General features: G+C 64.5%; 47 protein-coding genes (1 of these 47 running past the window's edge). 21 read left to right on the top strand and 26 right to left on the bottom strand.

Annotated features, from left to right (window positions below; genetic code table 11):
* Positions 1-49 precede the first annotated feature (49 nt).
* The 11 genes from BM279_RS21415 to pobA form a co-directional block, all read right to left on the bottom strand.
* Positions 50-682, bottom strand: coding sequence for a TRAP transporter small permease (locus BM279_RS21415; protein WP_093507173.1), 633 nt, complete (start codon positions 680-682; stop codon positions 50-52).
* Between the two features lie 147 nt (positions 683-829).
* The gene (dctP, locus tag BM279_RS21410; RefSeq protein ID WP_027910127.1) at positions 830-1,825 is read right to left on the bottom strand and encodes a C4-dicarboxylate TRAP substrate-binding protein DctP; all 996 of its coding nucleotides are present in this window, start codon (positions 1,823-1,825) and stop codon (positions 830-832) included.
* 329 nt (positions 1,826-2,154) lie between these two features.
* Positions 2,155-3,540, bottom strand: coding sequence for a sigma-54-dependent transcriptional regulator (locus BM279_RS21405; RefSeq protein ID WP_093507171.1), 1,386 nt, complete (start codon positions 3,538-3,540; stop codon positions 2,155-2,157).
* Positions 3,537-5,354, bottom strand: a complete 1,818-nt coding sequence (locus BM279_RS21400; RefSeq protein WP_093507169.1) for a sensor histidine kinase — start codon at positions 5,352-5,354, stop codon at positions 3,537-3,539. The genes BM279_RS21405 and BM279_RS21400 overlap by 4 nt, the downstream gene beginning before the upstream one ends.
* A 128-nt stretch (positions 5,355-5,482) precedes the next feature.
* Positions 5,483-6,352, bottom strand: a complete 870-nt coding sequence (gene rfbD / locus BM279_RS21395) for a dTDP-4-dehydrorhamnose reductase (RefSeq protein ID WP_093507167.1) — start codon at positions 6,350-6,352, stop codon at positions 5,483-5,485.
* A complete protein-coding gene (gene rfbC / locus BM279_RS21390) occupies positions 6,349-6,894 on the bottom strand; it encodes a dTDP-4-dehydrorhamnose 3,5-epimerase (protein ID WP_093507165.1) in 546 nt (181 codons plus the stop codon). The genes rfbD and rfbC overlap by 4 nt, the downstream gene beginning before the upstream one ends.
* Entirely contained in the window at positions 6,894-7,763 is an 870-nt protein-coding gene (gene rfbA / locus BM279_RS21385) for a glucose-1-phosphate thymidylyltransferase RfbA (protein ID WP_093507163.1), read from the bottom strand. The genes rfbC and rfbA overlap by 1 nt, the downstream gene beginning before the upstream one ends.
* A gap of 3 nt (positions 7,764-7,766) precedes the next feature.
* Complete coding sequence (gene rfbB, locus BM279_RS21380; protein ID WP_093507161.1) at positions 7,767-8,828, bottom strand: dTDP-glucose 4,6-dehydratase; 1,062 nt, start codon at positions 8,826-8,828, stop codon at positions 7,767-7,769.
* A 49-nt stretch (positions 8,829-8,877) separates the two neighbouring features.
* Positions 8,878-9,741, bottom strand: a complete 864-nt coding sequence (gene ypfJ / locus BM279_RS21375; protein WP_093507159.1) for a KPN_02809 family neutral zinc metallopeptidase — start codon at positions 9,739-9,741, stop codon at positions 8,878-8,880.
* A 26-nt stretch (positions 9,742-9,767) separates the two neighbouring features.
* On the bottom strand, positions 9,768-10,202 hold the full coding sequence (locus BM279_RS21370) for a DUF411 domain-containing protein (protein WP_093507157.1): 435 nt from the start codon (positions 10,200-10,202) through the stop codon (positions 9,768-9,770).
* A 56-nt stretch (positions 10,203-10,258) separates the two neighbouring features.
* Entirely contained in the window at positions 10,259-11,443 is a 1,185-nt protein-coding gene (gene pobA / locus BM279_RS21365) for a 4-hydroxybenzoate 3-monooxygenase (protein WP_093507183.1), read from the bottom strand.
* A gap of 139 nt (positions 11,444-11,582) precedes the next feature.
* Between pobA and BM279_RS21360 the strand changes: the two genes are divergently transcribed.
* The 5 genes from BM279_RS21360 to BM279_RS21340 are packed head-to-tail and all read left to right on the top strand — an operon-like array spanning position 11,583 to position 14,637.
* Entirely contained in the window at positions 11,583-12,449 is an 867-nt protein-coding gene (locus BM279_RS21360) for a helix-turn-helix domain-containing protein (protein ID WP_093507155.1), read from the top strand.
* A 39-nt stretch (positions 12,450-12,488) separates the two neighbouring features.
* Positions 12,489-12,878: a DUF4345 domain-containing protein gene (locus tag BM279_RS21355; RefSeq protein ID WP_093507153.1), complete on the top strand. Its 390-nt coding sequence runs from the start codon at positions 12,489-12,491 to the stop codon at positions 12,876-12,878.
* A 43-nt stretch (positions 12,879-12,921) separates the two neighbouring features.
* Entirely contained in the window at positions 12,922-13,464 is a 543-nt protein-coding gene (locus tag BM279_RS21350; protein WP_093507151.1) for a hypothetical protein, read from the top strand.
* Positions 13,464-14,177 carry a GntR family transcriptional regulator gene (locus tag BM279_RS21345; RefSeq protein ID WP_093507148.1) on the top strand — a complete coding sequence of 238 codons (714 nt, stop codon included), beginning with the start codon at positions 13,464-13,466 and terminating at the stop codon, positions 14,175-14,177. Before BM279_RS21350 ends, BM279_RS21345 begins: the two co-directional genes overlap by 1 nt.
* A complete protein-coding gene (locus BM279_RS21340) occupies positions 14,170-14,637 on the top strand; it encodes a GNAT family N-acetyltransferase (protein WP_093507146.1) in 468 nt (155 codons plus the stop codon). The genes BM279_RS21345 and BM279_RS21340 overlap by 8 nt, the downstream gene beginning before the upstream one ends.
* Positions 14,638-14,703: 66 nt before the next feature.
* On the opposite strand, the gene BM279_RS21335 is transcribed toward BM279_RS21340, so the two are convergent.
* Positions 14,704-15,651 carry a PDR/VanB family oxidoreductase gene (locus tag BM279_RS21335; protein ID WP_093507144.1) on the bottom strand — a complete coding sequence of 316 codons (948 nt, stop codon included), beginning with the start codon at positions 15,649-15,651 and terminating at the stop codon, positions 14,704-14,706.
* Between the two features lie 58 nt (positions 15,652-15,709).
* Positions 15,710-16,774, bottom strand: a complete 1,065-nt coding sequence (locus BM279_RS21330; protein WP_093507142.1) for an aromatic ring-hydroxylating dioxygenase subunit alpha — start codon at positions 16,772-16,774, stop codon at positions 15,710-15,712.
* A 364-nt stretch (positions 16,775-17,138) separates the two neighbouring features.
* Between BM279_RS21330 and BM279_RS21325 the strand changes: the two genes are divergently transcribed.
* Positions 17,139-18,467, top strand: coding sequence for an MFS transporter (locus tag BM279_RS21325; protein ID WP_093507140.1), 1,329 nt, complete (start codon positions 17,139-17,141; stop codon positions 18,465-18,467).
* A gap of 39 nt (positions 18,468-18,506) precedes the next feature.
* Here BM279_RS21325 and BM279_RS21320 read toward each other — a convergent pair whose 3' ends face one another.
* Positions 18,507-19,808, bottom strand: coding sequence for an OprD family porin (locus BM279_RS21320; RefSeq protein WP_093507138.1), 1,302 nt, complete (start codon positions 19,806-19,808; stop codon positions 18,507-18,509).
* Positions 19,809-20,138: 330 nt separating this feature from the next.
* Between BM279_RS21320 and mhpT the strand changes: the two genes are divergently transcribed.
* The 7 genes from mhpT (at position 20,139) to BM279_RS21285 (ending at position 29,638) form a co-directional block, all read left to right on the top strand.
* On the top strand, positions 20,139-21,356 hold the full coding sequence (gene mhpT / locus BM279_RS21315; protein ID WP_093507136.1) for a 3-(3-hydroxy-phenyl)propionate transporter MhpT: 1,218 nt from the start codon (positions 20,139-20,141) through the stop codon (positions 21,354-21,356).
* 12 nt (positions 21,357-21,368) lie between these two features.
* Positions 21,369-21,908 carry a DUF3237 domain-containing protein gene (locus BM279_RS21310; RefSeq protein WP_093507134.1) on the top strand — a complete coding sequence of 180 codons (540 nt, stop codon included), beginning with the start codon at positions 21,369-21,371 and terminating at the stop codon, positions 21,906-21,908.
* A 403-nt stretch (positions 21,909-22,311) separates the two neighbouring features.
* Positions 22,312-23,142, top strand: a complete 831-nt coding sequence (locus tag BM279_RS21305) for a p-hydroxycinnamoyl CoA hydratase/lyase (protein WP_027910143.1) — start codon at positions 22,312-22,314, stop codon at positions 23,140-23,142.
* Positions 23,143-23,219: 77 nt separating this feature from the next.
* Positions 23,220-24,668 carry an aldehyde dehydrogenase gene (locus BM279_RS21300; RefSeq protein ID WP_093507132.1) on the top strand — a complete coding sequence of 483 codons (1,449 nt, stop codon included), beginning with the start codon at positions 23,220-23,222 and terminating at the stop codon, positions 24,666-24,668.
* Between the two features lie 114 nt (positions 24,669-24,782).
* Positions 24,783-26,639 (top strand): feruloyl-CoA synthase, encoded by a 1,857-nt coding sequence (locus BM279_RS21295; protein WP_093507130.1) that lies wholly within the window; start codon positions 24,783-24,785, stop codon positions 26,637-26,639.
* A complete protein-coding gene (locus BM279_RS21290; protein WP_093507128.1) occupies positions 26,636-27,874 on the top strand; it encodes a thiolase family protein in 1,239 nt (412 codons plus the stop codon). Before BM279_RS21295 ends, BM279_RS21290 begins: the two co-directional genes overlap by 4 nt.
* A 24-nt stretch (positions 27,875-27,898) precedes the next feature.
* On the top strand, positions 27,899-29,638 hold the full coding sequence (locus tag BM279_RS21285) for an acyl-CoA dehydrogenase family protein (protein ID WP_093507126.1): 1,740 nt from the start codon (positions 27,899-27,901) through the stop codon (positions 29,636-29,638).
* Positions 29,639-29,816: 178 nt separating this feature from the next.
* Here BM279_RS21285 and BM279_RS21280 read toward each other — a convergent pair whose 3' ends face one another.
* From BM279_RS21280 to BM279_RS21260, 5 genes are all read right to left on the bottom strand, one after another.
* On the bottom strand, positions 29,817-30,275 hold the full coding sequence (locus BM279_RS21280) for a MarR family winged helix-turn-helix transcriptional regulator (RefSeq protein ID WP_093507181.1): 459 nt from the start codon (positions 30,273-30,275) through the stop codon (positions 29,817-29,819).
* Positions 30,276-30,417: 142 nt separating this feature from the next.
* Positions 30,418-30,642, bottom strand: coding sequence for a ribosome modulation factor (gene rmf, locus BM279_RS21275; protein WP_027910149.1), 225 nt, complete (start codon positions 30,640-30,642; stop codon positions 30,418-30,420).
* A gap of 133 nt (positions 30,643-30,775) precedes the next feature.
* Positions 30,776-32,356: a glutamate--cysteine ligase gene (gene gshA, locus BM279_RS21270; protein ID WP_093507124.1), complete on the bottom strand. Its 1,581-nt coding sequence runs from the start codon at positions 32,354-32,356 to the stop codon at positions 30,776-30,778.
* Positions 32,357-32,513: 157 nt separating this feature from the next.
* Entirely contained in the window at positions 32,514-32,903 is a 390-nt protein-coding gene (locus BM279_RS21265; protein ID WP_093507122.1) for a PaaI family thioesterase, read from the bottom strand.
* A 3-nt stretch (positions 32,904-32,906) separates the two neighbouring features.
* A complete protein-coding gene (locus tag BM279_RS21260; RefSeq protein ID WP_093507120.1) occupies positions 32,907-35,234 on the bottom strand; it encodes a Tex family protein in 2,328 nt (775 codons plus the stop codon).
* A gap of 267 nt (positions 35,235-35,501) precedes the next feature.
* Between BM279_RS21260 and ompR the strand changes: the two genes are divergently transcribed.
* The 3 genes from ompR (at position 35,502) to BM279_RS21245 (ending at position 41,512) form a co-directional block, all read left to right on the top strand.
* Complete coding sequence (gene ompR / locus BM279_RS21255; protein ID WP_013793112.1) at positions 35,502-36,239, top strand: osmolarity response regulator transcription factor OmpR; 738 nt, start codon at positions 35,502-35,504, stop codon at positions 36,237-36,239.
* Positions 36,240-36,331: 92 nt separating this feature from the next.
* Positions 36,332-37,645 (top strand): ATP-binding protein, encoded by a 1,314-nt coding sequence (locus BM279_RS21250; protein WP_093507118.1) that lies wholly within the window; start codon positions 36,332-36,334, stop codon positions 37,643-37,645.
* A 90-nt stretch (positions 37,646-37,735) separates the two neighbouring features.
* On the top strand, positions 37,736-41,512 hold the full coding sequence (locus BM279_RS21245) for an EAL domain-containing protein (RefSeq protein WP_093507116.1): 3,777 nt from the start codon (positions 37,736-37,738) through the stop codon (positions 41,510-41,512).
* A gap of 53 nt (positions 41,513-41,565) precedes the next feature.
* Here BM279_RS21245 and BM279_RS21240 read toward each other — a convergent pair whose 3' ends face one another.
* From BM279_RS21240 to rimA, 4 genes are all read right to left on the bottom strand, one after another.
* Positions 41,566-42,462, bottom strand: a complete 897-nt coding sequence (locus BM279_RS21240; protein WP_093507114.1) for a S66 peptidase family protein — start codon at positions 42,460-42,462, stop codon at positions 41,566-41,568.
* Positions 42,459-43,364, bottom strand: coding sequence for a 30S ribosomal protein S6--L-glutamate ligase (rimK, locus tag BM279_RS21235; protein ID WP_093507112.1), 906 nt, complete (start codon positions 43,362-43,364; stop codon positions 42,459-42,461). Before rimK ends, BM279_RS21240 begins: the two co-directional genes overlap by 4 nt.
* Positions 43,361-43,828 (bottom strand): retropepsin-like aspartic endopeptidase RimB, encoded by a 468-nt coding sequence (gene rimB, locus BM279_RS21230; protein WP_093507110.1) that lies wholly within the window; start codon positions 43,826-43,828, stop codon positions 43,361-43,363. The genes rimK and rimB overlap by 4 nt, the downstream gene beginning before the upstream one ends.
* Positions 43,829-43,900: 72 nt before the next feature.
* Positions 43,901-44,692, bottom strand: coding sequence for a S6 modification regulatory phosphodiesterase RimA (gene rimA, locus BM279_RS21225; protein ID WP_093507108.1), 792 nt, complete (start codon positions 44,690-44,692; stop codon positions 43,901-43,903).
* 91 nt (positions 44,693-44,783) lie between these two features.
* Between rimA and BM279_RS21220 the strand changes: the two genes are divergently transcribed.
* Positions 44,784-45,209, top strand: a complete 426-nt coding sequence (locus BM279_RS21220) for an RNA-binding S4 domain-containing protein (RefSeq protein ID WP_036986458.1) — start codon at positions 44,784-44,786, stop codon at positions 45,207-45,209.
* 33 nt (positions 45,210-45,242) lie between these two features.
* Here the strand turns inward: BM279_RS21220 and BM279_RS21215 are convergent, their stop codons facing one another.
* A complete protein-coding gene (locus BM279_RS21215; protein WP_093507106.1) occupies positions 45,243-46,034 on the bottom strand; it encodes a phosphatase PAP2 family protein in 792 nt (263 codons plus the stop codon).
* Positions 46,035-46,247: 213 nt separating this feature from the next.
* Here BM279_RS21215 and hslO point away from each other — a divergent pair, with 213 nt between their 5' ends.
* From hslO to BM279_RS21195, 4 genes are all read left to right on the top strand, one after another.
* Complete coding sequence (gene hslO, locus BM279_RS21210; protein WP_093507104.1) at positions 46,248-47,135, top strand: Hsp33 family molecular chaperone HslO; 888 nt, start codon at positions 46,248-46,250, stop codon at positions 47,133-47,135.
* A 153-nt stretch (positions 47,136-47,288) separates the two neighbouring features.
* A complete protein-coding gene (locus BM279_RS21205; RefSeq protein ID WP_027904942.1) occupies positions 47,289-48,830 on the top strand; it encodes a phosphoenolpyruvate carboxykinase in 1,542 nt (513 codons plus the stop codon).
* 153 nt (positions 48,831-48,983) lie between these two features.
* Entirely contained in the window at positions 48,984-50,909 is a 1,926-nt protein-coding gene (locus tag BM279_RS21200; RefSeq protein WP_093507102.1) for a RecQ family ATP-dependent DNA helicase, read from the top strand.
* Between the two features lie 70 nt (positions 50,910-50,979).
* Positions 50,980-52,302, top strand: coding sequence for an NTP/NDP exchange transporter (locus tag BM279_RS21195; protein ID WP_027904940.1), 1,323 nt, complete (start codon positions 50,980-50,982; stop codon positions 52,300-52,302).
* On the opposite strand, the gene BM279_RS21190 is transcribed toward BM279_RS21195, so the two are convergent.
* Positions 52,292-53,176, bottom strand: a complete 885-nt coding sequence (locus tag BM279_RS21190; protein ID WP_013793099.1) for a LysR family transcriptional regulator — start codon at positions 53,174-53,176, stop codon at positions 52,292-52,294. The genes BM279_RS21195 and BM279_RS21190 overlap by 11 nt on opposite strands.
* A 58-nt stretch (positions 53,177-53,234) precedes the next feature.
* A protein-coding gene (locus tag BM279_RS21185) for a hybrid sensor histidine kinase/response regulator (RefSeq protein ID WP_093507100.1) crosses the window boundary here: on the bottom strand, positions 53,235-55,224 show its 3' portion. Its footprint extends 797 nt past the window's final position; the window shows 1,990 of its 2,787 coding nt (coding positions 798-2,787); the start codon falls outside the window, past its right edge; it ends in the stop codon at positions 53,235-53,237.

The raw sequence follows: 55,224 nt of genomic DNA, 5'->3' as shown, positions 1-55,224 counted from the left end.
ATGCCGATGAACATCAGCGCGAACAGGGCGATGAACAGAAATGCGATGGTCATCGTTTAGCCTCCGTTTCTTCGGCGAGTTTGATGGCGTCTTCCACTTCGCCGTGACCACCAAAACCAATCTGCTTGTCCTGGATCACCCGGACCAGCACCTGGGCGAAACGCAGGAACATCAGGGTGAAGCCGATGGGCACGATCATCACGATGTGCCATTGCTGCACGCCGAAGCGGTCCAGATCCTCGGCACCGGTGCCGAGCGTGAACAGCAGCGCGACCCACTGCTCGCTGGAGTAGGCCATCAGCGCGCAGTAACCGAGGCAGATGAGCAGCGCGACGATGGCCACGGCCTTCTGCAGGGCGGGCTGGAACATGCGCACCAGCAGGTCGACGCCGATGTGCGCACCGATGCGCACGCCCCAGGCCAGGCCGACGAAGATCAGCCAGCCGAACATGGCCTTGGTCAGGGCCACGCTCCAGGTCATTTCCTGGGCGACGAAGAGGATGCCGTCGCCAATGGCGAACAGGGCATCGCTGCCAAACGGCAGCACATCGCCCAGGGCGTAGAAAACACCGTAAAGGTTGTTGAATACCACGTACGAGAAAGTGACCAGGGTCATGCCTGCAAGCAGGAATGCCACCAGTACCTCTTCGAGCTTGTTCCAGACACCAAGGACAGCGTGCATGGGGTTATCTCCATCAAAGGAACGGTCGCAGGGCGACAAAAGGGACAGCGATGCCTAAGGCCCGGCAGCCCGGCGGCTGCGACCGTTAAGAAATCTCTATCAGTGAAGCGGGTGGCGACCCCGCACAGGAGTCGCCACCTGAGGGCCTTAGTTGGCCTGGTTGGCAGCCTCGGCAGCCTTGATCAGGTCGGCGCCGATCTCACCTTCGAACTTCTTCCACACCGGGCGCATGGCTTCGCGCCATTCTTCACGCTGCTCGGGTGTCAGGGTGACGATTTCGGTGGTGCCGGCATCGATGATGCGCTGCTTGTCCTTCTGGTTCAGCGCCTCGGCCTGCTTGTTCACCTCGATGGTGACTTCGGCGAGGATCGCGGTCAGCTCGCTGCGCACGTCTTCGGGCAGGCCTTCCCAGAACTTGGTGTTGGTGATCACCATGTAGTCCAGCACGCCGTGGTCGGTCTCGGTGATGAACTTCTGCACTTCGTGCATCTTCTGGCTGTAGATGTTCGAGTACGGGTTCTCGGCACCGTTGACCACGCCGGTCTGCAGGCCTTGGTAGACCTCGGCGAAGCTCATCTTGCGCGGGGCGGCGCGTAGCGCCTTGAACTGCTCGTCCAGTACGGCGGAAGCCTGTACGCGGAATTTCAGGCCGCGGGCGTCTTTCGGCTCGACCAGTTTCTTGTTGGCCGACAGCTGCTTCATGCCGTTGTGCCAGTAACCCAGGCCGGTGATGCCCTTGCTTTCCATGCTGGTCAGCAGCGCTTTGCCTTCCGGGCTCTGCTGGAAGCGGTCGACGGCGTTGATGTCGTTGAACAAGAACGGCAGGTCGAAGATCTGGATCTGCTTGGTGTAGTGCTCGAACTTGGCCAGCGACGGCGCAATGATCTGCACGTCACCGAGCAGCAGCGCTTCCATTTCCTTGCCATCGCCGAACAGCGAGGAGTTCGGGTAGACCTGCACGGTCACCTTGCCATCCATGCGCTCGTCGACGAGCTTCTTGAACAGCAGGGCACCCTGGCCTTTCGGCGTGTGCTCGGCAACCACGTGGGCGAACTTGATGGTGATTGGCTCGGCGGCCTGGGCCATGCCGGCGATGCTCAGCGACAGGGCACAAGCCAGTGCCTTGGCAGTGAATTTGAACATGGGATGCTTCCTCTTGTTGTTGATAGCGTGCTGGGCGCGGGGCGCCGAAAACGAGCGAACAAGAGCAAGTCGAGGTTGCCGCGCTTGAGCGGCAGGATCGGTTGGCAGCGATTGGGCCTGGACTTGTACTTGTTTTTCGCTGATGAGCAGCAGAGCAAGCGTTGTGCCAGGCGGTGTGAAAGATCGGCATGGCAGCTTTGCGTCAGGCGCAAAGCCCCATGGCGCATGGGCCGTTGAATTTTGTAAAGAAACACCGCCACCCCGCGGAGACTGGCGGTTTGCAGAGGAGCGGCGAAAACAGCTGTGAGACTCGGCAGGAATCCGCTTATTTATTCGATGTCGTCTGGCGAGCTTCCGCCAGCGTCGGCAAAGTTCAGGCCGTGCTTGCGCAACTTGTCGTGCAGGGTCTTGCGCGGTACCCCCAGCGCCTCGGCCAGGCTGCGCAGGGAATTATGGTTGCGGGTCAGCTCGGCTGCGATCAGTGCACGCTCGAAGGCTTCCACCTGTTCGCTGAGGCTGCCGGACAGCGGTGCACTGTGCAGTTGGCTGTCGACGCCCAGTTCCAGGCCCAGGTCCAACCCGAGTGCAAAGCGCTCGCCAGCGTTCTGCAGTTCGCGCACGTTGCCCGGCCACGGGTGGCGCAGCAGCATGGCGCGCTGGCCGGGTTGCAGCTCCCGTTGCGGCAGGCCGTGTCGGGTGCTGGCGGTATTGGCGAAATGCTGGAACAGCACCAGGATATCCTCGCCGCGTTCGCGCAGCGGCGGGATGCGCAGCGGCGCGACGTTGAGACGGTAATACAGGTCGGCGCGGAAGCGCCCCTGGTCGGCGGCGGTACGCAGGTCTTCCTTGGTGGCGGCGATCACCCGGATATCCAGTGGGATCAGCTGGTTGCCGCCAAGGCGTTCGACCACGCGCTCCTGCAGCAGGCGCAGCAGCTTGACCTGCACGTCCAGGCTCATGCTCTCGATTTCGTCGAGAAACAGCGTGCCGCCGTTGGCGAATTCGAACTTGCCGATACGACGCTTCTGGGCACCGGTGAAGGCACCGGGCTCGTGGCCGAACAGCTCGCTTTCCACCACGGACTCGGCCAGGGCGCCGGCGTTGATCGCCACGAAGGGACCGTCGCGGCGGCTGGACAGATCGTGCAGGGCGCGGGCCACGACTTCCTTGCCGGCGCCGGTCTCACCAAGGATCAATACGTCGGTGCTGATCCCGGCCAGGGAGCCGATCTGCTCGCGCAGGCGCTGAATGGCCGGCGAATTGCCGACCAGCCGGCCGGACAGTTGCTGGCGATCGGCCAGGGCCAGGCGCAGGCTGCGGTTATCGAGCACCAGGCGGCGCAGGGCCAGGGCACGGCGCACGCTTTCCAGCAGGTCTTCGCTGGCGAAGGGTTTCTCAAGGAAGTCGTAGGCACCGGCGCGCATGGCCTGCACGGCCAGGGGCACGTCGCCGTGACCGGTGATCAGCAGCACCGGCAGGTCCGGATCCTGTTCGTGCAGCTGCTTGAGCAATTCCAGGCCATCGACACCGGGCATGCGGATATCGCTGACCACCACGCCGGGCCAGTCGCGCTCGATGCGTTCGGCCAGGCCCTTGGCATCGGCCAGGGTGGCGACCTTGAGGCCGGCCAGGTCCAGGGTCTGGCTGAGGGCCTGGCGCAGGTGCGGGTCGTCGTCGATCAGCAGAACCTGGGTGTTGGCGTCGATGGTGCTCATACGGTGATGTCCTCGGGCGGCTGGATGTTCACGCCGTTGTCGGCGGTGCGCAGGCGCAGGATCAGGTGCGCGCCGCCTTTGGGATGATTGGCGAACAGCAGTTCGCCGCCCAGGGCGCGCATCAGGGTGTCACAGATCGCCAGGCCCAGGCCGAGGCCCTGGGCGCTGGTCTTGGTGGTGAAGAACGGTTCGCGGGCGTGAGCCAGGGCGCTTTCCGAAAAGCCGGGGCCGTTGTCGCGCAGGTGTAGCTCGAGCAGATCGCCCTGCAGCTCGGTGCTGATCCAGATACGCCGTGGCTGCGGGCGCTCGGCCAGGGCATCCAGGGCATTGGCCAGCAGGTTGCTGAGCACTTGGCGCAGGCGCGTTTCGCCAGCCTGCACCCACAGTGTGGCGTCGGGCAGGTCACGGATCAGTTCGACGTCCATGGCGCGGCGACGTTTTGCCAGCAGTGCCAGGGCATCGTCGATGGCCGGCTGCAGTGCCACGCTTTCCGGTGCGTGGCGGTCGCGGCGGGCGAAGGCGCGCAGATGGGCGATGATCGAGGCCATACGCTCGGTGAGCTGGCTGATCAGCTTGAGGTTGCCGCGGGCGTCCTCGGTGCGTTCGTGGTCGAGCAGCACGCCGGCGTTTTCGGCGTAGCTGCGGATAGCCGCCAGGGGCTGGTTGAGTTCGTGGCTGATGCTCGCACTCATGGTGCCCAGGGCGGTCAGCTTGCTGGCCTGGACCAGTTCGTCCTGGGCCTGCACCAATTCCTGCTGGGCCTGCTCGCGCTCCAGCACTTCCTGCTTGAGGCGGCTGTTGAGGCGTTCCAGGTCCTGGGTGCGTTCCTGCACGCGCTGCTCCAGCTCTTGGCGGGCGCGGGTGTTGAGGGCGATGCGATCGAGGTAGTGGCGGCGGCGTTGCATCATCAGGCCGACCAGCAGGATCAGCACCAGCAGGGCACCGCCGCCGATGGCCATCACCGTGCGCACCGAGCGGTCGAGCACCAGCCGCGGGGCGAGAATGCTCACGCTCCAGCCGGTTTCATCGAGCACCCGGCTCTGGGTCAGCCAAACGTCGGCGTCCAGGTGCAGGGGTGGTGGGGACTGCGTCGGATACGGCTGGATGGCGGCGATGGAGGCGCGCTCGGCCTTGTCCAGCGGGCGGCTGGCGTGAAAGCGCCAGTCCGGGCGCGAAGTCAGGATCACCACGCCGTTGCCGTCGGTCACCAGCAGCTGTTCCGGCGTGTTGCCCCACAGGCTTTCGGTGTGGTCCAGGTCGACCTTGATGACCATGACGCCGATCTTCTGGTTGCCGTCGTAAACCGCCGAGGCGAAGTAGTAGCCGCGCTTGCCGGAAGTGGTGCCAAGGCCGAAGAAACGGCCCAGGCGGCCAGCCAGTGCTTCCTGGAAGTAGGGCCGAAAGGCGAAGTTGCCACGTACGAAGGTGTCCTGCTGGTCCCAGTTGGAGGCCGCCAGGGTTTCGCCCTTGGTGTTCATCAGGTAGATGACGTCGGCGCCGGTCTGCTGGCGCACGCGCTTTAGCAGCTGGTTGGCTGCAGCCTGCGCGGCTTCGTCACCCGGCGTGGCCAGCACGGTACGCAGGCCTGGGAGGTCACCTAGAATTGGCGGCAGTACTTCGTAGCGGCGCAGGGTGCCCAGCAGGTTGGCCACGTACAGGTCGAGGGTCTGGCGGTTCTGCTCGGTCAGCTGGGTGCGGTAGTAGCGGTCGGCGACGTAGTGCAGCGGCCACAGCAGCGGCGCCAGCAGCAGGGCCAGGATTGCCAGGCTGCGCCAGCGGGGGCGTTTGGGAATGGTGCTGGGAATCGTGTTCATCGAGTGGGCGCCGGAAAGACCGGGCCATTATGACCGCATACGCCAGGTGCCAGGTAGCCCGGCCCGCACCTGGCGATAGAGGGTGAGTCCCGTGTATCGATGCGCTCGACTCGGGCTACAGGCTGGCATCAACGCGGGGTGTTCAGGCACTCGAGCAGGCCATCGTGCCAGTCTGGCAGGCGTACGCCCCAGTCGCGCTCCAGGCGCGAGCAATCGAGCCGCGAGTTGAGCGGGCGCCTGGCAGGCGTCGGGTACTCGGTGGTGGCGATGGGCTTGAGCTGGGCAACGGTTTTGCCTTGCGCCTGCAGCTGCGCGGCGATGGCCTCGGCAAAGCCGAACCAGGACGTTTCACCGCGTGCGCTGAAGTGATAGATGCCCCAGGCCGCGGTCTGCTGCTGTTGCCAGTGCTCGATCAACTGCACCGTCGCGGCGGCGATGCTGCCGGCCCAGGTCGGTGCGCCGACCTGGTCGGCCACCACGCTGAGCTGCTCGCGCTCCTGCAGCAGGCGCTGCATGGTCAGCAGGAAGTTGCGTCCATGCAGCGAATACACCCAACTGGTGCGCAGGATCAGATGCTTGCCGCCCACCGTGGCAATGGCCTGTTCACCGGCCAGCTTGCTACGGCCATAGACGCTCAGCGGGTTGGGTGCATCTTCCTCGATGTAGGCGCTGGCTTTGCTGCCGTCGAACACGTAATCGGTGGAGTAGTGGATCAGTGGTGCTTCCAGCGCCGCAGCTTCCTCGGCGAGTACACCGGGCGCGACAGCATTGATGGCGAAGGCAGCCTCCGGCTCGCTCTCCGCAGCATCGACCGCGGTATGGGCAGCAGCATTGATGATCAGCTCTGGCTGCAGGCGGCGAACCGCTTCACGCAGGTTATCGATGTCTGCGAGGTCGAGCTGTTCGCGGCCCAGCACGATCAGCTCATGGCGGCTTTCGAGCAGCCATTGCAGTTCACGGCTGACCTGGCCATGCTGGCCGAGCAGGAGGATCTTCATGCAAACACGTCCGCTTCGTCGAAGCTCAGGCCCTGCTGATCTTTCGCTGACAACTTGGGCTCCCCCTGCAGCGGCCAGGCGATGGCCAGTTTCGGATCATCCCAGCGAATGCAGCGCTCATGGGCTGGCGCGTAGTAATCGGTGGTCTTGTAGAGGAACTCGGCGAACTCACTGAGCACCACGAAGCCGTGGGCAAAGCCTTCGGGCACCCACATCTGCCGTTTGTTGTCGGCGGACAGGTGGGTGCCAACCCACTGGCCAAAGGTCGGTGACTGGCGACGCAGATCCACGGCGACGTCATATACCTCACCGGCAGTGACGCGCACCAGCTTGCCCTGAGCTTGTTCGACCTGATAGTGCAGCCCGCGCAGCACGCCCTGTTGCGAGCGCGAGTGGTTGTCCTGCACGAAGTTCGGGTTCAGGCCGGTGGCTTCGCTAAAGGCGCGAGCGTTGAAACTCTCGTAGAAGAAGCCGCGCTCATCACCGAACACCTTGGGTTCGAGGATCAGAACATCGGGGATGGCGGTTTGAATGATGTGCATCAGTTGTCCTCGGCGAGGCTGAACAGGTACTGACCATAGCCGGTCTTGCCGAACGCCTTGGCCTGGCGCAGCAGGCAGTCACGGTCGATCCAGCCCTGCCCGTAGGCGATCTCTTCCAGGCAGGCGACTTTCAGACCCTGGCGGTGCTCGATGGTTTGCACGTACTGCGAGGCTTCCAGCAGGCTGTCGTGGGTGCCGGTGTCGAGCCAGGCGAAGCCGCGGCCGAAGCGCTCCACGCGCAAATCGCCGCGCTGCAGGTAGGCATTGTTGACGTCGGTGATCTCCAGCTCGCCGCGCGGCGAGGGCTTGACCGCCTTGGCGATTTCGATCACATCGTTGTCGTAGAAATACAAACCCGTCACGGCGTAGCTGGAGCGCGGTTTGGCCGGTTTTTCCTCGATGGAAATCGCCTGGCCCTGGGCGTCGAACTCCACCACACCAAAGCGCTCCGGATCCTTGACCCAGTAGCCGAATACCGTGGCGCCTTTGTCGGCAGCTGCGGCGCGCAGCAGTTTTTCGGTGAAGTGCTGGCCGTGGAAGATGTTGTCGCCGAGGATCAGGCACACCGAATCGTCGCCGATGAATTCTTCGCCAATGATGAAAGCACGGGCCAGGCCGTCCGGCTCCGGCTGTTCGGCATAGCTCAGCTCAAGGCCGAACTGGCTGCCGTCGCCGAGCAGCTTCTTGAACTGTGGCAGATCGTGGGGCGTGGAAATCACCAGGATTTCGCGGATGCCGGCGAGCATCAGCACCGACAGCGGGTAGTAGATCATCGGCTTGTCGTAGATCGGCAGCAGCTGCTTGGACAGGCCCAGAGTGATCGGGTGCAGCCGGGTGCCGGAACCGCCGGCGAGGATGATGCCTTTCATCGATTACTGCTCCTTGGGGGCGCCGAGCCGTTCGCGCTGGTAGCTGCCGTCCTGTACGCGGCGGCACCAGTCGAGGTTGTCCAGGTACCAGCGAACGGTCTTGCGCAGGCCGCTGGGGAAGGTTTCTTCGGGGATCCAGCCCAGCTCGCGCTCGATCTTGCTGGCGTCGATGGCGTAGCGCAGGTCGTGGCCGGGGCGGTCGGTGACGAAGGTGATCTGTTCGCGGTAGGAACCGGCTGCGCGCGGTTGCAGCTCGTCGAGCAGGTCGCAGATGGCGTGCACCACGTCGAGGTTCTTCTGCTCGTTGTGGCCGCCGATGTTGTAGGTCTCGCCGACCACGCCGCGGGTGACCACCTGCAACAGGGCGCGGGCATGGTCCTCGACGAACAGCCAGTCACGCACCTGCTGGCCATTGCCATACACCGGCAGCGGTTTGCCATCCAGGGCGTTGAGGATCACCAGCGGGATCAGCTTTTCCGGGAAGTGATACGGGCCGTAGTTATTCGAGCAGTTGGTCAGCAGCACCGGCAGGCCATAGGTGCGCTGCCAGGCGCGCACCAGATGGTCCGAGGCGGCCTTGCTGGCCGAGTAGGGCGAGCTGGGCGCGTAGGGCGTGGTTTCGGTGAACAGGTCGTCGACGCCGTGCAGGTCGCCGTATACCTCGTCGGTGGAAATATGATGGAAGCGAAACGCCTGGCGACGGGGCTCGTCTAGCTTGGCCCAGTAAGCACGGGTGGCTTCGAGCAGCGCGTAGGTGCCGACGATATTGGTCTGGATGAAAGCCGCCGGGCCGTCGATGGAGCGGTCGACGTGGGACTCGGCCGCCAGGTGCATGATGGCGTCGGGCTGGAGGTTCGCCAGCGCCTCGCTGACTGCAGCCTGATCGCCGATATCCGCCTGCAGGAAGCGATAGCGCGGGTCGTTCTCGACTTCGCGCAGCGATTCCAGGTTGCCGGCGTAGGTCAGTTTGTCGAGGTTGAGCACCTCATGATCGGTGTTTTTGATCAGGTGACGGATCAGCGCGGAGCCGATAAAGCCCGCGCCACCGGTGACGAGAATGCGCATGTAAGAAGTGCTCGGCCATGAAAAAGGTGAAGTATGCCTGCACCACGAATCATAGACGAGCGCTGGAAAAGGTATCGCAGGCGCCGACCTTGCCGCTTTCGAAGCCGGTGGTGAACCATTGCACGCGTTGTGCCGAGGTGCCGTGGGTGAAGGAGTCCGGCACCACCCGGCCGCGGGCCTGTTGCTGCAGGCGGTCGTCGCCGATGGCGTTGGCGGCGTTCAGGGCCTCTTCCAGGTCGCCGGGCTCCAGCCAGTCCAGGCGGCGCTGGGCGTGGTGCGCCCAGATGCCGGCCAGGCAGTCGGCCTGCAATTCCTGGCGCACCAGCAGGCCGCTGGCGCCCTCCAGGTTCTCGCCACGCTGGCGCGCCGCATCGACCTTGGCGGACACGCCCAGCAGCGTCTGCACGTGGTGGCCGACTTCGTGGGCGATCACGTAGGCCTGGGCAAAGTCGCCGGCTGCGCCGTAGCGTTGTTCCAGATCGCGAAAGAAACTCAGGTCCAGATACACCTGCCGGTCGCCCGGGCAATAGAAGGGACCGACCGCCGAGCTGGCGAAACCGCAGGCCGAGTTCACGCCGCCGTCGAACAGCACCAGTTTCGGGTCCTGATACTGACGGCTGTTGGCCTGGAAGATGGCGCGCCAGGTGTCTTCGGTATCGCCGAGTACCGCGCGGACGAAGTCCGATTGCTCGTCATTGGCCGTCGGGCGATCGGCCTGGGTCGTGCTATAGCCGCCCTGGCCGGCGAGCTGGCCGAGGATCTGCAGCGGGTCCTGGCCCATCAGCAAGCCGACCACCACGACAATGGCGATGCCGCCCAGGCTCAGCCACCGCCCGCCGCCAAAGCGCATGCCACCACCGCCGCCACGGGCGTCAACGACGTTGTCACTGCGGCGAGCTCGTTTCCAGCGCATGGCGATATCCTTTCAAAGGGGGCGAGTCAGTTGCCCGGATAACTACTGACCACGCTTTCGCCGCCTTGTGCGTCCAATCCAATCACCTGATAGGCGTCGCGAATGTTGCCGCGTTCCATGCCCGGCGAGCCAGTGGGCATGCCGGGCGCGGCGATGCCGAGGAGGTCGGGGCGCTCGCGCAGTTTGAGGATGTCGGCTGCCGGCACGTGGCCTTCGACGAATTTGCCGTCGATCACTCCGGTATGACAGGAACCCAGGCGCTCGGGCACGCCGAGGCGCTCCTTGACCGCGTGCATGTCGGTCTCGACGTGATCATTGACCGTGAAACCGTTGGCCTGCAGATGGCTGATCCAGCCTTTGCAGCAGCCGCAGTTGGCATCACGGTGCACATCGATGGTCAGTGGCTCGGCGGCCTGGGCGAGGCCGGCGAACAGGCCGGCGATGAGAAGCAGTGGGCGCATGACGCAAGTCCTCTTGGAAGATTTCACGAGCATAGCGCCCTCAAGGGATTATTTGACTATTCGATGGGCTCGTAGGGCAGGCCCACGTAGTTTTCGGCGATGCTGGTGCGCCCGGCCTCGGAGCCGACGAAGTAGTCCAGCTCGGTCTGGCGCATGCGCACGGTGAAGGCATCGGTATCCGGGAAGTTGTGCAGCAGGCTGGTCATCCACCAGGAGAAGCGCTCGGCCTTCCAGATGCGCCGCAGGCAGATCGCCGAGTAACGCTCCAGCAGGTCAGTGCGGCCTTCGCGGTAGACCTTGAGCAGGATGCGGTACAGGGTGCTGACATCGCTGGCGGCCAGGTTGAGGCCCTTGGCGCCGGTGGGCGGCACGATATGGGCGGCGTCGCCGAGCAGGAACAACTTGCCGTACTGCATGGGCTCGACCACGAAGCTGCGCAGTGGCGCGATGCTCTTCTCGATGGACGGCCCGGTCACAAGGTTGGCCGCGGTGTTGGCCGGCAGGCGCGATTTCAGCTCAGCCCAGAAACGCTCGTCTGACCAGTCTTCGACCTTCTCATCGGCGTCGACCTGCACGTAATAGCGGGTGCGTGTCGGCGAGCGCATGCTGCACAGGGCAAAGCCACGCGGGTGGCTGGCGTAGATCAGCTCTTCGGCCACCGGCGGGGTGTCGGCCAGCACGCCGAGCCACCCGAACGGATAGACCCGCTCGAACACCTTGAGGGTCTCGGCGGGTATCGATTGCCGGGACACGCCGTGGTAGCCGTCGCAACCGGCGATGTAGTCGCAGTCCAGACGATGGGCCTGGCCGTCCTTCAGGTAGGTGACGTAGGGCGCGCCATCCTTGAGGTCATGCAGCTGCACGTCGCTGACTTGGTAGTGGGTCACGGCGCCGCTCGCCTCGCGGGCCTGCATCAGGTCGCGGGTGACTTCGGTCTGGCCGTAGATCATCACTGTCTTGCCGCCGGTCAGGCCCTTGAGGTCGATGCGTTCGCGGCGGCCGTCGAAGGCCAGCTCGAAGCCGTCGTGCACCAGGCCTTCGCGGTCCATGCGGGCGCCGACACCGGCTTCTCGCAACAGGTCGGTCATGCCCTGTTCGAGCACCCCGGCGCGGATGCGACCGAGCACGTAGTCCGGGCTCTGGCGTTCGAGAATGACGGTGTCGATGCCGGCGTTGTGCAGCAACTGGCCGAGCAGCAGGCCGGACGGGCCGGCCCCGATGATGGCGACGGAGGTTTTCATGGCGTCCTCGATATTGTTGTTTGGACCTTTGTGCTTGTATTTTTGATTGGCCTTGGCCGGTGGATAAGGCAAATTCACGTCGTTTACTTGGACTTTCATAAACTCCGTTCGCCTATCGGCCATTTTCCGGGAGCGCCCCATGAGCCAGCCGCAGATCGCCGTTCCGGCATTCAAGCTGTATGGCGATGCTCTGGAATGGCCAACGCCGGACCTGCTGCACTGCGAGTCGATCCCCAAGCGCAGCCGTCTGCACGACTGGGTGATCGAGCCGCACCGTCATCCCGATCTGCTGCAGCTGTTGTACCTGCGCCAGGGCTCGGCGCTGATCGAGGTGGAAGGTGTGCAGTCGCGCATCGACGACGTGGCGCTGCAGGTGTTGCCACCCCTGTGCGTGCACGGCTTCCAGTTTTCCGATGATGTCGACGGCTACGTGCTGACCCTGGCGGCGCCGCTGGTGGCGCAGCTGGAAGCGCAGCTCGGCGCCCAGCACCCGGTGTTCAGCACCTCGGCGCTGTATCCGATCGGCGGCGACCGCGCCTACCTGGATGGCCTGTTTGATGCCATCGACCGCGAATACGGGCAGAGCGCGCCGGCGCGCAACCTGCTGCTGCAGTCGCTGATCGGCATGATCGCCGTGTGGCTCGGCCGCCAGGTGCTGGGGCGTCAGGCCGCTGAGCGACCGGCCCGGGGCGAGCAGCATCTGGCGGCGTTCAACCGTCTGGTGGAGCAGCATTTTCGCGAGCAGCTGTCGGTCGAGGAGTACGCCCGGCGCCTGGGCATCACTACCGCGCACCTCAACAGCATGACCCGTCGCTACGCCGGGCAGAGCGCCCAGGCTCTGGTGCATCAGCGCCAGTTGCTGGAGGCCAAGCGCCTGCTGGTGTACTCGTCGATGACCCTCAGCCAGATCGCTGATGCCCTGCAGTTTTCCGAGCCGGCGTATTTCTCGCGGTTCTTCAAACGCCTTACCGGGCTGACGCCCAGCGCCTTCCGGCAACAGCGCTGAGTGGCCTATGCTGCGCTCACGTGCCCGGAGGACCAAGCCATGCCCGTTGCTCGTCTATTTCTCGTTGTGCAATTGCTGCTGCTCACCGGCTTCGGCGGCGCCTACTTTCTGTGGCCCCAGGAAATGGGCGCGGTCAGCGGCATGCTGCTGATGGAGTCGTCCGCGGTCACCGACGTGCGTGCCCAGTACGGCGCCCTGCCGGTCGGCCTGGCGGTGTTTCTCGCCCTGGCCCTGTGGCGGCCCGAGCTGACCCGCCCGGCCCTGATCCTGCTGCTGGTGCTCTACGCCAGTCTGGCGCTGGGGCGCATCGCCGGCCTGTGGCTCGATGGCGGTGCGCAGCAGACCTTCAACCTGTGGGCGATTTTGTTCGAAGTGGTGTCCGCCGGCCTGGCCGGCTGGGCACTGCAGCGATGGCGCGCGGATCGATGAAGTTACCGGATGTGCTCCTTTCAGCGGCGTGCGGTGTTTTACGATGACGCATCCCGACTACATGTTTAGCGAGATGGATATGCAGGCTTCCCAGGCGCTCGTCGATCACTTTCATTCACTCGATGATGGCGGCAAGCAGTGCTTCTTGCGTGGGTTCCAGCAGCCGCTCGATCAGTCGCTGGCGACCTTCATGCTCAGCGTCGTGAGCAGTGATCAGGATGATGACGTGCGGATCGAGGCGGCTAAGATCCTGGGGCTTTATCGGGGCGATTACGATGACGCGTTCATCCGCAGCGCGCTTATCCAGCTCATAAATGCCGGCGACAGCGAGGACGACAGCCTGATCGTCAATTGCATCCATAGCCTGGCATTGCTCGACCTAGGCGCTGATGAAATCAACTTTGCCCTATCGATCATCGAGCAGGAGCGTTATGTGCTGTTTCAGAGCGCTGCCTTCTCCCTGCTGGAGCAGAACAGGCGACTTCCAGCGGCGCGGGCCGCTCTCGAGCGTCTTGTCGATAATCGAAACTACGGCAAGGCAGCTCGCCGAGCGCTCGATCGGGTTCAGCTGGAGGACAAGCCGTGATGTACAAATCCGGACAGCGGGTGCTGGCGGCACTACGGCAGATGATCGCCTCGGGAGAGCTGGCGGCGGGCGAGCGCATCGCTGAAATCCCTACCGCCGAGCGGTTGCAGGTATCGCGCACGCCGATCCGTATCGCCTTTCGCACCCTCGAGCAGGAAGGCCTGCTGTGCAAGGCGCCGGGCCGGGGCTACACGGTGCGGGCGGTGACCGACGACGACATAGCCGGCGCCGTGGAAGTGCGCGGCGTGCTGGAGGGCCTGGCTGCACGCCAGGCCGCCGAACGCGGCCTCAGTGACGACACTCGGCAGCGCTTGTACGCCTGCCTGGTGGAGGGCGATCAGCTGTTCGACAAGGGCCATGTGGTGATGGAGGAACTGGAGATCTACCACGACCTCAATAAACGCTTCCATCAGACGATCATCGAGGCCAGCGGCAACAGCGCCATCGCCGTGGCGCTGTCGCGCAACGATCACCTGCCGTTCGCCTCGGTCAGCTCCCTGGCCGTGGATGGCAACGACATGGCGCGCGAGTACCGGCGCTTCAGCTTTGCCCACATGCAGCACCACGCCGTCTACGACGCACTGGTCAACGGCCAGGGCGCGCGCGCCGAAGGCATCATGCGCGAGCACGCCAACGCCACCCTGCGTTACGCCCGGGCGATGCAGAGCGATGAAACGGGTGAAGCCGCGATGACGATCCTGCGCGATGGCTGAGGTGCAGTGGGCGATCCGCCCGGCCCGGGAGGCGGATGCCGAAGCCATCAGCAGGGTCATCGTGCAGACCTTAAGGCTCAGCAATGCCGCGGATTATCCGTCGCAGGTGATCGAGCGAGTGGCGGCCAATTTCGATGCTGGCGGTGTGCGTGGGCTGATGAAATCACGGCAGGTGTTCGTCGCGCTCGATGACGAGTGTGTGATTGCCACCGCTAGCCTGGCTGGGGATGTGGTGAGGTCGGTGTTCGTGCTACCCGAGATGCAGGGGCGTGGAGTGGGCAAGGCGCTGATGGGCTATGTCGAAGGTGTTGCCCTGGCCGCTGGTGTGCAGTGCTTGCGGGTGCCTGCTTCGTTGACGGCGGTGCCTTTCTATACGGCGCTGGGCTATGCCGTGGTGCGTGAAGTGGTCGAAGGCGATGAGCGCACCTTGGTGATGGCGCGCCAGCTCAGTGTTGGGTAATCGGCTCAGGATGGTGTCGTGTATTCGATTTGGTGGGCTTCAGCCCACCATCGCTGCCGGCAGGGATCAGATATCCAACACCAACCGCGCGCTTTTCGCCCTTGAACAGCAGGGCGTGAATTGGTCGTTGGCGGCCTGCTCATCCTCGGTGAGAAACAGATCCCGATGATCCGGCTCACCCTCCAGAACGCGGGTCAGGCAGGTGCCGCAGATGCCTTGTTCGCAGGACACCGGAATCTCCACGCCGCTGCCGCGCAGCACCTCCACCACGCTGACGCCTTCCGGCACCTGCAGCACCTCGCCGCTGCTTGCCAGCTGAATCTCGAAGCCGGTTTTCGGCTGATCATCGGCCTCGGCGCTGAAATACTCGCGGTGCAGGTTGTCGTTCGCCCAGCCCAGCCCGCGGGCGCTGTCCAACACATGTTCCATAAAGCCGCCCGGGCCGCAGACGTACAGGTGTGTCTGCGCCTGAGCCGGGCCGATAAGCGCGGCGGTGTCCGGGCGTTTGCTCGGCTCGCCGTCGTCGAAATGCAGGTGCACGCGGTCGGCAAACGGTGACTGACGCAGGCGCTCGACGAAGGCGGCCTGCGGCGCCGAGCGGGCGAAGTAGTGCAGGGTGAAATCGCCGCCGGTGTGGCTCAGGCGTTCGGCCATGCACAGGATCGGCGTGATGCCGATGCCGCCGGCCATCAGCAAGTGGCGCCTGGCGTCGTGCTGCAGGGGAAACAGATTGCGTGGCTCGCTGATGCTCAGCCTGACGCCCTGCTGCAACCCGTGCATGGCAATGGAGCCGCCACGCGAGTCGGCGCTGCGCAGCACGGCGATCTGGTAACGATGCCGTTCTTCGGGGTGGTTGCACAGCGAATACTGGCGGATCAGCCCGTCCGGCAGGTGCACATCGATATGGGCGCCGGCACTGAAGGCGGGTAGCGGTTCTCCGTCGGCACGGGCCAGGTCGAAGCTGAGAATGTCCTGGGCCTGGGGCTCAATGGCGGTGACGATGACGTCGATCATGGTGGCGCTCTCGTAAGGGCTAGCGCGCGCCACCTGGGCGGCGTGCGACGGGCAGGGGTCAGCCGACCTGGCGGACGTCGATTTTCTGGGCGGCGAGGGCCTGCTCTTCAGCGAGCAGGCGGTCGATGATGCGTCGCGACTGCACGCCACCAGCGTCGATGTTGAGCTTGAGCAGCTGGCGTTCGGGCTGCCACAACAGGTTGCGCTGCTGGCGTTCGAGCATCTCCAGGTCCTCGCTGAAAATCTTGCCCTGGCCTTCGCGGATGCTGTCAGTCAGTGCCTGATCCTCTGGCTTGAAGCTGCGCGCCATGCCCCAGAAGTACCAGATCGAGGTTTCGCTCTCCGGGGTGATGAAGTCGACCACGATGCTCGCCGCCTTGACCTCGGCCGGCGCCTCGTAACCGCCATGGCCGGCGTGTGCTACGCCGACTTCGATCATCACGTGGCTGGGCGGGTTGAAGCGGCAGATCTGCCAGCGGTCCACCGGCACGTCGTCGGCCAGGCCGTTGCCGCGCAGCGCCATGCGCCAGAAGGGCGGGGCCATGATGTTTTCCATATGGCGGCTGGTGATCACCTCATCGCCTTCGACCTTGGTGACTGGCGGCGCTTCGTCGATTTCCTTCTGGCCGATGCTGGAGGTGTGCACGTAGGTTTCGTGGGTCAGGTCCATCAGATTGTCGATCATCAGGCGATAATCGCAGTTGATGTGGAATAGCCCGCCGCCGTAGGCCCAGTCGGGATTTTCCGCCCATTCCAGATGATGGATGGTGGCCGGATCGGCCAGTGCCTGATCGCCGGTCCACACCCAGATGAAGCCATAGCGCTCCACCGCCGCGAAGGCGCGAATGCCGGGAAAGCCGCGCACTCGTTGGCCGGGCATCGATACGGTCTTGCCCTCGCAGCCCATCTCCAGGCCGTGATAGCCGCAGATCAGGTTGCCGTTCTCGACATAGCCGAGCGACAGCGGCGCGCCGCGGTGCGGGCAGAAATCCTCGAGGGCGACGACCTGACCTTCGGCGCCACGGTAAAAGACGATCTTTTCCCCGCAGATCTGCCGGCCCAGAGGCTTCTCGGCAATTTCGTCGGGGGTGCAGGCTACATACCAGGCATTTTTCGGGTACATGACGACCTCGGTTATTGTTGGAGTTATTGGATCCAATGGTTGGTTTTTAATCAGCCTACTGTCAAGGGTGGTTCGGGAAAATAGTTAATAAAACAAACTGTCCGATCAGCGAACGTATTCTTCAAGGCTTCGCGATTATGCAAGGCCTTGAACGGTACGGGCTCGACGTGACTGCGGACCGGATTCGGCGCCACGACGCTGCCAGCATGGATTGAAAATTGGATCCATTTCTGCAACGGTTACGACGGCTGTTCCATAAAAACAATTCAGGATCTGCGCCGATGATTATTCGTCCATTCCCCTCGGCTGCCGCCTGTGGCAGGCCGTTCCTTGTTTATCCAGCAGTGGTTGCAGGAGGTGCGCGATGAGCGACCTCAGGCAAGTCGTCGACCAGGGCCCGATGCGCGGCTTTCAGTGGGTCGCCATCGCCGTCTGCGTCGTGCTCAACATGATCGACGGCTTCGATGTGCTGGTAATGGCCTTCACGGCCTCGTCGGTGGCCGCCGACTGGTCGCTGAGCGGCGCGCAACTGGGCATGCTGCTCAGTGCCGGACTGCTCGGCATGGCGGCCGGCTCGCTGTTCATCGCGCCCTGGGCCGATCGCATTGGTCGGCGCCCGCTGATCCTGCTGTGTCTGGTGATTTCCGGCACTGGCATGCTGCTTTCGTCGCTCAGCCAGACGCCCACCCAGCTGGCGCTGCTGCGTGGCCTGACCGGGCTGGGCATCGGCGGCATTCTGGCCAGTAGCAACGTGATCGCCAGCGAATACGCCAGCAAACGCTGGCGCGGCCTGGCGGTCAGCCTGCAATCCACCGGTTATGCCCTGGGCGCCACCTTCGGCGGTCTGCTGGCGGTGTGGCTGCTGTCGCACTGGGGCTGGCGCTCGGTGTTCTTCGCCGGCGGCCTGATGACCTTCGCAGCCATCGTGCCGGTGCTGCTGTGGCTGCCCGAATCTCTGGACTTCCTGCTCTCCCGGCAGCCGGCCAAGGCGCTGGATCGGGTCAACCGCCTGGCCGCGAAACTGGACCGGCCGAGCCTGGCTGCACTGCCGGCGTTACCGGTCGGTGGCCACGCCAACAGCGGTGCCTTCGCCCGGCTGTTCGACCCCGAGCAACGGCGCAGCACGCTGCTGATCTGGGTACTGTTCTTCCTAGTGATGTTCGGCTTCTACTTCATCATGAGCTGGACGCCCAAGCTGCTCACCCAGTCCGGCCTGTCGGTGCAGCAAGGCGTCACTGGCGGTGTGCTGCTGAGCATCGGCGGTATCTTCGGCGCGACCTTGCTGGGGCTGTTGTCGGCGCGTTTTTCCCTGGCGCGGGTGCTGGCCGGCTTCATGCTGATCACCGCCGTGCTGCTGGTGATCTTCACCGGCCTGGGCTCCTCGTTTACCGCGGCGCTGGGCATGGGCCTGCTGATCGGGCTGTTTTCCAATGGCTGCGTCGCTGGCCTCTATGCGCTGTCGCCGTTGATCTACGGCGCGTCGGTGCGGGCGACCGGGGTAGGTTGGGCGATCGGTATCGGTCGCGGTGGGGCGATCCTGTCGCCGACCGTGGCCGGTTTGATGCTCGATGACGGCTGGCAGCCGCTGCAGCTGTACACCTGGTTCGCCCTGGTGTTCGTGGCTGCTGCGGTGCTGTTGTTGACCCTGTTGCCGGCCCAGAAGCCGCAGCAGATGACGCCGGCTCAGGCCTGAGCCGCAAGGGGCGCGAGGTTGGTCCTCGCGCCCGCTCCCTCACCAGAGCGCCAGGGTGTAGTCGATATGCAGCCGGGTCTGGTTTTCGTCGCGAAAGGCTGCGCCGGCAGCGAAGTCGTTGCGATAGATCGAATGCCGCGCCTTCAGGCCGACGCCCTTGAAGGTACCACTCTGGATCACATAGCCGATCTCCATCTGCAGTTCACGCTCCTTGAGGCCCGCGCCGCCCAAGGTCGGCAATTCGATGTTGTCGCCGCGCAGGTAGCGTAGGCGCGTCTTAAGTCCAGGCAGGCCGGCAGCCGCGAAGTCATAGTCGTAGATCGCCTGCCAGGTGCGTTCCTTGGGGTTGAGGAAGTCCGAGCTCATCGCCATCTCGCTGATCACCATCGACTCGGTGCCCGAGATATACGGCTTGGCCGTGTCGCCGCTCTGGTGCATGTAACCGAGGGTAAAGCGATGGCCGTCGATGGCATACGTGAACTGAGCGGCGAGATTGCGGTTATCCACTTTGCCGGCCTTGGCGCTGCCATCCTCGTTGCTGATAAAGGCGCGCAGGTCGGTGCTGAACACGCCAGGCCCCACTGGCAGCTCGTGCAGCAGACCGAAGTATTCCTGGCGGTACAGGTCGGCGACCGAGGTGTGGTAGGCGCGCAGCTTCAGGCCTTTGCTGAGCTGGTAGTCACCGCCGAAGAACGCCGCGTGGGAGCTTTCTGCCGCCGGGTTGAAGCGTCGGTTCGGTGAGGCCACCGTCATTGCTTGGTAGTTGGTGGAGTCGCGGCGATTGATGCGGTCGAGGTAGCCGGCATTGAGGGTCAGATTCTCGATATCCATGGACTGCAGGTAAGCGCCGCGAAAGCTCTGCGGCAGCAGTCGCGCCGGACTGGCGACGATGGACGGCAGGAAGGGCGAGACGTCGCCGACCTTCAGCACGCTCTTGCCGGCGCGGATCTTGGCGGTCGGCGCCAGGCGTGAATATTCATCCGCAGCCCGCCCGCTGCTGGCGGAAACCGGCAGCAGCTCGGTGCCGCTGCGGTCAGGCGAGGAGTCCAGCTTCACGCCCAGCAGGCCGGTGACGTCCAGGCCGAAGCCGACATTACCCGGCGTGTAGCCGGACTCCATCTTGAGGATGAAACCCTGGGCCCATTCGCGGGCCGCCGACTTGGCGCCGTCGTCCTTGTAGTCGCGATCCATGTAGTAGTTGCGGGTGGTCAGCTTGGCGCTGCTGTCCTCGACGAAGCCGTCGGCCAGGGCGTGGCCGGCGAACAGGGCGGGGGCCAGCAGCAGGCTGGTCAGTGAGCCGCGGCGAAGTGAATGGGAATCGAGCGCCCGGAGGTTGTGCATGTCATTGTCCTTTTATTGTTGTTTTTGCCCCGCCGATGCGGGCGGTGGAGGCAGCGCTGGTCGCGTCGCGTGGGGCGAGAATGGAAAGGCAATGGCGGGTGGTCAATTCGCTTTGCTCGATAATCGAACGTTAAATAATTTAATTATTTTGTAAGTTAATAAAAATTCTCAGCTAAGTGATTGATCCGTCTCGGCTATCACCGAATTAGGCGGTCAGGCTGGATTACTTTCGTTATCCATTATCTTTGTTAATCTTTTTTCAGGCTTCGCAGGCTGCTCCTTTCGGTGTCCTGCGAGCGACCACAACAACAATAAAATCGAGGGTTACCCATGGATACGTCATCGCGTCGTTCGACGCTGACCGTCACGCTGTGTTTTATCGTCGCGCTCATCGAAGGGCTGGACCTGCAATCGGCGGGCATCGCCGCTGCGGGCATTCGCCAGGCGTTCGAACTGGATCAGAAAATGATGGGCTGGATGTTCAGCGCCAGCATCATCGGCCTGCTGCCCGGGGCGTTCTTTGGCGGCTGGCTGGCCGACCGCATTGGTCGCAAGGGCGTGCTGATCGGCGCGGTCATCCTGTTCGGCATCTTTTCCTTGTGGACGGCCTTTGTCACCAGCGTCAACGGCCTGCTGCTGGCGCGCCTGATGACCGGCCTGGGCTTGGGCGCCGCGCTGCCGAATCTGATCGCCCTGTGCGCCGAAGCAGTGGAAGAGCGTCGCCGCGGCACGGCCATCAGCATCATGTACTGCGGGGTGCCGCTGGGCGGCGCCATCGCGGCAGTGGTGGGCATGCTCGGTGGCGAAAGCTGGCAGACGGTGTTCATCGTCGGCGGCGTGGCGCCACTGCTGATCGCTCCGCTGCTGGTGTTCGCGTTGCCCGAGTCGCGGGACTTCCGTGCGCAGCATCAGGGCGTTGCGCCAGCGCGCGAATCTACCGTGCAGGCGCTGTTCGGCGAGGGCCGTGCCGGCGCCACGCTGGCGCTGTGGGTCAGCTACTTCTTCACCCTGACGGTGATGTACATGCTGCTCAACTGGCTGCCGTCGCTGCTGCTCGCGCAGGGCTTCAGCAAGCCCCAGGCTGGCACCATCCAGATGCTGTTCAACATCGGCGGCGCCATCGGTTCGCTGCTCGGCGGCGTGCTGCTGGATCGTCGTGGTCGTACCGGCGTGGTGCTATTCGCCTATGGTGGCGTGCTGGCGTCACTGGCTGGTTTGGGCCTGGCGTCGGGCATGCTGGCCATGGCGATTGCCGGGTTCGCGGCTGGCTTGTTCATCATCGCGGCGCAACTGGTGCTCTACGCACTGGCGCCGCCGGCCTATCCGACTTCGGTGCGTGCAACTGGCGTAGGTGCTGCGGTGGCGGTGGGGCGCCTGGGCTCGGTCTCCGGCCCATTGGCTGCCGGGCAGATTCTCGCCGCGGGCGCCGGCACCACCGGTGTGCTGCTGGCAGCCTCTCCTGGATTGGTGATCGCTGCCCTGGTGGTGCTCGGCATGAGCCGGCGGCGCGCTGCCGAAGCGCCAGGCGCATCGACGACATCGCACTGAAGGCGCTGACCGATGAGCAGACTGACGCAATTGATTGGCCTGTTGCTATGCCTGGCAAGCAGCCTGGGCAATGCCGATGTGAGCACGCCGCCGCCGCTCAAGCTTGAACCCCTGGCGCGCTTCACCGTGAACCTCGAAGCGCCGGTCTGGGAGCTTGGTGCCGTTGGCCCGCAAGGCCAGCGGCGGATCATTCCGATCACCAGCGGGCACTTCGACGGCCCTGGCTTCAAGGGCAAGATTCTCGACAATGGCGCCGACTGGCAGCTGGTCGACAGCAATGGCCTGGCAATCATCGACACCCGCTACCTGTTGCAGACCGATGATGGCGCCCTGGTCTATCTGCAGACCAAGGGCTTTCGCCACGGCCCGGCCGAGGTACTGCTCAAGGTGGCCAAGGGCGAGCCGGTGGACCCGTCGCAGTATTACTTCCGCATCACCATGCAGTTCGAGACCGGCGACCCACGCTACAGCTGGCTCAATGGCATGGTCGGTGTGGGCAGTGCGATGCGCCTGCAGAAGACGGTGATTTACGACGGCTTCATTATGAAATGACCGGTGCTGCGGCGGCCTTGCGCCGCCGCACTTTTCTACAGGCAATAAAAAACCCGCCGAAGCGGGCTTTTACTGACCAATGCCAACATCCTGTCGGCTGCCATCCTAGCTATGGTCACGTCATCCATGACCCTGAGCACGTCCTGTGCTGCAGGTATGGGCATAGATTACGGCGCGGGCCGGGGTGTCACCAGAGCGAACCGGCGCGCCGTCGTGTAAGCCTTTGGCTATAGCGAAGCGCCAATGTGACTGATTCGAGGTTATTCGGACGTGTGAACAGGCGGCTTTGGAAGGTGAGTGTCCGAATTCGGCATAGATGGTGATTTTGATTAATGGTTAATTGACATAACTAATTTTCAGGATTAGCTTCTGTTCATCGACAACCAAAACAAGAGCATTCCCCATGAGCAAGTACGAAGGCCGCTGGCAAACCGTCAAGGTCGATGTCGAAGAAGGCATCGCCTGGGTCACCCTCAACCGCCCGGAAAAACGCAACGCCATGAGCCCGACCCTCAACCGCGAGATGGTCGAGATCCTCGAGGTGCTGGAGCAGGACGCCGAGGCCCGCGTACTGGTGCTGACCGGTGCTGGCGAGTCCTGGACCGCAGGCATGGACCTCAAGGAATACTTCCGCGAAGTGGACGCCGGCCCGGAAATTCTTCAGGAGAAGATTCGCCGCGAGGCCTCGCAGTGGCAGTGGAAACTGCTGCGCATGTACGCCAAGCCGACCATCGCCATGGTCAACGGCTGGTGCTTCGGTGGCGGTTTCAGCCCGCTGGTGGCCTGTGACCTGGCGATCTGCGCCGACGAAGCGACCTTCGGTCTCTCGGAAATCAACTGGGGCATCCCGCCGGGGAACCTGGTCAGCAAGGCCATGGCCGACACCGTAGGCCATCGCCAGTCGCTGTACTACATCATGACCGGCAAGACCTTCGACGGTAAGAAGGCCGCCGAGATGGGCCTGGTCAACGAAAGCGTGCCGCTGGCCCAGCTGCGCGACACCACCCTGGAACTGGCGCGCAACCTGCTGGAAAAAAATCCGGTGGTGCTGCGTGCCGCCAAGCACGGCTTCAAGCGTTGCCGCGAGCTGACCTGGGAGCAGAACGAGGATTACCTGTATGCCAAGCTCGACCAGTCGCGTTTGCTGGACGAAGAAGGCGGCCGCGAGCAGGGTATGAAGCAGTTCCTCGACGACAAGACCATCAAGCCCGGTCTGCAGGCCTACAAGCGCTGATCACCTAGCCTTGTATTACGCGGCGTCCGCCATGGCGTCGCGAGCGTTTCCGACAACGACAACAATGAGGAATCACCATGCTGGACGTGCCCCTGCTGATCGGCGGCCGCTCGTGCCCCTCCCGCGACGAGCGCACCTTCGAACGTCGTAACCCGGTAACCGGCGAGGTGGTATCGCGCGTCGCCGCCGCCACCCTTGAAGATGCCGACGCTGCGGTGGCTGCCGCCCAGGCCGCGTTTCCCGCCTGGGCGGCGCTGGCGCCCAACGAACGGCGCACGCGCCTGCTCAAGGCGGCTGAGCAGATGCAGGCACGCGCCAGCGAGTTCATCGCCGCCGCCGGGGAAACCGGGGCCATGGCCAACTGGTACGGCTTCAACGTGCACCTGGCCAGCAACATGCTGCGTGAGGCGGCGTCGCTGACCACCCAGGTCAACGGTGAGGTGATTCCTTCCGACGTGCCCGGCAGTTTCGCCATGGCGCTGCGCCAACCCTGCGGTGTGGTGCTGGGTATCGCGCCGTGGAACGCCCCAGTGATTCTCGCCACTCGCGCCATCGTCATGCCGCTGGCCTGCGGCAACACCGTGGTGCTCAAGGCGTCCGAGCTGAGCCCCGCCGTTCACCGGCTGATCGGCCAGGTGCTGCAGGATGCCGGCTTGGGTGACGGCGTGGTCAACGTGATCAGCAACGCGCCGGCCGACGCCGCGGCGATCGTCGAACGGCTGATTGCCAACCCGGCGGTACGGCGGGTCAACTTCACCGGCTCGACCAAGGTCGGGCGCATCGTCGGCGAGCTGTCCGCCCGGCACCTCAAACCGGCTCTGCTGGAGCTCGGTGGCAAGGCCCCGTTCTTGGTACTCGACGATGCCGACCTGGACGCCGCCGTCGAAGCCGCGGCGTTCGGGGCCTATTTCAATCAGGGGCAGATCTGCATGTCCACCGAGCGCCTGGTGGTCGATAGCAAAGTGGCCGACACCTTCGTCGCCAAACTGGCAGCGAAGATCGCTACCCTGCGTGCCGGTGACCCGGCCGACAGCGCTTCGGTGCTCGGCTCGCTGGTCGACACCTCGGCAGGCGAGCGCATCAAGGCGCTGGTCGACGATGCCGTTGGCAAGGGCGCGAAGTTGATCGCTGGCGGCCAGGTCGAGGGCAGCATCATGCAGGCGACGCTGCTCGACCACGTCACCCCGGCGATGCGCCTGTATGCCGAGGAGTCCTTCGGGCCGGTTGCCGTGGTGCTGCGCGGCAGTGGCGACGAAGAGTTGCTGCGCCTGGCCAACGACTCCGAGTTCGGCCTGTCGTCGGCGATCTTCAGTCGCGATACCACCCGCGCGCTGGCCCTTGCCCAGCGCGTCGAGTCGGGCATCTGCCATATCAACGGGCCGACCGTGCACGACGAGGCGCAGATGCCCTTCGGCGGCGTCAAGGCCAGTGGCTACGGCAGTTTCGGCGGCAAGTCGGCCATCGAACAGTTCACCCAGTTGCGCTGGGTGACCCTGCAGAACGGCCCGCGGCATTACCCGATCTAGCCCAGCGTTTGCGACATTCCTGCGTGTACCGGCTGCCTCGATGACGAGGCGGTGCGGTGCTGCGTGACGACAAGAACAACAGGGGCGAGTCAGTCGCCCGCGTGGAGAAACGAAGTGAACGCCAATTCCGGACCGCGTTATCGCCAGGTGTCCATCGGCCGTTCGGCCGTTGAGGTCAGCGAGCGTCAGGGTGTGTTGCACATGCGCTCGCTGGAACCGCTGGCGCCCTTGCCGCCGCGTTTGCTCGATCGCCTGGTGCACTGGGCTGAGGTGCGTGGCGAGCAGACCTTTCTGACCGTGCGCGGCGAGAATGGCGAGTGGCAGCACACCAGTTATGCACAGATGCTCGACGCGGTGCGCGCCATCGCCCAGTGTCTGCTCGGCTTCGGGCTGAGCGCCGAGCGCCCCCTGGCGATTCTTTCCGGTAATGGCCTGCAGCACCTGCAGATCGCCCTTGGCGCCATGTACGCGGGCATCCCGTACTGCCCGGTGTCGCCAGCCTATTCGCTGATGTCCCAGGATCACGCCAAGCTGCGCCATGTTTGCGACCTGCTGCGGCCGGGCCTGGTGTTCGTCGACAATGCTGCGCCATTCCAGCGCGCCATCGACGCCGTGCTGCCTGCCGATGTGCCAGTAGTCACCGTGAGGGGCGATGTGGCAGGGCGGCGTATCATCGATTTCGCCAGCCTCCTGGCCCAGCCAGGCGGCGCCGAGGCCGAAGCCGCCTTCGTCGCCACCGGCCCGGATACCATCGCCAAGTTCCTGTTCACCTCCGGCTCGACCAAGCTGCCCAAGGCGGTGGTCACCACTCAGCGCATGCTTTGCGCCAACCAGCAGATGCTGCTGCAGACCTTCCCGGTGTTCGGGGAAGAGCCGCCGGTGCTGGTCGACTGGCTGCCGTGGAACCACACCTTTGGCGGCAGCCACAACCTGGGCATCGTGCTTTACAACGGCGGCACCTTCTATCTCGATGACGGCAAGCCGACGCCCCAGGGCATGGCCGAAACCCTGCGCAACCTGGGCGAGATTTCCCCGACCGCCTACCTGACTGTGCCCAAGGGCTGGGAAGAGCTGGTCAACGCCCTGGAGCAGGACGCGGCACTGCGTGAGCGCTTTTTCGCACGCATCAAGCTGTTCTTCTTCGCCGCCGCCGGGCTGTCCCAGAGCATCTGGGACCGCCTCGACCGCATCGCCGAGCAGCATAGCGGTGAGCGCATTCGCATGATGGCCGGCCTGGGCATGACCGAGGCGTCGCCGTCGTGCACCTTCACCACCGGGCCGCTGTCCATGGCCGGTTATGTCGGCCTGCCGGCACCGGGTTGCGAGGTGCGCCTGGTGCCGGTCGACGGCAAGCTGGAAGGACGCTTTCGCGGGCCGCACATCATGCCCGGCTACTGGCGTGCCGAGCAGCAGACCGCCGAGGTGTTCGACGAAGACGGCTTCTACTGCTCCGGCGATGCGCTCAAGCTGGCCGACCCGCGCAATCCGCAACTGGGCCTGATGTTCGACGGGCGCATCGCCGAAGACTTCAAGCTGTCGTCCGGGGTGTTCGTCAGCGTCGGCCCGCTGCGTAACCGCGCCGTGCTGGAAGGCTCGCCCTACGTGCAGGACGTGGTGGTCGCTGCGCCGGACCGCGAATGCCTGGGCTTGCTGGTGTTCCCGCGCCTCTATGAATGCCGGCAACTTTCTGGCCTGGCGGCGGACGCCAGCGACGCCGAGGTGCTGGCCAGCGCCGCGGTTCGTGGCTGGTTCGCCGATTGGCTGCAGCGCCTCAACCGCGAGGCCACCGGCAATGCCACGCGGCTGGAATGGATCGCTCTGATGAGCCAGGCGCCGTCCATCGATCGCGGCGAGATCACCGACAAGGGCTCGATCAACCAGCGTGCCGTGCTGCAGTGGCGCGCCGAGCAGGTCGAAGCGCTGTACCGCGGTCGTGACGAGTCGATCCTGCGTGCCGAGTCGCGACCGTGAACAGCGGCCAGTTCAGTGCATTCGAGGATGTGGCCATCATCGAGGCGCTGCGCACGCCCTGGAGTGATCTGAACGGGCCGCTGGCCCAGGTCTCACCTATCGACCTGGGCATCAAGGTCGGCCGCGCCGTGCTGGCACGTGCTGCTCTTGACCCGGCGGCGGTGGACGGCGTGTTCGCCGGCTCCATGGCCCAGGCCAGTTTCGATGCCTATATGTTGCCGCGCCATATCGGCCTATACAGCGGCGTGCCGCAGCAGGTGCCGGCGCTGGCGGTGCAGCGCATCTGCGGCACAGGCCTGGAGTTGCTGCGCCAGGGCGCCATGCACTTGCAGTGTGGCGGGCAGCTGGCGCTATGCGTGGGCAGCGAGTCGATGTCGCGCAACCCGATTGCCAGCTATGAACACCGCGGCGGCTTTCGTCTCGGCGCGCCGGTCGGCTTCAAGGATTTTCTCTGGGAAGCTCTGCTGGACCCGGCGCCGGGCGTGGACATGATCGCCACCGCCGAGCGCCTGACCCACGAATACGGCATCAGCCGCGAGCAGGTGGACGCCTTCGCCTTGGGCAGTCATCAACGTGCTCTGCAGGCCCGCGACAGCGGCTGGCTGGCCGAGGAGATCGTCGCTGTCGGCAATGAACGTTTCGAGCTGGACGGTTATCAGGCTCGCGGCATCGAGCTACCCAGGCGAGTTGCCGAGGTGACGCAGGATACGCACCCGCGACCCACCGATGCCGAGGCGCTGGGGCGCCTGAGCGCCATTCACCCTGGCGGTGTGCAGACCGCCGGCAACAGCTGCGCGGTGGTCGATGGTGCGGCGGCGGCGCTGGTCGGGCGAGCCTCCGATTGCATACGTTCGCCTCTGGCGCTGCTGCGTGCCTCCAGTGTGGTTGGTGTGGCGCCGGAGATCATGGGCATCGGCCCTGTGCCGGCTATTCAACTGCTGCTGCAGCGCAGCGGCCTGGGGCTCGATGAGATCGGTCTGCTGGAAATCAACGAGGCCCAGGGCGCCCAGGTGCTGGCGGTCAGTCAGGCGCTTGAGCTGAACCCTTCTCGGCTGAATCAGCGCGGCGGCTCCATCGCCCTAGGCCATCCGCTGGCGGCTACCGGCTTGCGCCTGTTGATGACCCTGGCGAGACAGTTGCGTGAAGCCAATCTGCGTTACGGCATTGCCGCGGCCTGCATCGGTGGCGGGCAGGGCATGGCGCTGCTGATCGAGAACCCGGGCTACCAGGCCTGAGGCCGTTCTACAGGGAGGCTCACCATGTGGCAGTACCAGGCGCCGCTGCGCGACATGCGTTTCGTGCTCGAACACTGGCTACAGGCGCCGGCTAGCTGGGCTGAGTCGCCGGCCTTCGCCGAGGTCGACTTGCCCCTGGCCTTGCAGGTCCTGGAGGAGGCCGCACGTTTCAGCTCCGGCGTGCTGGCGCCGCTCAATGCCAGCGGGGATCGCCAGGGTTGTCGCTGGCAGGCCGGCGAGGTCCGCACGCCAGACGGTTTCGCCGCCGCCTATCGCACCTATGTGGAGGGCGGCTGGCCGGCTCTGGCCTGTGCGCCCGAGCACGGCGGCCAGGGCTTACCGCAGGTGCTGGACGCAGCGCTGCAGGAAATGCTCTATGCCAGTAACCATGCCTTCTCGATGTACACCGGCATCGCCCACGGCGCCTACCTTTGTTTGCAGGCCCATGCGCCGCAGGCGCTCAGGGAGCGCTATCTGCCGGCCATCGTCAGCGGGGAAATCCTGCCGACCATGTGCCTCACCGAGCCTCAGGCCGGCAGCGACGTTGGCCTGTTGCGTTGCCGCGCCGAGCTTCAGGACGACGGCAGTTACCATCTCACCGGCAGCAAGCTGTTCATCTCCGGCGGCGAGCACGACCTGACCGACGACATCCTGCATCTGGTGCTGGCGCGCCTACCGGATGCGCCGGCAGGCACCCGCGGCATCTCCCTGTTTCTGGTGCCCAAGCGGCTGGACGACGGCAGTCGCAATGCCGTGCGCTGCGACGGCATCGAGCACAAGATGGGCATCAGGGGCAGCGCCACCTGCTCGCTGAGTTTCGACGGCGCTCAAGGCTGGTTGATTGGCGAGGCGAATCACGGTCTGGCCGCGTTGTTCGTGATGATGAACTCGGCGCGCTTGCATGTTGGTTTGCAGGGGCTCGGGCATGCCGAGGCGGCCTGGCAGAATGCGGCGGATTACGCCCGCGAACGTCGGCAGATGCGTGCGCCAGCCCGACCGGAAGGCGTTGCCGCTGCCCCTGCCGACCCCATCCATTATCACCCGGCCATGCGCCTGGCGCTGCTGCGCTTGCGCGCGGTCAGCCAGGGACTGCGCGCCATCGGTTACTGGGGCGCGCACCTGCTCGATCAGGCCGAGTATGCCGCGCTTGAAAGCGAACGCCAGCGCGCCGCACGCCTGGCCGGGCTGCTGACGCCTGTGATCAAGGCATTCTTCACCGACCAGGGGTTCCATCTGGCCAGCGAGGCGCTGCAGGTGTTCGGCGGCTATGGCTACACCGCGGAATACGCCATCGAGCAGACCCTGCGCGACAGCCGTATCGCCATGATCTACGAAGGCAGCAACGAGATTCAGGCCAACGACCTGTTATTGCGCAAGGTGCTGGGCGATGGCGGCGCAGCTCTGGATGAGTTGCTGGCGGTGTTCGAGCAGGAAGTGGCGGCGGGTGGCGAATATGCCGATTCGTTGAAAAAGCTGTGCGCCAATGTGCAGGGTTTGGTGAAAGGAATCTTCGCGAATGCCGAGAGCGACAGCGAGTACCCGTACCGAATCGCCGGCGATTTTCTGCATCTGCTCGGTTGGGTACTGCTGGCGTTCGCCTGGGCGCGCTCGTCACGCCTGGCTGCGCCGTTGCTCGTCGAGGATCCCTGGTATCAAGAGAAGCTCGACAGCGCGGGGTTCTTCTTCACCTATCTGTTGCCGGAGACCGAGCTGCGCATCGCTAGGATCGAAGCAGCTCGTGCACCGCTGGCGTTTCTGGCTTGACGGCCGCTCTCGATCCGCCGGTGTGTGGCGTGTAGAGGAACGGTAGCAATAGTAGGGGTAGCCGTTCCCCTATCCGGTGGGAACGGGCCATGCCCGTGATTTTTCGCGGGCATGGCCCGCTCCCACAATGGATCAGTGATGCCCGATTCTGCCTTCAAACGGCTTCTCTCAAGCCGCCTTAGCCGTTGACCTTATGCAGCAATCGTAGCAGCTGCGCACGCTCATCCTCGTCCAGGGCAGCGGTGGCCGCTTCATCGCTGGCTACAGCGATGGCCTTGAGTTTGCCGAGTAGGGCAATACCGGCTTTGGTGAGAAATACGCCATAGGCGCGTTTGTCCTGCACGCCGCGCACGCGCTGGGCCAGGCCACGGCTTTCCAGCTTGTTGAGCAGCGGCACCAGTTGCGGCGGCTCGATGGCCAGTTGGCGCGCCAGATCCGCCTGCATCAGGCCTGGCTCGTTGTCGATGATCACCATGGCGGTGAACTGTGCCGGGCGCAGGTCATGCTCGGCCAGCTTGCCGACCAGGTGCTGGAAGACCTTCATCTGGGCGCGGCGCAGCGCGTAGCCGACCAGGGTATCCAGCCAGTTGTCAGGCAATGCATCGCCTCCACTCTGGGGCAGCGGCGAGATGTCCATTTGGCTGGAAGTGTTGCTCATGACGGGAGGCTTCTTCAGTTAAGCGAATTAAGCATTCTGCACGCTGGCGCAGCAACTGGCCAGTAGCGTGCGGGAAGGTCGCAAGGTGGATTTAGCCTGAGCGGGGCTTTTAGGCGGGAGGTCAGGCGCGTTTTTTGGTGTGCGGGGAGCGGTTAAGCTTCTCCGCACTGAGCCGGCGCTGGCCTTCGCCGTCGACCCAGCCGGCTTCCCAGGCGGCTGCGGGAATGCTGTCGGCAAAGGGCAGGCTGTCCGAGGCGTTGCCGGCCAGGCCGGCCATATAGCCCTGCTGGTAGGCCTTGGTCAGGCTTTCCAGGCTCCAGTGCTGCTTGTCGTCGTGTTGGCTCATGGGCGGTTCGCTAAGCGTGCTTGCAATCCATGCTAGCCAAATCCGCCAGGCCGAACCCGTCCACCGGTCACGGATTTATGACCACTGGTTTTTTTTGTGACGCAGTCGTCGTGGGCCAGGCGCCTGGCCCCGTTCACACGGCCAGGGCGAGAATGCTGGCCTGGTAGGCGGCGGCAAAACTGTCGAAGTCGCCTTCCTCGTGTGTTTCGAGTTCGGCCTGCTCCTGCAGTGAGCGCTGTGCAGCCTGCTCGAACTCGGCCTGTTGCTCGGCGCTCAGCGGCTGGCCACGGAAATGCTCGGCATGACGCTTGCTCTGGCGCAGCGCAAAGGCGGCGAAGGTTTCGCCTTTCTGCAGTTCGGCCAGCACCTGGGCCGACGGCGTCAGGCTGGCATCGTCGATTTTCGCGCGCTGGGCCTGCAGAGCGGCGCCGTGGGCGTCCGTTCCCTGGCTGCGATCGAGCAGCTCGCTGATCGCTTCGATACCGTCGAGCAGCTCGTGGGCCCAGGTCTGCAAGACCACCGGCGCGCCGTGACGTTGCAGGTGCAGGCCCGGCCGGCGGCCGTCCTTGACCACCTTGAGGAAGTTGTCCGAGCAGCTGCCGCATTCGCCATTGCTCAGCTGCGGGCTGTCCTGCAGGGCGCAGTACAGCAGGAAGGTGTCGAGGAAGCGCGACTCGGCAAGGTCGATGCCCATCGGCAGGAACGGGTTGATGTCCAGGCAGCGCGCTTCGACGTACTGCACGCCACGGGCCATCAGTGCCTGGATCGGCCGCTCGCCGCTGTAGGTCACGCGCTTCGGGCGGATGTTGGAGTAGTACTCGTTTTCGATCTGCAGGATGTTGGTGTTGAGCTGCAGCCACTCGCCGTCCTTTTTGGTGCCGATGTTCACATAGGGCGGATAAGGTGTGCCGACGGCCTGGCGCAGGCTGTCGGTGTAACTGGCCAGGTCGTTGTAGCAGGGCGTCAGCCCGGCCTGGGCTTCGCTCTGGTAACCCAGGTCGCTCATGCGCAGGCTGGTGGCATAGGGCAGGTACAGGGTGTCGGCGTCCAGCTCCTGGAGCTGGTGCGGACGGCCGCGCATGAAGTTCTTGTCCAGTGCCGGCGAGGCGCCGAACAGGTACATCAGCAGCCAGCTGTAGCGGCGGAAGTTGCGGATCAGCGCGATGTAGCGCGACGACTGATACTCACGCGCGCTGCGCCCGTCGCCTTCGGACTCCTGCAGCACGACCCACAGCTGCTCGGGCAGGGAGAAGTTGTAGTGAATGCCGGCGATGCACTGCATGGTCTTGCCGTAGCGCAGGGCCAGGCCCTTGCGGTACACGTATTTGAGCTGGCCGATATGCGAGCTGCCGTAGCGGGCGATCGGAATGACCTCCTCTTCGGGCAGCGGGCCTGGCATCGATGGGCTCCACAGGTATTCGCCGTCGAGCTTGCTGTACACGAAGCGGTGAATGCGATCGAGCTCGGCCAGGGTCTCGCTCGGGTCCACCGCGGTGGCGGTGATGAACTCGAGCAGGGACTCGGAATAGTCCGTGGTGATCTGCCCGTTGGTCAGCGCCGAGCCCAGCGCGGCGGGGTGCTCGCTCAGTGCCAGCTGGCCGCGTTCATCGACGCGCAGGCATTCACGCTCGATACCGTGCAGGCACTGGGAAAGCAGGGACAGGTTGGTGTGCTCGCCGAGCAGGGCCAGACGGCGGGAGAACAGGTCGCTCAAGATTGCATTCCTTCACGCAGCGGTCGCCCCAATATGGGGGTGGACGCTGGACTCTACAAGGGGCGAATTGCTGACGTTGGTCGTCTGGCGAAAGGGATGTACGTTCTAGCGACACACGCAGGCGGCTTTCAGGGCTCTGCTGCGCGTGACGTGGGCCTCAGAGGCACGCGAAGGTCGCCTGGGCCTTGGCCACCAGCTTGTCATGCTGGTGCACTTCAGCTTCGATGACCTGGGTACGGCGGCCGGCGTGGATGACCCAGGCGCGGCAGCTCAGGTCGCCTTCGGTAACGCCGCGGATGTAGTTGACCTTGCACTCCAGGGTCACGCTGCTCGGCTCGCCATCGGTAAGGCTGTGGCTGGCCTGGCCCATGGCGGTGTCGATCAGCGAGAACAGCGCGCCGCCGTGCAGCTTGCCGTGCAGGTTGCGCAGGCCGTCATGCATGCTCAGGGCGATGATTGCCTCACCGGCTTCGGCCTTGACGATTTGCAGGCCCAGCAGGCGCCCGAAGGCGCTGCTTTTGCCGATTTCATCCGCGGATTCACTCATCGCTTACTTCCTCAGCTGCTTGGCGTTGGCGAACAGCGCGGCCATGGCGGCATTGGCCGGAGCCGGTTTTTCCTGGCTGGAGTGGCGCTCGCTGCGCGGCGCCTGGCCACCTTTTCCACCACCCTGACGACCGCCGCCACGGGGACCATCGACTTTCTCGCCGGGGGTGTCGCTCATGCGCATCGACAGGGCGATGCGGTTGCGCGGGATGTCCACTTCCATGACCTTGACCTTGACCACGTCGCCGGCCTTGACCGCCTCGTGCGGGTCCTTGATGAATTTCTCGGACAGCGCCGAGATGTGCACCAGGCCGTCCTGGTGTACACCGATGTCGACGAAGGCGCCGAAGTTGGTCACGTTGGTGACCACGCCTTCGAGGATCATTCCCAGTTCGAGGTCTTTCAGCGTTTCTACACCTTCCTGGAACTCGGCGGTCTTGAACTCGGGACGCGGGTCGCGACCGGGTTTTTCCAGCTCGCTGAGAATGTCGCTGACGGTCACCTGGCCGAAGGTCTCGTCGGTGAACTTCTTCGGATCCAGGCGCTTGAGGAAGCCCGCATCGCCGATCAACGAACGGATGTCGCGACCAGTGTCGGCGGCGATGCGCTGTACCAGCGGGTAGGTTTCCGGGTGCACAGCGGAGGCGTCCAGCGGGTTGTCGCCATTCATCACGCGCAGGAAGCCGGCGGCCTGTTCGAAGGTCTTGTCGCCCAGGCGCGGTACTTTCTTCAGGGCGTCGCGGGTCTTGAAGGCGCCGTGAGCATCGCGGTGGGCGACGATGTTCTGCGCCAGGGTTGCGTTGAGGCCGGAAATACGCGCCAGCAGGGCGCTGGAGGCAGTGTTGACGTCCACGCCCACGGCGTTCACGCAGTCTTCCACCACGGCGTCCAGGCTGCGCGCCAGCTTCAGCTGGGACACATCGTGCTGGTACTGGCCGACGCCGATGGATTTCGGGTCGATCTTCACCAGCTCGGCCAGCGGGTCCTGCAGGCGACGGGCGATGGATACGGCGCCGCGCAGTGATACGTCCAGATCCGGAAACTCCTTGGCCGCCAGCTCCGAGGCCGAGTACACCGAGGCGCCGGCTTCGCTGACCATGATCTTGGTCATCTTCAGGCCCGGGTATTTCTTGATCAGCTCGATGGCCAGCTTGTCAGTCTCGCGGCTGGCGGTGCCGTTGCCGATGGCGATCAGGTCGACGCCATGCTTGGCGCACAGCTTGGCCAGCACGTTGAGGGTGCCGTCCCAGTCATTGCGCGGTGCGTGCGGGTAGACGGTGGCGGTGTCCAGCAGCTTGCCGGTGGCATCGACCACCGCCACCTTGCACCCGGTGCGCAGGCCCGGGTCGAGGCCCAGGGTTGCGCGCGGGCCTGCGGGGGCGGCCAGCAGCAGGTCGTGCAAGTTGCGGGCGAAGACGCTGATCGCCTCGTCCTCGGCGCCTTCACGCAGCTCGCCGAGCAAGTCGGTTTCCAGGTGGGTGTAGAGCTTGACCTTCCAGGTCCAGCGCACCACTTCGCCCAGCCACTTGTCGGCGGCGCGGCCCTGATTGGAAATGCCGAAACGCTCGGCGATCATGCCTTCGCACGGGTGCAGGGTGCCCGGCAGCTCTTCTCCGACCTTGAGGCTGGCGTTGAGGATGCCCTCGTTGCGACCGCGGAAGATCGCCAGGGCACGGTGCGACGGAGCGCCCTTGAGCTTCTCGTCATGTTCGAAGTAGTCGCGGAACTTGGCGCCTTCCTCTTCCTTGCCGGCTATAACGCGGGCGCTCAAGGTGGCGTTGTCCTTGAGGAAACCGCGCAGGCTGCTGAGCAGGCTGGCGTCCTCGGCGAAGCGCTCCATGAGGATGTACTTGGCGCCTTCGAGCACCGCCTTGGTGTCGGCGAAGCCTTTCTCGGCATCGATGAAGCGTGCCGCTTCGGTTTCCGGCGTCAGGCTCGGATCATTGAACAGCGCGTCGGCCAGTTCGCCGAGGCCGGCTTCCAGTGCGATCTGGCCCTTGGTGCGACGCTTCTGCTTGTAGGGCAGGTAGAGGTCTTCGAGGCGCGTCTTGGTGTCGGCGAGGTTGATTTCGCGGGTCAGCTCAGGAGTCAACTTACCCTGTTCCTCGATGCTGGCCAGGATGCTGGCGCGGCGATCGTCGAGCTCGCGCAGGTAGCGCAGGCGCTCTTCCAAGTTGCGCAGCTGGGTATCGTCGAGGCTGCCGGTGACTTCCTTGCGGTAGCGGGCGATGAACGGCACGGTGGAGCCTTCATCCAGCAGCTGTACGGCGGCGGCGACCTGTTGCGGGCGCACGCCCAGTTCTTCGGCGATACGGTTGTTGATGCTGAGCATAGAAGACATGAACCTGACTCGGAAACGATGAAGAACCGGCCTCGCTCAGGATGGCCGGACGATAAAGCGGCGCATTATAGCCACGCAAAGCTGCGCTCAGGCCACCTGCCGCTGGCGGCCGTCAGACCGCGAATCCGGGCGAAGTGCGCCAACGCCAGCGAAAAATCTGCTAACAATGGACAATACGTGGTCTATACGGCCTCTGAGCCATAATGCCGCCGTTCAGCCGGGCGCATCGCGCCGCGGACTCTCGGTCAAGGAGCCTCTATGAGCAGCACTGCAGTACAACCGGTCGAAGGCGAGAAGATTCTGATTGTCGATGACGACGCCCGCCTGCGTCGTTTGCTCGAGCGCTTCTTCGATGAACAGGGCTATCGCGTTCGCGCCGTTGAAAACGTCGAGCAGATGGACCGCCTGCTGTCGCGCGAGCTGTTCAACTTGGTGGTGCTCGACCTGATGCTGCCTGGTGAAGACGGCATGAGTGCCTGCCGCCGCCTGCGCGCCTCGAACAATCAGGTGCCGATCATCATGCTCACCGCCAAAGGTGACGAGGGCAGTCGCATCCAGGGTCTGGAAATCGGTGCCGACGATTACCTGGCCAAACCCTTCAACCCGCGCGAACTGCTGGCGCGCATCAAGGCCGTGCTGCGCCGCCAGGCGCCGGTGGTACCGGGCGCGCCGGGCAGCGAGGACGAGACCGTCACCTTCGGTGATTACGAGTTGTCCCTGGCCACCCGCGAGCTGAAGAAAGGCGACGAAGTCCATATGCTCACCACCGGCGAATTCGCGGTGCTCAAGGCGCTGGTGCAGCACGCCCGCGAGCCGCTGACCCGCGACAAGCTGATGAACCTGGCCCGCGGTCGCGAGTGGGACGCCCTGGAGCGTTCCATCGACGTACAGATTTCCCGCCTGCGCCGGTTGATCGAGCCCGACCCGTCCAAGCCACGCTATATCCAGACGGTCTGGGGCGTGGGGTATGTGTTCGTGCCGGACGGCAACAAATAAAACCGTTATGAAGCGCATGAGGGCTGGCAACCGATGTCAGCCCTTGTTCGTTTAGCTTCCCGCCTCTCGCGTTCTGCCCGGCTCCTGTTTCTATGAAAGCTCCACTCTGGTTTCCGCAAAGCTTCTTCTCGCGCACCCTCTGGTTGGTGCTGATCGTCGTGCTGTTCTCCAAGGCGCTGACCCTCGTCTACCTGATGATGAACGAGGACGTGCTGGTCGACCGTCAGTACAGCCACGGCGCGGCGCTGACCCTGCGCGCCTACTGGGCGGCGGATCCCGAGGATCGCGCCAATATCGCCGAAGCGGCGGGGCTAAAGCGGGTGACGCGCGCCGAAGTGCCGGCCAGCGAGGAGCACTGGCCGTACAGCGAGATATTCCAGCGGCAGATGCAGTCCGAGCTTGGTCCGGATACCGAAACCCGAGTGCGGGCCAAGAGCCCGCCGGCGCTCTGGGTGCATGCGCCGACGCTCGGTGAGGACTGGGTGCGCGTGCCGCTGTATCCACACCCGCTGCGTGGTCAGCGCATCTGGAGCGTGCTGGGCTGGTTCCTGGGTATCGGCCTGTTGTCCACAGCTGCCGCGTGGATCTTCGTGCGCCAGCTCAGTGCGCCGCTCAAGCGCCTGGTGATCGCAGCCCGCCAGTTCGGCCAAGGCCGCAGCGTGCGCCTGCCGGTGGGTGATACGCCGAGCGAAATGGCCGAGGTGTACCGCGCCTTCAACCAGATGGCCGAGGATGTCGAGCAGGCCGGGCGCGAGCGCGAGCTGATGCTCGCCGGGGTATCACACGACTTGCGCACGCCGCTCACCCGCTTGCGGCTGTCCCTGGAGTTTCTCGATCACGATTCGGAACTGACCGACGACATGGTGCGCGACATCGAGGACATGGATGCGATCCTCGATCAGTTCCTGGCCTTTATCCGTGACGGTCGTGATGAGCCGGTTGAGGAGCTGGAGCTGACCGAGCTGATCCGCGAGGTAGTGGCGCCCTACAACCAGAAACAGGAACAGGTGCGTCTGTTCCTCGAGCCGGTGCCGGCCTTTCCACTGCGCCGGGTGTCGATCAAGCGATTGATCGTCAACCTGATCGAGAATGCCCTGCGCTATGGCGGCGGCGCCGTGGAGATCGTGCTGTCGATCGCCGATGATCACAGTGCGCCCTACGTCGTGCTCAGCGTGCTGGATCGTGGCGCTGGTATCGACCCGAGCGAGCTGGGTAGTATCGTCAATCCGTTCATTCGCGGCGACAGCGCCCGCGGTGGCAAGGGAGCCGGGCTGGGCCTGGCCATCGTCAAGCGCATCGCCTCGCTGCACGGCGGTAGTGTTGAACTGCGCAACCGTTCCGGCGGAGGGCTGGAGGCCCGTATCTGCTTGCCTCTGGGTTTGTTGTTACCACGCGACGCCGCCTGATTCTCGACTAGGCTGTGTACTCGATGCAGGCACCTGTACAGCCCTGACGGGCTGCTTCATGCTGTGCTGGCATAGCGATATGAGGTTCGTATGCCCCGCACCGCCGAACGCTTGCCGTTCTGGACTTGGTGGTTGCCGTTGCCGGCGTTCCACCTTGCTACACAGCTGTCTCTGACTACTCAGTTCGAAGACGGGCTGGGCATTCTCTATCTGCCGTTCGCCCTCGGGCTGGTGCTTGTGCTCTGGTGGGGACCGCGCGTGCTATGGGCGCTCTACGCCAATGCCGTGCTCTCCACGCCACTGTGGGGATTGGACTGGCACCAGGCGCCCCTGAATGCGTTGCCGGAAACCCTGGGCGTCGCCTGCTGTTACCTACTGCTGCGCTGGCGGCCGTTCGATGCGGCCTTGCCGGACATCAGCCATGTGCTGCGCTTCATCCTGCTGGGCGTCTTGTTGCCGGCGGCGCTGGCCTGTGGGCTGCTGGTCGGCTGCCGCCTGCTGCTCGGTGGGCTGACAGTGGCACAGGTGCCGCAGCTGGTTCTGACGCTTTGGATGGTCGACAGCCTGACTTCGTTGGTGATTTCCATCCCACTGCTGACCTACTTCAGCCCCTGGTTGCGTAGGCGCGGCTGGCTGGTGCCGGCCGAGGGCATCGTCACCCCCCTGCAGCAGGTGCCCGTGGCCTTGCGCACGCTACCCTCGCTATACGTACTGCTGCCGGTGCTGGTGTGCCTGCCGGTGTTGCTGGAGCTGTTGCCGTCCACGTTGAAGATGCCGGCCGTGGGCCTGGTCATGTTGGGGCTCGCGCTGGTCTGGGGATTTTCTGGGGCTGTGTGCGGAGCGGCAATCAGCGCGGTGGCAATCTTGGTGTTGCCCTGGTTTCATACGATCACAGCGGGTGACAGCTGGATTGATCCGCAGCGCTTGGAACTGCACTTCGGCATCCTGCTATTCATCCTGGCAGCGCTGTTGATCGGCCGCAGCCTCACCGATCTGCGTCTGGCGCTTGCCCATAGTGCGCTGGTGCAGCGCCAGCTTAACCTGGCGCATTCGGCGCTGGATGCCAGCCCGCTCGGTGTGCTGATCGCCGACGCGCGGCAGGCCGAATTGCCGCTGATCTACTGCAACCCGGCCTTCGAGCAGATCACCGGGCGCGGGGCCGACGCGACCCTCGGCCTGAGCCTGCTCGACCTGCTGCGTGGCGAGAAGCGCCACGAGGGCCTGCACGTGCTGGAAACCGCCATTCGCCGCGAGGTGCCCGGCAATGCCGTGCTGCGCTTGCAGCGCCAGGGCGGCGAGGCGTTCTGGGGCGAGGTGATTCTGGCGCCGATGCGCGACGAACTGGGCGTCAGCCACTTCATCGTCATGCAGCAGGACGTCAGCGCCCGCGAGCAGCTGGCCCAGGACATGGTGCGCCAGAGCGAGACGCTGCAGCAGCAGAGCCACCTGTTCACCCAGACGGAAAACATCGCCGACCTGGGCGGCTGGTCGCTGAACATGCGCGACATGAGCATGTACTGGAGTGCCGGCTGTTTCGCCATCTACGAGCTGGACCCGAAAAGCGGAGCGCCGTCGTTCGAGGAATCGCTGAGCCAGTTCGATGCAACGGGCCGTGATCTGATCGTGCGCACCCTGCAGCAGATGCACGCTGGGGACGACCAGTTCGATATCGAGGTGCGCGCCAACACTGCCAAGGGTCGCACACGCTGGGTGCGCTTGCTGGGTGTTGCCGAACGCGACGGCGACCAGCTGGTGCGCGTCTACGGCGCGGCCCAGGACGTCACCGCGCGGCGCCGCACCGAGCAGCAGCTGCGCGAGCGCGATGAGCGCCTGCGCCTGTTCTTCGAGACCCCGCTGATCGGCATGGCCCTGATCACCCCGACCCACAGCTGGTCCGAGGTCAACCTCAAACTGTGCAACATTCTTGGCATGAGCCGCGAGCAACTGCTGGAGTCCAGCTGGACGCAAATCAGTTGCGAGGAGGATCTCGATGCCGAACAACCGCTGCTCAATGATGTGATGGCGGGGCGCCGTGAGGGGTTCGAGCGCGACCGTAGCTTCCGGCGTGCCGATGGCAGCCTGGTGCCGACCCGGCTCAACCTGCGTGCGGTGCGCCGCAGCGACGGCGGGGTCAGCATGTTTGTGCTGCTGGTTGAAGACATCAGCGCCCGTTACGAGGCTGAGGCCCGTTACCGTACCGTCGTCGAACACGCGCCCGAGGCGATCATGCTGTACAGCGAGGAGGGCGGTCTGGTCGATTTCAACGGCAATGCCCTGCGCCTGTTTGGCTATCCCCGGGAGGAGCTGCTCAATCGCCGGCCCTTCGAGTTGAGCCCGGAGCGACAGGCGGATGGCCGCCCTTCGTTCGACGCCGCCAAGCACTACCTCGAAGAGGCGCTGGCTGGCGAGGTGCCGGTGTTCGAGTGGCTGCACCTCGATAGTCGCGGGCGGCAGTTCCCCTGCGAGGTGCGCCTTGTGCGGCTGCCGGGTGAGCCTGCACTGATTCGCTGCAGCGTGACGGATATCTCCGAGCGTCAGCGCTACCAGCGTGAAATCGAGCGCCTGGCCTACAGCGACGAGCTGACCGGTCTGCCCAATCGCCGCCTGATGCTCGACCGCCTGCAGCACGCCATGGACCGCGAGATTCGTCAGGGCAGCCTGGGCGCTCTGCTGTTCATCGATCTGGATCACTTCAAGACCGTCAACGACAGCCTCGGTCATCTGGTTGGCGACAACCTGTTGCGCGAAGTGACCGAGCGCCTCGAAGGTCAACTGCGCACCGAGGACACCCTGGCGCGCATGGGCGGCGATGAGTTTGTGGTGCTGCTCGAAGGCCTGGACGCCAATGCCCAGATCGCCGGCGAACAGGCCGCCATGGTCGGTGAGCGTTTGCTCAAGAGCTTGGAACCCTCTTGCGTGATCGACGGCCACGAGCTGTCGATGAGCGCCAGTATTGGCATCGCGCTGCATCCGTTCGGCGAGCAGAACGCCGCCGACGTGCTCAAGCAGGCCGATACCGCCATGTACCGCGCCAAGCAGGCTGGGCGCAACGCGCTGCACTTCTTTGCCCCGGAGATGCAGGCGGCAATCGACCAGCGCCTGCAGCTGCAGGGCGAGTTGCGTCAGGCGATTGCCCGCGATCAGCTGTACCTGGTGTTCCAGCCGCAGCTGCAACTGGACGATGGCCAGTTGATCGGCGCCGAGGTGCTAGTGCGCTGGGCGCATCCGGAGAAGGGCGAGATACTGCCTGGCCAGTTCATTCCGCTGGCCGAGGAAACCGGGTTGATTCAGGACATCGGCCACTGGGTGCTCGAACGCGCCTGCGCCACGCTGCAAGGCTGGCGCCTAGAGCATCCTGACCTGGTGCTGGCGGTCAACCTCAGCCCGCGCGAACTGCGTAGCCAGGATTGCGCCGAGCGCGTACGCAGCTGCCTGGAACGTTATGGCGTGCCGGCGGCAGCGCTGGAGCTGGAGCTGACCGAGGGCGTACTGCTCGAAGACGTCGAGCAGTGCATTGCCAACATGCACGCGCTCAAGGCGCTCGGCGTACGCTTCTCGATCGATGACTTCGGCACCGGCTATTCCTCGCTGACCTACCTCAAGCGCCTGCCGCTGGACCGCCTGAAGATCGACCGCAGCTTCACCCAGGATCTGGGGCGCGGCGGTAACGGCAGCAACGTGCTGCTGGTGGAAACCATCCTGATGATCGCCCGCAACCTGGACCTGGAATGCGTGGCCGAAGGCATCGAAACGGCCGATCAGCTCGAACACCTGAAAACCCTTGGCTGCGAGTTTGGCCAGGGTTATCTGCTGGGCCGACCGATGGTCGAGGCGGATTTCATGGTGCGGGTGGCCTCGCGAGGCTAGGGTCTGTACGAAAAGCCTCCGCGCGGAGGTGCTTTTCGTACAGAGGCTAGGCGTCACCAGCTCACCGTATCGCCCTGTAAGTGCGCTTGGCGGCCATACGGCCAGGCGAAGTTGGCGTCGCCGTGGCCGCTGGGCAGCTCGCCATACAGCGGGATGTCGAAGGGCGAAAGGTATTCGCCGATGATTTCTTCGATGCTGTGCTGCACGCCGCGCCGTGGGCAGTCGGTGAAGCTGCCCAGGCATACCGCGGCCGGGCGGCGCTCGCCAAAGCTCTCGAACAGTTGCCAGAAGCTGCGCTCCAGGCGGTAATACGGCTCGCCGACGTCTTCGAGAATCAGGATGGCATCAGCAGGCAGCTTTACGCCAGCCACGGTCCCACAACCGCTGGCCAGGGCGGTAAGGTTGCCACCGACCAGTGGGCCATTCACGGCCGTTTGCGGGCCGCTGAGGTGGCGCACCGGCAACGAATGGCTGCGGCTCTGTAGCAGATCCCATAGCGAACGCATGGAGGCCAGGCGCTCGCGCTGACCGGTCGGCGCAGCCATGGCCTGCAGGCCAAGGGCGGTGGCGACCGGGCCGTGGATACCAGGCAATTCATGGCGGGCGAAGGCGTCGAGCAGCACCGACAGGTCCGAGTAGCCGATCAATGGACGCGGTGTGGCGTTCTGCAGAAGCGCCCAGTCGATGCCCGGCAGTAGTTGCGCGCTGCCGTAGCCGCCGCGCAGGCACCAGACGGCGTCGATATCCGGCAGGCTGAATGCTTCGTGTAGATCCTCTAGGCGCTGCGCCGGCGTGCCGGCCAGATAACGATGGCGAGCGCGTACGTGGCGGCCCAGGTGGTAATCGATACCCTGTACGTCGAGCTGTGCCAGGGTCGCGTCGAAAACCTCGTCGGCGATCGCCGAAGCGGGGGCGATCAGGGCCACGCGGCCAGTGTAGGGCGTGCTCATCCTTTACCTTTGGTGCGTGTCAGGTTGGGGCCACCGTTCTTTTCCAGGTAACCGATGATCATCCCGGCAACGTCCTTGCCGGTGGTCACTTCGATACCTTCCAGGCCCGGCGAGGAATTCACTTCCATCACCAGCGGGCCGTGATTGGAGCGCAGGATGTCGACGCCGGCCACCGACAGGCCCATGACCTTGGCGGCGCGGATGGCGGTCATGCGTTCTTCCGGTGTGATCTTGATCAGACTGGCGGTGCCGCCGCGGTGCAGGTTGGAGCGGAATTCGCCAGGTTTGGCCTGGCGCTTCATCGCTGCGATGACCTTGTCGCCGACCACGAAGCAGCGGATGTCGGCGCCGCCGGCTTCCTTGATGTATTCCTGCACCATGATGTTCTGCTTGAGGCCCATGAAAGCCTCGATCACCGATTCGGCGGCCTTTTCGGTTTCGCACAGCACCACGCCGATGCCCTGGGTGCCTTCGAGCACCTTGATCACCAGCGGCGCGCCGTTGACCATGTGGATCAGGTCGGGGATGTCGTCCGGCGAGTGGGCAAAGCCGGTCACCGGCAGGCCGATGCCACGCCGCGACAGCAGCTGCAGGGAGCGCAGCTTGTCCCGCGAGCGGGCGATGGCCACCGATTCGTTGAGCGGCACCACGCCCATCATCTCGAACTGGCGCAGCACCGCGCAGCCGTAGAAAGTCACCGAGGCGCCGATACGCGGGATCACCGCGTCGAAGCCTTCCAGCGGCTTGCCGCGGTAATGGATCTGCGGCTTGTGGCTAGCGATGTTCATATAGGCGCGCAGGGTGTCGATCACCACCATTTCATGGCCGCGCTGCTGCCCGGCTTCGACCAGGCGACGCGTGGAATACAGGCGCGGATTGCGCGACAGCACAGCGATTTTCATTGGGCACCGGTCGGGTCGGGAAGCACGGGTTTGTCTTGTACGTAGCTCAGCGCCGGGTTGACCACCAGATGGCCATCCACCAGCGCCTTGGAGCCGAGTAGCATGCGGTATCGCATGGTCTTGCGGCTGGCCAGGGTGAACTCCACCGGCCACAGCAGATCGCCCAGCATCAGGCTGGTGCGGATCACGTAGCGGGTCTGGGCCTGGCCATTGGAACTCTTGATGGTCTTGAGCGCGACTAGGCGCGCTTCGCAGCGGTGGCGGCGCTGCACCTGGGTGCCGATGTAGGCGGTGAAGCGCACCCAGCGTTCGCCGTCGCGCTCGAAGGGCTGGATGTCACTGGCGTGCAGGCTCGACGTGCTGGCGCCGGTGTCGATCTTGGCGCGCAGGCCGACGATACCCAACTCCGGCAGGTTTACCCACTCGCGCAGGCCGATCACGTTGAGGTGGTCGAAGGTTTTCAAGAACGCATTCCGTCCTTAACTAAGGCGAATATGGCGCTCATGGTACTGAAAATCCACTGCGCTGCACGCGGTTCAGTGGGCTGTTTTCGCCGGCGCCCAGGCGGCTTCGGCGATGGCTGGCAAACCCCTGAACTGCGGCTTGGCGAACAGGTAGCCCTGCATCAGGTCGATGCCGCTGGCGGCCAGAAAATCTCGCTCGCCCGGCGTTTCGATGCCTTCGGCGATCACCTTTACACCCAGATCATTACAAATGCTCAGGATGCCGCGCACGATGGCCTGGCGCGCCTTGTCCTGATCGACGTTGCGGATCAGCGCCATATCCAGCTTGATCAGATCGGGCTGGAAATCGGCCAGCAGGGTAAGACCCGAATGGCCGGCGCCGAAGTCGTCGATGGCGGTCTTGAAACCGAACTCCTGATACTGGCGCAGGATATTGGTCAGGTGCCTGCTGTCAGCCATGTGGTCGCTTTCCAGGGTCTCGAAGATCAGCCGGTCGAGGGGGAAGTCATGTTCGCGCGCCGCCTCCAGGGTGCTGCGGATGCACAGCTCGGGGCGGTATACGGCGTTGGGCAGGAAGTTGATCGACAGGTAGCTGGCCATGCCCAGTTGCTTGGCTTCGGCGATGGCCTGGGTGCGGCAGCGCTGGTCGAAGCGGTAGCGGTTGGCGTCGTTGACACGATCGAGCACTGACAGCGCGCCTTCGCCGGCCGGGCCGCGCACCAGCGCCTCGTGGGCGAATACCTGGCGGGTGCGCACGTCGATGATCGGCTGGAAGGCGAAATGAAAGGCGAAGTCCAGCTCGGTGCTGCCCTGGCAGCCACGGCATTTTTCGGGGTGGACGAGATCGCTGGGAAAGTGTGTCACCGCTGCTCCAGAATGAGGATCGCTCGGGCTTGCATGCATCGGACAATGCGCACAGGCTGGAGTGTGGAAAGAATTGCAATGATAGTCAGCAATGAGTGAGGTAAGGGTGGCAAAGCAGGATGCCGATGACAAGGTTCGCTTGGATAAATGGCTGTGGGCCGCACGCTTCTACAAAACCCGGGCGCTGGCCAAGGCGGCCATCGAGGGTGGCAAGGTGCATTGCCGGGGCGAGCGCTGCAAGCCGGGCAAGGAGCCCAAGGTGGGTGAGGAATATGTGATCCGCACCGGTTTTGACGAGCGGACCGTAGTGGTGCAGGCGCTGTCGGTGGTGCGCCGCGGGGCGCCTGAGGCGCAGACGCTGTATGCCGAGACCGGCGAGAGCATCGTGCGCCGCGAGAAGGCTGCCGAGCAGCGCAAGGCAGGTGCTCTGGGTGTGCAGACCGATGGCCGACCGAGCAAGAAGCAGCGCCGCCAACTGTTCTATTTGCGCGGGGGTTCCGGGGAATGGGTGGAGTAGGGCAGCCTGATCGAGCCGGCTGCCCGGTCGGGCTCAGCGACCGCTGACGACCGCGAAGACGCGCAGCACCGGCACGCGGGCCAGAATCCGCATCAGCGGAGCAGTGGCTCGCTCGATGGCGGCGCTGGCGCGGTAGGCCAGCGGTGTGTAGCAGCTCCAGGCGATGCCCAGCACGCTTAGCAATACGCCGCCGACAAAGGCGTCCGCGCCCCAATGGGCGCCGGCGACCAGGCGCGGCAGCATGCCGATCACCGCCACCGCCCAGACCAGCAGGCAGCGCCAGCCGCTGACGAAGAAGCTGCAGAACATCGCCCAGATCATCAGCACCGAGGCGTGATCGCCCGGGAAGCTGCGTGTGGCGCTGTCCTTGAGGTCCCAGCGCTCTTCCCAGGCCGGGAACATCTCGGTCAGCCGCGCGCTGCCTTCAACCTGTAACGAAGGGCTCGCATGCTGCCAGCCCATGTACTCGACCAGATCGGAAAAGCCCACGCGCATCAGCAGCATGACGATCAGTGCGACCAGAAAGGCGTACAGCCCGACGCGCACCTGATTGGCCGGAAATACCAGGCCGGCGCGCAGCATGATCGCCAGCATCACCACGCCGACGCCCGCATCCACCGGGCGCATGCTGCCGATGGCCCAGATATGCGCCCACAGGCCGCCGGCATGTACCGGGTCGTTGAGCAGGTGGAACAGCCATACGTCGAACTGATTCCAGTAGACGCGGGTGACCGGCCACAGCCAGCTGGCGAACAGCACGGCGATGAGCAGATGACTGATGAGCAGGGCGCGCGGGCGCCATTGGGCGTTGAGTGCGAGGTGCATGAGGGCGGCTCGGGAAAACCGTCGAGTGTAGGCAGCTGGCGCAAGCGACAGCGCGATATCTGGCTTTCGTTCAGGTTACGTTCAGTTATCGAGGGTTTTCCACTCTATCGCCTGCGGCTTGGTCGGCGCCGCGTTTGCGCCTAAAATTGCCGGCCCCCAGTCCAGCGGGTGCAACCCCTGGTCTGTCTTGCATCCATCAGCAGGCGATCCGATATGTCCGACTTCACCCAACGCTTTATTTTCGACGACACCGATGTGCGCGGTGAACTGGTCGGGCTGTCCGGCAGCTATCAGCAGGTGCTGGCCAAGCACGATTACCCGCGCCCGGTGGCGCAGTTGCTCGGCGAACTTCTGGCCGCGGCATCGCTGCTGGTCGGTACCCTGAAGTTCGACGGCCTGCTGATTCTGCAGGTACGCTCCGAAGGCCCTGTGCCGCTATTGATGGTGGAGTGCTCCAGCGAAGGCGACGTGCGCGGCATCGCCCGTTACGAGGCCGAGCGCATCGCCGATGGTGATGGCCTGGGCCAACTGATGCCCGAAGGCGTGCTGGCGATGACCGTCGACCCCACTCAGGGCCAGCGTTACCAGGGCATCGTGCCGCTGGAAGGCGCCACCTTGGCCGAATGCCTGACCTCCTACTTCGCCACGTCCGAGCAGTTGGCCACGCGCTTCTGGCTGTGTGCCGATGGTCTACGCGCCCGAGGCTTGCTGCTTCAGCAACTGCCGCCCGATCGTCTGACCGACGATGAAGAGCGCGCTGCCAGCTGGGAGCACCTGGTGACCCTGGCCGACACCCTGCAGAACGAGGAATTGCTGGGCCTGGACAACGAGACGGTGCTGCACCGCCTGTACCACCAGGAGACGGTTCGCCTGTTCGAGCCGCGCGGCATTCGCTTCCGTTGCAGTTGCTCGCGTGAACGCTCGGCCAAAGCGCTGGTCAGTTTAGGGCGGGCCGATGCCGAGCTGCTGCTCAGCGAGCATAACGGCCGCGTGGAAATCGACTGCCAGTTCTGCAACGAACGCTACGGCTTTGACGCCGCCGACATCGCTCAGCTGTTCGCGGGTGGGGGCAGTCAACAGCCCTCCGACACCCGTCACTGAGGGCTGCCGGCAACGCGCAGGCTGTTCTGAATGGGGGCTGCACCCGTGGCCCGCTTTTCTGGCATAATCCGCGCACTTTTTTAGCTGTAGTCCTGCCTCGCGCATGGCTACAAACGTTTGGAAGACTCGGCCAATCGGCCGACGGGGACTCAAATGACGCAAGCCAACAACGCTGTGTACACCGACATCAGCACTGCCCAACTGGTCGAAGAAGCCCTTCGTCGCGGTGAAGGCGAACTGGCGTCCACCGGTGCTCTGGTTGTACGCACCGGCCACCGTACCGGGCGTTCTCCGGTCGACCGCTTCATCGTCGACGAGCCGAGTACTTCGGCCGACATCGGCTGGGGCCCGATCAACCGCAAGTTTCCAGCCGACAAGTTCGACGCCCTGTGGGATCGCGTCCAGGCGTTCTCCGATGCCCAGGACAGCTTCGTTTCCCACGTCCATGTAGGTTCCGCCGAAGCTCACTACCTGCCCGTCAAGATGACCACTGCCACCGCCTGGCAGAACCTCTTCGGCCGTCAGCTGTTCATCGAGCCGGCTCAGTACAACCCGTCCGGCAAGCAGGAGTGGCAGGTTCTCAACGTTGCCAACTTCGAATGCGTGCCCGAACGTGACGGCACCAATTCCGACGGCTGCGTGATCATCAACTTCGCCCAGAAGAAGGTGCTGATCGCCGGCATGCGTTACGCCGGTGAAATGAAAAAAGCCATGTTCAGCGTGCAGAACTTCCTGCTGCCGGCTGCCGACGTGCTGCCGATGCACTGCGCTGCCAACATCGGCGAAGAAGGCGACGTGACCCTGTTCTTCGGTCTGTCCGGCACCGGCAAGACCACCCTGTCCGCCGACGAGTCGCGTTACCTGATCGGTGACGACGAACACGGCTGGGGCGAGGGCGTGGTGTTCAACATCGAAGGCGGTTGCTATGCCAAGTGCATCGACCTGTCCGAGAAGAACGAGCCGGTGATCTGGAAAGCCATCAAGTTCGGTACCGTGCTGGAAAACGTGGTGCTCGACGAGCAGCGCAAGCCGGATTACACCGACGACAGCCTGACTCAGAACAGCCGCGCCGCCTATCCGCTGGAATTCGTCGAGAAGCGCAGCGAGAAGAACCTCGGCGGTGAGCCGAATGCGGTGATCTTCCTGACCTGCGACCTGACCGGCGTACTGCCTCCGGTGTCGATCCTCAACAACGAGCAGGCCGCCTACCACTTCCTGTCCGGTTACACCGCGCTGGTCGGTTCCACCGAAATGGGTTCGGGTAGCGGCATCAAGTCGACCTTCTCCACCTGCTTCGGCGCGCCGTTCTTCCCGCGTCCGGCTGGCGTCTACGCCGAGCTTCTGATCAAGCGCATCCAGGCCTTCGGCTCCAAGGTGTACTTGGTCAACACCGGCTGGACCGGCGGCGGCTACGGCGTCGGCAAACGCTTCAACATCCCGACCACCCGTGGCGTGATCGCTGCGATCCAGAGCGGCGCGCTGATCGGTACCGAAACCGAGCACCTGCCGATCATCAACCTGGATGTGCCGAAGTCGGTTCCGGGCGTCGAGACCAACCTGCTCAACCCGCGCAACACCTGGGCTGACAAGAACGCCTACGACGAGGCCGCCAAAGGCCTGGCCAAGCTGTTCATCGACAACTTCACCAAGTTCGATGTCAGCGACGCTATCAAGAAAGCCGGCCCTCAGCTCTAAGCTGACCCGCGCTTGCTGACAAAGCCGCCTTCGGGCGGCTTTGTCATTTATGGTGCAACACTTCTCATGGCCCCCGGGCGGCTGTGCGCTTTGAAACGCCTGCCACACAGGTTACGGTTATTGGCCATTCAGCGGTCAATGGAGTGACAGCTTATGTCCACGCTCAAACGCGTCTTCGGTTTCGATCAACTGCGTCCCGGCCAGGAGAAGGTAATCAGTGCCGTGCTCGCTGGCCGTTCGGCGGCGGCGATCTTTCCCACCGGCTCGGGCAAGTCCCTGTGCTATCAGCTGCCGGCCCTGCATTTGCCGCATCTGACCGTGGTAGTGTCGCCACTGCTGGCGCTGATGCAGGATCAGCTCGCCTTCCTGCACCGTCACGGCATCAGCGCCGGCAGTATCGACTCGGCGCAAAGCCGCGAGCAGGTCAGCGAAACCATGGCCAAAGCCAAGGCCGGCGAGCTGAAGATCCTGATGATCTCGGTCGAGCGCCTGAAGAACGAGCGCTTTCGCAACTTCATCAGCGAGGTGCCGATTTCCCTGCTGGTGGTCGACGAGGCCCACTGCATTTCCGAGTGGGGCCACAACTTCCGCCCGGATTACCTGAAGCTGCCGGACTACCAACGCCAGTTCGCCATTGCCCAGGTGCTGCTGCTCACTGCCACGGCAACGTCGCCGGTGATCGCCGACATGCAGAAGAAATTCGCCATCGCCGACGAGGACGTGGTCACCACCGGGTTCTACCGGCCGAATCTCAATCTGCTGGTCGAACCGGTGGCCGGTCGCGACAAGCAGCGGCGCCTCGAACAATGGCTGGGCGCCAAGGCCGGCGAGCCGAGCATCGTCTACGTCACCCAGCAAAAGACCGCCGAGCAGGTCGCCGAACAGCTGAGTCAGCAGGGCTTGTCCGTCAGCGCCTACCACGCCGGCATGGGCCACGAGGTGCGCGAGGCGATCCAGCGTCGCTTCATGGCCGGTGAACTCGGCTGCATCGTCGCCACCATCGCCTTCGGCATGGGCATCGACAAGCGTGACATCCGTAACGTGGTGCATTTCGACCTGCCCAAGTCGGTGGAAAACTACAGCCAGGAAATCGGCCGCGCCGGCCGCGATGGCGAGGCCTCCGACTGCCTGGTGCTGGCCAACCGCGACAGCCTCAACGTGCTGGAAAACTTCGTCTACGGCGATACGCCGGAGCTGAGCGGCATCGTGCGGGTGCTCGAGGAGATTCGTGGCAACAGCCACGGCGGGCAGTGGGAGATGACCATCAATGCCCTGAGCGACCACAGCAACATCCGCCAGTTGCCGCTCAAGACCCTGCTGGTGCAGCTGGAGCTGCGCGGCATCATCGCGCCGCGCTACGCCTACTTCGCCGAGTACCGCTTCAAGTACCTGGTCGAGCCAGAAGCGCTGCTAGCGCGCTTCGAGGGTGAGCGGCGGCAGTTTCTAGAGGCCATCTTCAATGCCTCGGCGCGGGCGCGTACCTGGTGCACCGTGGATTTCGACGCGTTGTACAGCCAGCATCAGGCGCCGCGGGCGCGGGTGGTCAAGGCGCTGGATTACCTGCAGGAGCGCGGCTGGATTGAGCTGGAAAGCAAGCAGATGACCGATGTCTACGCGGTGCTGCAGGCGGACTTCGACGTGCAGGCGCTGGCGGCAGAGCTGCACGCCTATTTCGTCGCCCAGGAAGCCAGCGAGATCCGCCGCATCCAGGCCATGCTGGCGCTGTTCGCCAGCGAGCAGTGCCTGAGCCAGCGCCTGGCCCGCTACTTCGGTGATGAGCAGGCGCCGGCGCATTGCGGACATTGCTCGGTGTGTCGCGGCCAGGTCGCCCGGCTGCCGGAACCACCGCCGCTGCCGCCTCTGGCCGGTCGCGGCCGCGACGAGCTCTGTGCGCCGTTCATCGCCGCCCATCAGGCTGCGCGTGGCGGTGAATTGCCTAGTAACGAATGCCTGGCACGCTTTCTCTGCGGCCTCAGCTCGCCACTGTTCACCCGCCTCAAGGTCCGGCAGATCAAGGGTTTCGCCGCGCTGGAGGATTATCCCTACGGCGAGGTTCGCGCCTGGCTGGTGGGCGGCTGACGGCGCGCGGCACAGGCCTGCCTGGTGTCGTAGGCCATACTGCAAGGCTTCGATATTCGGACGCCTTGCCATGACCCTTTCCCCAACCCAGCGCCTGGCCCGCGCCATCAATGCGCAGCCCGGCGAGCTGGCTGCGGCGCTGGCCGGGTTCGCGCTGTTCTTCTGCCTGTTCTGCGGCTACTTCATGCTGCGCCCGATCCGTGAGTCGATGGGCATCCAGGCCGGCGTGGAAAACCTGCAGTGGCTGTTCACCGCCACCTTCGTGGTCATGCTGCTGGCGGTGCCGCTGTTCGCCTGGCTCAACTCGCGAGTGCCGCGCATCCATTTCATCGATTGGGTATACGGCTTCTTCTGCATCAACCTGCTGGGCTTTGCCGCGGCCTTCAGCCTGATGACCGAAAGCCTGTGGCTGGCGCGCACATTCTATGTGTGGATCTCGGTCTACAACCTGTTCGTGGTGTCGGTGGCCTGGAGCCTGATGGCAGACGTGTTCGACTCGCCCCAGGCCAAGCGCCTGTTCGCTTTTATCGCCGCCGGTGCCAGCGTTGGCGGTCTGGCTGGGCCGGCGCTGAGCACATTATTGGTCGGCAGTATCGGTGCCAGCGGCCTGGCGCTCCTTGCGGCGCTGCTGCTGGCCGCAGCCATGGCGCTCAAGCATTACCTGATGGCCTGGCGCGAGCAAGCCGGAGCAGGGCGACCGGGCGCCAGCCAGGCGGAAAGCCCGCGTCGCCCAGTGGCAGGCAATCCGTTCAGCGGCATGATGCGGGTATTCACCTCGTCCTACCTGCTGGGCATCTGCGCCTTCGTCATCCTGCTCGCCACGGTCACCACCTTTCTGTACTTCGAGCAGGCGCGGCTGGTCGCCGAGCTGTTTCCGGATCGTGACGAGCAGGTGCGGGTGTTCGGGCTGATCGATTTCGTGGTGCAGGCCGGCGCGCTGCTGGCCCAGCTGTTCATCACCAGCCGTGTGGCCCAGCGCATGGGCGTGCGAACCCTGCTGGCCGCCGTACCGCTGCTGATGTGCGTGGGTTTTCTGGCTCTGGCTCTGGCGCCGACCTTCGCGGTGTTGGCTGGGCTGATGATCGTGCGGCGTATCGGCGAATATGCCTTCGTGCGCCCGGGGCGGGAAATGCTCTTCGCGCCGCTGGATGCCGAGAGCAAGTACAAGGCCAAGAATTTCATCGACACCGTGGTCTATCGCGGCGGCGATGCTCTCAGCGGCTGGGCCAAGAGTCTGATCGACATGCTTGGCTACGGCGTGGCGCTGATCGCGGTGATCGGCGCCATCTGCGCGGCGGTCTGGGGCGTGCTGGGCTGGTATCTCGGTGGGCGGGCCGATCGCGGTGCCGTCGACCTACCGGTGGCCGATGGCGAGGCGGCGCTCAGGCGCTGATCAGCGTGCGCGCTTCGCTGAAACAGGCTTCGGCCAGCGGCGAGCGTGGCGCGCCGCGACGCATGATCAGGCCCAGGGGCGCCAGGGTGTGGGCGTCTTCGATAGGCGTCAGTACCAGCTCGTTGGTGAATTCGGCCAGGCCGTTGCGCAGCGGCATGATCGAGCAGCACAAACCGGCGCTGACGGCTTGCAGCAGCTGGTGAACGGCATCGGTTTCCAGCTTGGGCAACGGTGTCAGGCCGCGGGAGCGGAAGCAATGGTCGATGGATTGGCGAAAGTGCATGCCGGCCGACAGCAAGCCCAGGGGCAGGTCGATCAGGTTTTCCCAGCGCAGGGTGGTTTCGCTGAACTGGAAATGCCGGCGGTCGTACAGCAGGCCCATGCGCGTGGCGGCCAGCTCCAGGCTGTCGAAGTGCTCGCGGTCCAGCCGGTCCAGATAGGAAAGGCCCAGATCCAGCTGATTGCTGCCCAGACGTTCGAGAATCTGGTCGCTGCTCAGGGCGAACAGCTGAAAGCGCAGGCCCGGATGCTGCTCGGCGAACAGCCGCACCAGCTCCATGGGGTCGAAGCCGGACAGCGGCACCACGCCCAGGCGCAGGGTACCGACCAGTTGGCCGCGACAGGCGGCAGCTTCTGCATACAGGCCGTCATGGGCAGCCATCAGGCTGCGCGCCCAGGCCAGCACCCGCTCGCCCTCGGCAGTAAAACCCTCGAAGCGCTGGCCGCGGCGTACCAGTTCCAGACCCAGTTCGTTTTCCAGATTGCGCAGGCGCATCGACAGGGTTGGCTGGGTGACGTGGCAGCGAGCGGCTGCCTGCCCGAAGTGGCGGGTTTCGTCGAGGGCGATCAGAAACTTGAGCTGCTTGATATCCATGGGCGCTCTATCAAGAGGGTAGGCGATGCCGGGCTGCGGGAAAATTCTAGCAGCCGCTTCAGGAGGTGACGGTGTCGTCCTCGGCCTGGGGATGGCGCTCGGCGACCCAGTACTCGATCAGGTCGCGCAGCTGCGAGAGTTCCACGGGCTTGGCCATGTGGCCGTCCATGCCGGCCTGGCGCGCGCGCTCCTTGTGCTCGCTCAAGATGTGCGCGGTCAGCGCGACCACCGGCGTGCGCGGGCGACGTTCGGCGATTTCCCAGGCGCGCAGCTGCTCGGTGGCGGAGAAGCCGTCCATCACCGGCATTTCGCAGTCCATCAGCACCAGATCGTAGCGCTGGGCCTTCATGGCATTCAGGGCTTCCTCGCCGTTGCTCGCGGTGTCGGGCTGCAGGTTGAGCTTGCCAAGCATGCCGCGGATCACCTTGGTGGAGATGCTGTTGTCTTCGGCGACCAGAATGCGGAAATCGCGCGGCACCTCCAGGGTCGCCGGGCTGGTGATGGCCGGCGTGTCCGTGCCGTGCTGGCGCTGGGCGAGTTCGTCGGCTAGGGTGGCCTTGAGGGTATAGCCGGCCACCGGCTTGGCGAGGATGCGTTTGATGCCGGCGTTACGGGCGATGATCTTGCTTGGCGCGTGGCTGATGCCGGTGAGCATGATGATCAGGATGTCGTTGTTGAGGCTCGGGTCTTCCTTGATCTTGGCCGCCAGCTGCATGCCGCTCATGCCCGGCATGTCCTGGTCGAGCAGCACCACGTCGAAATATTCGCGCATGTGCGCCCGGGTGCGCAGCAGCGCCAGCGCCTCCTTGCCGGACGGCACGCTGCTGACGTTCATGCCCCAGGCGTTGCACTGCTGCAGCAGTACCTTGCGGCAGGTGTCGTTGTCGTCCACCACCAGCAGGCGAGTGCCCTGCAGGGTGCCATCGATATCGGTGCTCGGCTGCTGCAGGCGGGCGTCGTCCAGCGGCAGGGTCAGCCACAGGGTGGAGCCCTGGTTGCCGCCACTCTGGATGCCGAATTCGCCGCCCATCAGCAGGATCAGCTGGCGAGCAATGATCAGCCCCAGTCGGCTACCCAGGCGAGTGGCCGACAGGAAGTCGCGGCTCTGCAGTTCGGTGTTGAGCAGTGCATCGCGCTCGGCGGCATCCAGCGGGTGGCCGCTGTCCTGCACGGCAAAGCGCAGGCGCGGCTGCTCACCGCTGGTATCCAGGGCCACCACCAGCAGGATCTCGCCCTCGCTGGTCTGCTTGAAGGCGTTGTCGAGCAGGCTGAGCAGGATCTGCCGCAGGCGCGTCGGGTCGCCACTGACGATGCGCGGCACCTGGGGCTGGATGAAGCTGATCAGCTCGATCTTCTGCAGCTCGGCCTTGGCGCGGAAGATGTCCAGGCAGTCCTCGGTCAGGGCGTTGAGGTCGAACTGCACGTCATCCAGCTCGATCTGCCCGGATTCCAGCTTGGATATGTCTAGAATCTCGTTGATCAGGTTGAGTAGCTCGTTGCCCGAGCTGTGGATGGTCTGCACGTAGTCACGCTGCTTGGCCGACAGCGGTGTGCCGAGCAGCAGCTCGGTCATGCCCAGCACGCCGTTCATGGGCGTACGGATCTCGTGGCTGATCTTGGCCAGGAACTCGGCCTTGGCCCGTAGCTCGGCGTCGTTGGCGGCCAGGGCGGTGCGCGCCCGCGAGGCCGCGCGTTGGATGTGGCGCTGATGCTCGGCCAGGGCGGCGCTGAGCACCACGCCGCTGAGGGTGGCGATGGTGAATACGCCGATCACCAGCCAGCCCGGGTCGAGCTGGTCGAAGCCGAACAGGATGGGGATGAACAGCCCGAAGCCGACGTTGAACACCACCATGGCCACCACCAGCAGCCGCGCCGACTGGTAACCGTTGTGCCAGTGCACGCCACTGACCACCAACACCGCGAGGGTGCCGAGAAACACCATCAGGTAGACCACGGCGCTGTACCAGAGCAGCCCGGTGGTGACGATGGTCAGGCCCAGCAGCAGGGCCAGCAGGGCGTGGCCCTGCAGCACGCGGTTCAGCTTGCTG

The organism is Phytopseudomonas straminea (assembly GCF_900112645.1).
Classification (GTDB): Bacteria; Pseudomonadota; Gammaproteobacteria; order Pseudomonadales; family Pseudomonadaceae; genus Aquipseudomonas; species Aquipseudomonas straminea.
The sequence above is the reverse complement of the archived record's forward strand: the minus strand, read 5'-3'. Positions and strand labels throughout refer to the sequence as shown.

What these genes read in the sequence shown, in the direction of transcription:
- BM279_RS21415 (WP_093507173.1), bottom strand. Translation starts at nt 682, where the DNA reads ATGCACGCTGTCCTTGGTGTCTGGAACAAGCTCGAAGAGGTACTGGTG.
- dctP (WP_027910127.1), bottom strand. Translation starts at nt 1,825, where the DNA reads ATGTTCAAATTCACTGCCAAGGCACTGGCTTGTGCCCTGTCGCTGAGC.
- BM279_RS21405 (WP_093507171.1), bottom strand. Translation starts at nt 3,540, where the DNA reads ATGAGCACCATCGACGCCAACACCCAGGTTCTGCTGATCGACGACGAC.
- BM279_RS21400 (WP_093507169.1), bottom strand. Translation starts at nt 5,354, where the DNA reads ATGAACACGATTCCCAGCACCATTCCCAAACGCCCCCGCTGGCGCAGC.
- rfbD (WP_093507167.1), bottom strand. Translation starts at nt 6,352, where the DNA reads ATGAAGATCCTCCTGCTCGGCCAGCATGGCCAGGTCAGCCGTGAACTG.
- rfbC (WP_093507165.1), bottom strand. Translation starts at nt 6,894, where the DNA reads ATGCACATCATTCAAACCGCCATCCCCGATGTTCTGATCCTCGAACCC.
- rfbA (WP_093507163.1), bottom strand. Translation starts at nt 7,763, where the DNA reads ATGAAAGGCATCATCCTCGCCGGCGGTTCCGGCACCCGGCTGCACCCG.
- rfbB (WP_093507161.1), bottom strand. Translation starts at nt 8,828, where the DNA reads ATGCGCATTCTCGTCACCGGTGGCGCGGGCTTTATCGGCTCCGCGCTG.
- ypfJ (WP_093507159.1), bottom strand. Translation starts at nt 9,741, where the DNA reads ATGCGCTGGAAACGAGCTCGCCGCAGTGACAACGTCGTTGACGCCCGT.
- BM279_RS21370 (WP_093507157.1), bottom strand. Translation starts at nt 10,202, where the DNA reads ATGCGCCCACTGCTTCTCATCGCCGGCCTGTTCGCCGGCCTCGCCCAG.
- pobA (WP_093507183.1), bottom strand. Translation starts at nt 11,443, where the DNA reads ATGAAAACCTCCGTCGCCATCATCGGGGCCGGCCCGTCCGGCCTGCTG.
- BM279_RS21360 (WP_093507155.1), top strand. Translation starts at nt 11,583, where the DNA reads ATGAGCCAGCCGCAGATCGCCGTTCCGGCATTCAAGCTGTATGGCGAT.
- BM279_RS21355 (WP_093507153.1), top strand. Translation starts at nt 12,489, where the DNA reads ATGCCCGTTGCTCGTCTATTTCTCGTTGTGCAATTGCTGCTGCTCACC.
- BM279_RS21350 (WP_093507151.1), top strand. Translation starts at nt 12,922, where the DNA reads ATGACGCATCCCGACTACATGTTTAGCGAGATGGATATGCAGGCTTCC.
- BM279_RS21345 (WP_093507148.1), top strand. Translation starts at nt 13,464, where the DNA reads ATGTACAAATCCGGACAGCGGGTGCTGGCGGCACTACGGCAGATGATC.
- BM279_RS21340 (WP_093507146.1), top strand. Translation starts at nt 14,170, where the DNA reads ATGGCTGAGGTGCAGTGGGCGATCCGCCCGGCCCGGGAGGCGGATGCC.
- BM279_RS21335 (WP_093507144.1), bottom strand. Translation starts at nt 15,651, where the DNA reads ATGATCGACGTCATCGTCACCGCCATTGAGCCCCAGGCCCAGGACATT.
- BM279_RS21330 (WP_093507142.1), bottom strand. Translation starts at nt 16,774, where the DNA reads ATGTACCCGAAAAATGCCTGGTATGTAGCCTGCACCCCCGACGAAATT.
- BM279_RS21325 (WP_093507140.1), top strand. Translation starts at nt 17,139, where the DNA reads ATGAGCGACCTCAGGCAAGTCGTCGACCAGGGCCCGATGCGCGGCTTT.
- BM279_RS21320 (WP_093507138.1), bottom strand. Translation starts at nt 19,808, where the DNA reads ATGCACAACCTCCGGGCGCTCGATTCCCATTCACTTCGCCGCGGCTCA.
- mhpT (WP_093507136.1), top strand. Translation starts at nt 20,139, where the DNA reads ATGGATACGTCATCGCGTCGTTCGACGCTGACCGTCACGCTGTGTTTT.
- BM279_RS21310 (WP_093507134.1), top strand. Translation starts at nt 21,369, where the DNA reads ATGAGCAGACTGACGCAATTGATTGGCCTGTTGCTATGCCTGGCAAGC.
- BM279_RS21305 (WP_027910143.1), top strand. Translation starts at nt 22,312, where the DNA reads ATGAGCAAGTACGAAGGCCGCTGGCAAACCGTCAAGGTCGATGTCGAA.
- BM279_RS21300 (WP_093507132.1), top strand. Translation starts at nt 23,220, where the DNA reads ATGCTGGACGTGCCCCTGCTGATCGGCGGCCGCTCGTGCCCCTCCCGC.
- BM279_RS21285 (WP_093507126.1), top strand. Translation starts at nt 27,899, where the DNA reads ATGTGGCAGTACCAGGCGCCGCTGCGCGACATGCGTTTCGTGCTCGAA.
- BM279_RS21280 (WP_093507181.1), bottom strand. Translation starts at nt 30,275, where the DNA reads ATGGACATCTCGCCGCTGCCCCAGAGTGGAGGCGATGCATTGCCTGAC.
- rmf (WP_027910149.1), bottom strand. Translation starts at nt 30,642, where the DNA reads ATGAGCCAACACGACGACAAGCAGCACTGGAGCCTGGAAAGCCTGACC.
- BM279_RS21265 (WP_093507122.1), bottom strand. Translation starts at nt 32,903, where the DNA reads ATGAGTGAATCCGCGGATGAAATCGGCAAAAGCAGCGCCTTCGGGCGC.
- BM279_RS21260 (WP_093507120.1), bottom strand. Translation starts at nt 35,234, where the DNA reads ATGCTCAGCATCAACAACCGTATCGCCGAAGAACTGGGCGTGCGCCCG.
- ompR (WP_013793112.1), top strand. Translation starts at nt 35,502, where the DNA reads ATGAGCAGCACTGCAGTACAACCGGTCGAAGGCGAGAAGATTCTGATT.
- BM279_RS21250 (WP_093507118.1), top strand. Translation starts at nt 36,332, where the DNA reads ATGAAAGCTCCACTCTGGTTTCCGCAAAGCTTCTTCTCGCGCACCCTC.
- BM279_RS21245 (WP_093507116.1), top strand. Translation starts at nt 37,736, where the DNA reads ATGCCCCGCACCGCCGAACGCTTGCCGTTCTGGACTTGGTGGTTGCCG.
- BM279_RS21240 (WP_093507114.1), bottom strand. Translation starts at nt 42,462, where the DNA reads ATGAGCACGCCCTACACTGGCCGCGTGGCCCTGATCGCCCCCGCTTCG.
- rimK (WP_093507112.1), bottom strand. Translation starts at nt 43,364, where the DNA reads ATGAAAATCGCTGTGCTGTCGCGCAATCCGCGCCTGTATTCCACGCGT.
- BM279_RS21220 (WP_036986458.1), top strand. Translation starts at nt 44,784, where the DNA reads ATGAGTGAGGTAAGGGTGGCAAAGCAGGATGCCGATGACAAGGTTCGC.
- BM279_RS21215 (WP_093507106.1), bottom strand. Translation starts at nt 46,034, where the DNA reads ATGCACCTCGCACTCAACGCCCAATGGCGCCCGCGCGCCCTGCTCATC.
- hslO (WP_093507104.1), top strand. Translation starts at nt 46,248, where the DNA reads ATGTCCGACTTCACCCAACGCTTTATTTTCGACGACACCGATGTGCGC.
- BM279_RS21205 (WP_027904942.1), top strand. Translation starts at nt 47,289, where the DNA reads ATGACGCAAGCCAACAACGCTGTGTACACCGACATCAGCACTGCCCAA.
- BM279_RS21200 (WP_093507102.1), top strand. Translation starts at nt 48,984, where the DNA reads ATGTCCACGCTCAAACGCGTCTTCGGTTTCGATCAACTGCGTCCCGGC.
- BM279_RS21195 (WP_027904940.1), top strand. Translation starts at nt 50,980, where the DNA reads ATGACCCTTTCCCCAACCCAGCGCCTGGCCCGCGCCATCAATGCGCAG.
- BM279_RS21190 (WP_013793099.1), bottom strand. Translation starts at nt 53,176, where the DNA reads ATGGATATCAAGCAGCTCAAGTTTCTGATCGCCCTCGACGAAACCCGC.